This window comes from Maritalea myrionectae DSM 19524 (assembly GCF_000423365.1).
GTDB lineage: Bacteria > Pseudomonadota > Alphaproteobacteria > Rhizobiales > Devosiaceae > Maritalea > Maritalea myrionectae.
Genome location: NZ_AUHV01000003.1, coordinates 845,863 through 901,258, shown reverse-complemented (window position 1 = coordinate 901,258; position 55,396 = coordinate 845,863). Strand labels below are relative to the sequence as shown.

General features: G+C 52.7%; 62 protein-coding genes, 1 other RNA gene and 1 pseudogene (2 of these 64 running past the window's edge). 31 read left to right on the top strand and 33 right to left on the bottom strand.

What is annotated here, in order from left to right; all coding sequences use genetic code 11:
• Positions 1-1,504, bottom strand: partial view of a L,D-transpeptidase family protein gene (locus tag G549_RS0110615; protein ID WP_051213625.1) — the 5' portion only. 149 nt of this gene lie to the left of the window's left edge; the window shows 1,504 of its 1,653 coding nt (coding positions 1-1,504); its start codon is at positions 1,502-1,504; its stop codon lies off the left edge, out of view.
• 157 nt (positions 1,505-1,661) lie between these two features.
• The gene (locus G549_RS0110610) at positions 1,662-3,116 is read right to left on the bottom strand and encodes a sigma-54-dependent transcriptional regulator (protein ID WP_027835009.1); all 1,455 of its coding nucleotides are present in this window, start codon (positions 3,114-3,116) and stop codon (positions 1,662-1,664) included.
• 410 nt (positions 3,117-3,526) lie between these two features.
• On the opposite strand from G549_RS0110610, the gene G549_RS0110600 reads away from it, so the two are divergent.
• The 5 genes and pseudogenes from G549_RS0110600 (at position 3,527) to G549_RS0110580 (ending at position 8,472) form a co-directional block, all read left to right on the top strand.
• Complete coding sequence (locus G549_RS0110600) at positions 3,527-5,329, top strand: M3 family oligoendopeptidase (protein WP_027835007.1); 1,803 nt, start codon at positions 3,527-3,529, stop codon at positions 5,327-5,329.
• Positions 5,330-5,341: 12 nt separating this feature from the next.
• Entirely contained in the window at positions 5,342-5,473 is a 132-nt protein-coding gene (locus G549_RS21690; RefSeq protein ID WP_084634119.1) for an aa3-type cytochrome c oxidase subunit IV, read from the top strand.
• An 86-nt stretch (positions 5,474-5,559) separates the two neighbouring features.
• On the top strand, positions 5,560-6,702 hold the full coding sequence (locus G549_RS0110590; protein ID WP_027835006.1) for a Re/Si-specific NAD(P)(+) transhydrogenase subunit alpha: 1,143 nt from the start codon (positions 5,560-5,562) through the stop codon (positions 6,700-6,702).
• Positions 6,703-6,732: 30 nt separating this feature from the next.
• Positions 6,733-7,059 (top strand): annotated as a pseudogene (locus G549_RS21975) (proton-translocating transhydrogenase family protein); the annotation flags it as partial.
• Between the two features lie 9 nt (positions 7,060-7,068).
• Positions 7,069-8,472 carry an NAD(P)(+) transhydrogenase (Re/Si-specific) subunit beta gene (locus G549_RS0110580; RefSeq protein ID WP_027835005.1) on the top strand — a complete coding sequence of 468 codons (1,404 nt, stop codon included), beginning with the start codon at positions 7,069-7,071 and terminating at the stop codon, positions 8,470-8,472.
• A 53-nt stretch (positions 8,473-8,525) separates the two neighbouring features.
• On the opposite strand, the gene G549_RS0110575 is transcribed toward G549_RS0110580, so the two are convergent.
• Entirely contained in the window at positions 8,526-9,053 is a 528-nt protein-coding gene (locus G549_RS0110575; protein ID WP_027835004.1) for a cytochrome b, read from the bottom strand.
• 80 nt (positions 9,054-9,133) lie between these two features.
• Here G549_RS0110575 and G549_RS19920 point away from each other — a divergent pair, with 80 nt between their 5' ends.
• From G549_RS19920 to G549_RS0110555, 4 genes are all read left to right on the top strand, one after another.
• On the top strand, positions 9,134-9,601 hold the full coding sequence (locus G549_RS19920; protein WP_051213624.1) for a MarR family winged helix-turn-helix transcriptional regulator: 468 nt from the start codon (positions 9,134-9,136) through the stop codon (positions 9,599-9,601).
• A 25-nt stretch (positions 9,602-9,626) separates the two neighbouring features.
• Complete coding sequence (locus tag G549_RS0110565) at positions 9,627-11,270, top strand: hypothetical protein (RefSeq protein ID WP_027835003.1); 1,644 nt, start codon at positions 9,627-9,629, stop codon at positions 11,268-11,270.
• A gap of 41 nt (positions 11,271-11,311) precedes the next feature.
• Positions 11,312-12,319 carry a zinc-binding metallopeptidase gene (locus G549_RS0110560; RefSeq protein WP_027835002.1) on the top strand — a complete coding sequence of 336 codons (1,008 nt, stop codon included), beginning with the start codon at positions 11,312-11,314 and terminating at the stop codon, positions 12,317-12,319.
• An 82-nt stretch (positions 12,320-12,401) separates the two neighbouring features.
• Positions 12,402-13,073 carry a DsbA family oxidoreductase gene (locus G549_RS0110555; protein WP_027835001.1) on the top strand — a complete coding sequence of 224 codons (672 nt, stop codon included), beginning with the start codon at positions 12,402-12,404 and terminating at the stop codon, positions 13,071-13,073.
• A gap of 65 nt (positions 13,074-13,138) precedes the next feature.
• On the opposite strand, the gene rpsU is transcribed toward G549_RS0110555, so the two are convergent.
• The 4 genes from rpsU to G549_RS0110530 all read right to left on the bottom strand — a co-directional run bounded on the left by rpsU (position 13,139) and on the right by G549_RS0110530 (position 15,378).
• Entirely contained in the window at positions 13,139-13,354 is a 216-nt protein-coding gene (rpsU, locus tag G549_RS0110550) for a 30S ribosomal protein S21 (protein WP_027835000.1), read from the bottom strand.
• A 148-nt stretch (positions 13,355-13,502) separates the two neighbouring features.
• The gene (locus G549_RS0110540) at positions 13,503-14,585 is read right to left on the bottom strand and encodes a 5-(carboxyamino)imidazole ribonucleotide synthase (RefSeq protein ID WP_027834999.1); all 1,083 of its coding nucleotides are present in this window, start codon (positions 14,583-14,585) and stop codon (positions 13,503-13,505) included.
• A 2-nt stretch (positions 14,586-14,587) separates the two neighbouring features.
• On the bottom strand, positions 14,588-15,079 hold the full coding sequence (gene purE, locus G549_RS0110535; protein ID WP_027834998.1) for a 5-(carboxyamino)imidazole ribonucleotide mutase: 492 nt from the start codon (positions 15,077-15,079) through the stop codon (positions 14,588-14,590).
• Positions 15,080-15,165: 86 nt separating this feature from the next.
• Positions 15,166-15,378, bottom strand: coding sequence for a YdcH family protein (locus tag G549_RS0110530; RefSeq protein ID WP_027834997.1), 213 nt, complete (start codon positions 15,376-15,378; stop codon positions 15,166-15,168).
• Between the two features lie 186 nt (positions 15,379-15,564).
• Here G549_RS0110530 and G549_RS21685 point away from each other — a divergent pair, with 186 nt between their 5' ends.
• Entirely contained in the window at positions 15,565-15,741 is a 177-nt protein-coding gene (locus G549_RS21685) for a YdcH family protein (protein ID WP_084634117.1), read from the top strand.
• Positions 15,742-15,816: 75 nt separating this feature from the next.
• Here the strand turns inward: G549_RS21685 and G549_RS0110515 are convergent, their stop codons facing one another.
• The 5 genes from G549_RS0110515 to G549_RS0110490 all read right to left on the bottom strand — a co-directional run bounded on the left by G549_RS0110515 (position 15,817) and on the right by G549_RS0110490 (position 20,984).
• The gene (locus tag G549_RS0110515; RefSeq protein WP_051213623.1) at positions 15,817-16,581 is read right to left on the bottom strand and encodes a sulfite exporter TauE/SafE family protein; all 765 of its coding nucleotides are present in this window, start codon (positions 16,579-16,581) and stop codon (positions 15,817-15,819) included.
• Positions 16,582-16,586: 5 nt separating this feature from the next.
• Positions 16,587-18,485, bottom strand: a complete 1,899-nt coding sequence (locus tag G549_RS0110510) for a monovalent cation:proton antiporter-2 (CPA2) family protein (RefSeq protein ID WP_027834995.1) — start codon at positions 18,483-18,485, stop codon at positions 16,587-16,589.
• Positions 18,475-19,041, bottom strand: coding sequence for an NAD(P)H-dependent oxidoreductase (locus G549_RS19915; RefSeq protein WP_036221891.1), 567 nt, complete (start codon positions 19,039-19,041; stop codon positions 18,475-18,477). Before G549_RS19915 ends, G549_RS0110510 begins: the two co-directional genes overlap by 11 nt.
• Before the next feature lie 74 nt (positions 19,042-19,115).
• Positions 19,116-19,847 carry a DUF1013 domain-containing protein gene (locus G549_RS0110500; protein ID WP_027834994.1) on the bottom strand — a complete coding sequence of 244 codons (732 nt, stop codon included), beginning with the start codon at positions 19,845-19,847 and terminating at the stop codon, positions 19,116-19,118.
• 129 nt (positions 19,848-19,976) lie between these two features.
• Positions 19,977-20,984 (bottom strand): NAD(P)H-quinone oxidoreductase, encoded by a 1,008-nt coding sequence (locus G549_RS0110490; RefSeq protein WP_036221888.1) that lies wholly within the window; start codon positions 20,982-20,984, stop codon positions 19,977-19,979.
• Positions 20,985-21,066: 82 nt separating this feature from the next.
• On the opposite strand from G549_RS0110490, the gene G549_RS0110485 reads away from it, so the two are divergent.
• On the top strand, positions 21,067-21,258 hold the full coding sequence (locus G549_RS0110485) for a DUF1192 domain-containing protein (protein ID WP_027834992.1): 192 nt from the start codon (positions 21,067-21,069) through the stop codon (positions 21,256-21,258).
• Positions 21,259-21,343: 85 nt separating this feature from the next.
• On the top strand, positions 21,344-22,729 hold the full coding sequence (locus G549_RS0110480) for an amidase (protein ID WP_027834991.1): 1,386 nt from the start codon (positions 21,344-21,346) through the stop codon (positions 22,727-22,729).
• On the opposite strand, the gene G549_RS0110475 is transcribed toward G549_RS0110480, so the two are convergent.
• Entirely contained in the window at positions 22,726-24,009 is a 1,284-nt protein-coding gene (locus G549_RS0110475) for a glycosyltransferase family 87 protein (RefSeq protein WP_036221885.1), read from the bottom strand. The genes G549_RS0110480 and G549_RS0110475 overlap by 4 nt on opposite strands.
• A gap of 375 nt (positions 24,010-24,384) precedes the next feature.
• Between G549_RS0110475 and rcdA the strand changes: the two genes are divergently transcribed.
• Positions 24,385-24,891, top strand: a complete 507-nt coding sequence (rcdA, locus tag G549_RS0110465; RefSeq protein WP_027834989.1) for a protease adaptor protein RcdA — start codon at positions 24,385-24,387, stop codon at positions 24,889-24,891.
• A gap of 74 nt (positions 24,892-24,965) precedes the next feature.
• Here rcdA and rpmE read toward each other — a convergent pair whose 3' ends face one another.
• Complete coding sequence (gene rpmE / locus G549_RS0110460) at positions 24,966-25,187, bottom strand: 50S ribosomal protein L31 (RefSeq protein ID WP_027834988.1); 222 nt, start codon at positions 25,185-25,187, stop codon at positions 24,966-24,968.
• Between the two features lie 236 nt (positions 25,188-25,423).
• On the opposite strand from rpmE, the gene G549_RS0110455 reads away from it, so the two are divergent.
• Complete coding sequence (locus G549_RS0110455; protein ID WP_027834987.1) at positions 25,424-27,241, top strand: ABC transporter transmembrane domain-containing protein; 1,818 nt, start codon at positions 25,424-25,426, stop codon at positions 27,239-27,241.
• Positions 27,242-27,305: 64 nt separating this feature from the next.
• On the opposite strand, the gene G549_RS0110450 is transcribed toward G549_RS0110455, so the two are convergent.
• The 15 genes from G549_RS0110450 to G549_RS0110375 form a co-directional block, all read right to left on the bottom strand.
• The gene (locus G549_RS0110450; protein ID WP_027834986.1) at positions 27,306-28,328 is read right to left on the bottom strand and encodes a peptidoglycan -binding protein; all 1,023 of its coding nucleotides are present in this window, start codon (positions 28,326-28,328) and stop codon (positions 27,306-27,308) included.
• Positions 28,329-29,348, bottom strand: coding sequence for a hypothetical protein (locus tag G549_RS19910; RefSeq protein WP_036221882.1), 1,020 nt, complete (start codon positions 29,346-29,348; stop codon positions 28,329-28,331).
• Between the two features lie 187 nt (positions 29,349-29,535).
• Entirely contained in the window at positions 29,536-30,300 is a 765-nt protein-coding gene (locus G549_RS0110440) for an inositol monophosphatase family protein (protein WP_425528540.1), read from the bottom strand.
• Positions 30,301-30,339: 39 nt separating this feature from the next.
• Entirely contained in the window at positions 30,340-30,903 is a 564-nt protein-coding gene (gene efp, locus G549_RS0110435) for an elongation factor P (RefSeq protein ID WP_027834984.1), read from the bottom strand.
• A gap of 132 nt (positions 30,904-31,035) precedes the next feature.
• Complete coding sequence (locus G549_RS19905; RefSeq protein ID WP_051213622.1) at positions 31,036-32,037, bottom strand: tetratricopeptide repeat protein; 1,002 nt, start codon at positions 32,035-32,037, stop codon at positions 31,036-31,038.
• Positions 32,034-32,624 (bottom strand): thiamine phosphate synthase, encoded by a 591-nt coding sequence (locus G549_RS19900; protein WP_051213621.1) that lies wholly within the window; start codon positions 32,622-32,624, stop codon positions 32,034-32,036. The genes G549_RS19905 and G549_RS19900 overlap by 4 nt, the downstream gene beginning before the upstream one ends.
• Positions 32,625-32,831: 207 nt before the next feature.
• The gene (fba, locus tag G549_RS0110420; protein ID WP_027834983.1) at positions 32,832-33,899 is read right to left on the bottom strand and encodes a class II fructose-bisphosphate aldolase; all 1,068 of its coding nucleotides are present in this window, start codon (positions 33,897-33,899) and stop codon (positions 32,832-32,834) included.
• 259 nt (positions 33,900-34,158) lie between these two features.
• Positions 34,159-34,887, bottom strand: a complete 729-nt coding sequence (locus G549_RS0110410; protein ID WP_027834981.1) for a DUF4386 domain-containing protein — start codon at positions 34,885-34,887, stop codon at positions 34,159-34,161.
• 114 nt (positions 34,888-35,001) lie between these two features.
• A complete protein-coding gene (locus G549_RS19895) occupies positions 35,002-36,006 on the bottom strand; it encodes an NAD(P)-dependent alcohol dehydrogenase (protein ID WP_051213620.1) in 1,005 nt (334 codons plus the stop codon).
• 8 nt (positions 36,007-36,014) lie between these two features.
• Positions 36,015-36,644 (bottom strand): class I SAM-dependent methyltransferase, encoded by a 630-nt coding sequence (locus tag G549_RS19890; protein WP_051213619.1) that lies wholly within the window; start codon positions 36,642-36,644, stop codon positions 36,015-36,017.
• On the bottom strand, positions 36,628-37,308 hold the full coding sequence (locus tag G549_RS0110395; RefSeq protein WP_027834980.1) for a DUF2306 domain-containing protein: 681 nt from the start codon (positions 37,306-37,308) through the stop codon (positions 36,628-36,630). The genes G549_RS19890 and G549_RS0110395 overlap by 17 nt, the downstream gene beginning before the upstream one ends.
• A gap of 92 nt (positions 37,309-37,400) precedes the next feature.
• Positions 37,401-37,637, bottom strand: a complete 237-nt coding sequence (locus G549_RS0110390; protein ID WP_027834979.1) for a helix-turn-helix transcriptional regulator — start codon at positions 37,635-37,637, stop codon at positions 37,401-37,403.
• Positions 37,638-37,639: 2 nt separating this feature from the next.
• Positions 37,640-38,086: a hypothetical protein gene (locus tag G549_RS0110385; RefSeq protein WP_156905534.1), complete on the bottom strand. Its 447-nt coding sequence runs from the start codon at positions 38,084-38,086 to the stop codon at positions 37,640-37,642.
• 155 nt (positions 38,087-38,241) lie between these two features.
• Positions 38,242-39,243 carry an NAD(P)-dependent alcohol dehydrogenase gene (locus G549_RS19885; RefSeq protein ID WP_051213618.1) on the bottom strand — a complete coding sequence of 334 codons (1,002 nt, stop codon included), beginning with the start codon at positions 39,241-39,243 and terminating at the stop codon, positions 38,242-38,244.
• Between the two features lie 57 nt (positions 39,244-39,300).
• Entirely contained in the window at positions 39,301-39,645 is a 345-nt protein-coding gene (locus G549_RS0110375; RefSeq protein ID WP_027834977.1) for a winged helix-turn-helix transcriptional regulator, read from the bottom strand.
• A gap of 193 nt (positions 39,646-39,838) precedes the next feature.
• On the opposite strand from G549_RS0110375, the gene G549_RS0110370 reads away from it, so the two are divergent.
• Together G549_RS0110370 and G549_RS0110365 are read left to right on the top strand one after the other, a co-directional pair.
• A complete protein-coding gene (locus G549_RS0110370) occupies positions 39,839-40,255 on the top strand; it encodes a nuclear transport factor 2 family protein (protein WP_051213617.1) in 417 nt (138 codons plus the stop codon).
• The gene (locus tag G549_RS0110365) at positions 40,255-40,458 is read left to right on the top strand and encodes a tautomerase family protein (protein ID WP_027834975.1); all 204 of its coding nucleotides are present in this window, start codon (positions 40,255-40,257) and stop codon (positions 40,456-40,458) included. The genes G549_RS0110370 and G549_RS0110365 overlap by 1 nt, the downstream gene beginning before the upstream one ends.
• 32 nt (positions 40,459-40,490) lie before the next feature.
• On the opposite strand, the gene G549_RS0110360 is transcribed toward G549_RS0110365, so the two are convergent.
• The 3 genes from G549_RS0110360 to tkt form a co-directional block, all read right to left on the bottom strand.
• Positions 40,491-41,690, bottom strand: coding sequence for a phosphoglycerate kinase (locus tag G549_RS0110360; RefSeq protein ID WP_027834974.1), 1,200 nt, complete (start codon positions 41,688-41,690; stop codon positions 40,491-40,493).
• Positions 41,691-41,793: 103 nt separating this feature from the next.
• Positions 41,794-42,801, bottom strand: coding sequence for a type I glyceraldehyde-3-phosphate dehydrogenase (gap, locus tag G549_RS0110355; protein ID WP_027834973.1), 1,008 nt, complete (start codon positions 42,799-42,801; stop codon positions 41,794-41,796).
• Between the two features lie 42 nt (positions 42,802-42,843).
• Entirely contained in the window at positions 42,844-44,823 is a 1,980-nt protein-coding gene (tkt, locus tag G549_RS0110350; protein WP_027834972.1) for a transketolase, read from the bottom strand.
• Between the two features lie 219 nt (positions 44,824-45,042).
• Here tkt and G549_RS0110345 point away from each other — a divergent pair, with 219 nt between their 5' ends.
• From G549_RS0110345 to G549_RS0110330, 5 genes are all read left to right on the top strand, one after another.
• Positions 45,043-45,330, top strand: a complete 288-nt coding sequence (locus G549_RS0110345; RefSeq protein WP_036221873.1) for a DUF4164 family protein — start codon at positions 45,043-45,045, stop codon at positions 45,328-45,330.
• A gap of 14 nt (positions 45,331-45,344) precedes the next feature.
• A complete protein-coding gene (locus G549_RS0110340) occupies positions 45,345-45,719 on the top strand; it encodes a cell division protein ZapA (RefSeq protein WP_027834970.1) in 375 nt (124 codons plus the stop codon).
• 60 nt (positions 45,720-45,779) lie between these two features.
• A non-coding RNA gene (gene ssrS, locus G549_RS21680) (6S RNA) lies at positions 45,780-45,938 on the top strand.
• A gap of 17 nt (positions 45,939-45,955) precedes the next feature.
• Complete coding sequence (locus tag G549_RS0110335; RefSeq protein ID WP_027834969.1) at positions 45,956-46,561, top strand: 5-formyltetrahydrofolate cyclo-ligase; 606 nt, start codon at positions 45,956-45,958, stop codon at positions 46,559-46,561.
• A gap of 9 nt (positions 46,562-46,570) precedes the next feature.
• The gene (locus G549_RS0110330; protein ID WP_027834968.1) at positions 46,571-47,389 is read left to right on the top strand and encodes a TIGR00282 family metallophosphoesterase; all 819 of its coding nucleotides are present in this window, start codon (positions 46,571-46,573) and stop codon (positions 47,387-47,389) included.
• On the opposite strand, the gene G549_RS21380 is transcribed toward G549_RS0110330, so the two are convergent.
• Positions 47,386-47,958 carry a TetR/AcrR family transcriptional regulator gene (locus G549_RS21380; protein WP_051213616.1) on the bottom strand — a complete coding sequence of 191 codons (573 nt, stop codon included), beginning with the start codon at positions 47,956-47,958 and terminating at the stop codon, positions 47,386-47,388. The two genes, G549_RS0110330 and G549_RS21380, sit on opposite strands and share 4 nt — an antisense overlap.
• Positions 47,959-48,060: 102 nt before the next feature.
• Here G549_RS21380 and G549_RS0110320 point away from each other — a divergent pair, with 102 nt between their 5' ends.
• The 10 genes from G549_RS0110320 to G549_RS0110270 form a co-directional block, all read left to right on the top strand.
• Entirely contained in the window at positions 48,061-49,134 is a 1,074-nt protein-coding gene (locus tag G549_RS0110320; protein WP_027834967.1) for an NAD-dependent epimerase/dehydratase family protein, read from the top strand.
• Between the two features lie 137 nt (positions 49,135-49,271).
• Positions 49,272-50,558 (top strand): NAD(P)/FAD-dependent oxidoreductase, encoded by a 1,287-nt coding sequence (locus G549_RS0110315; protein WP_027834966.1) that lies wholly within the window; start codon positions 49,272-49,274, stop codon positions 50,556-50,558.
• Positions 50,559-50,674: 116 nt separating this feature from the next.
• Positions 50,675-51,463, top strand: coding sequence for a CPBP family intramembrane glutamic endopeptidase (locus G549_RS19875; protein ID WP_051213615.1), 789 nt, complete (start codon positions 50,675-50,677; stop codon positions 51,461-51,463).
• 82 nt (positions 51,464-51,545) lie between these two features.
• Positions 51,546-52,295: a YebC/PmpR family DNA-binding transcriptional regulator gene (locus G549_RS0110305; protein ID WP_027834965.1), complete on the top strand. Its 750-nt coding sequence runs from the start codon at positions 51,546-51,548 to the stop codon at positions 52,293-52,295.
• Between the two features lie 24 nt (positions 52,296-52,319).
• The gene (locus G549_RS0110300; protein ID WP_027834964.1) at positions 52,320-52,724 is read left to right on the top strand and encodes a DUF2946 family protein; all 405 of its coding nucleotides are present in this window, start codon (positions 52,320-52,322) and stop codon (positions 52,722-52,724) included.
• A 40-nt stretch (positions 52,725-52,764) separates the two neighbouring features.
• Positions 52,765-53,265: a copper chaperone PCu(A)C gene (locus G549_RS0110295; protein ID WP_051213614.1), complete on the top strand. Its 501-nt coding sequence runs from the start codon at positions 52,765-52,767 to the stop codon at positions 53,263-53,265.
• Positions 53,266-53,386: 121 nt separating this feature from the next.
• A complete protein-coding gene (gene ruvC / locus G549_RS0110290) occupies positions 53,387-53,896 on the top strand; it encodes a crossover junction endodeoxyribonuclease RuvC (RefSeq protein WP_027834962.1) in 510 nt (169 codons plus the stop codon).
• Entirely contained in the window at positions 53,893-54,510 is a 618-nt protein-coding gene (gene ruvA / locus G549_RS0110285; protein WP_027834961.1) for a Holliday junction branch migration protein RuvA, read from the top strand. The genes ruvC and ruvA overlap by 4 nt, the downstream gene beginning before the upstream one ends.
• Positions 54,511-55,029: a hypothetical protein gene (locus tag G549_RS0110280; protein ID WP_027834960.1), complete on the top strand. Its 519-nt coding sequence runs from the start codon at positions 54,511-54,513 to the stop codon at positions 55,027-55,029.
• An 85-nt stretch (positions 55,030-55,114) separates the two neighbouring features.
• Positions 55,115-55,396, top strand: partial view of a hypothetical protein gene (locus tag G549_RS0110270; RefSeq protein ID WP_027834959.1) — the 5' portion only. 255 nt of this gene lie beyond the right edge of the window; only the first 282 of its 537 coding nucleotides appear in the window; its start codon is at positions 55,115-55,117; its stop codon lies off the right edge, out of view.

Below are 55,396 nucleotides of genomic sequence, written 5' to 3'. Positions count from 1 at the left end.
CAAACATGGATTTGATTTTGTCCAGGCTCAAATCAGGTTCAAAGGCCAACAATGCATCGGCAAATTCAAGCGGATTGTGCACGCGCACACAGCCGTGAGAGAAGGCGCGATAGCTGCGCGAGAACAGGCTCTTTGACGGGGTGTCGTGCAAATAAACCGAATGCTGGTTGGGGAACAAGAATTTGATCTGTCCCAACGCATTGCCGCGGCCTGGACGTTGGCGGATGCGGAATGGAGGGTTTGCTGGGTTAACATTGGCCCAATCCACATTTGACGCATTGATCACGCGTCCACCGGCCAGCAATTCATAATTGCGCGCTGCAAAATAGCCCGGGTTGCCGTTGGCCGAAGGCAGCAGTTCATTTTTGGTGATTGAGAGCGGCACGTTCCAATAGGGATTGACCACCACATGCTCAATCTCGTCAGAGAAAATCGGTGTCGCGTGCTTTGGTTTGCCCACCACCACGCGGGTCGCGTGACGTACAGTGTCGCCGGAGCGTACTTCGAGCCGATATTCAGGCACGTTCACGAAAACGAAAAAGTCGCCCAGATTTTTGGGCATCCACCGCCAACGTTCCATATTGGCTACAATGTCTTCGACGCTGGCGCCATTTGCACCATTCAACGCTGCGATCGTCGCTGGCCCAACCACGCCATCTGGCACCAAGCCAAGGCTGGATTGGAACTCTTCAACCGCGTCGACCATGGCCTGGTCATAAACCAGCTCATCAGCGGGGTCGCTGGCGGGCACTTCCAAACGTGCGCGTAATAGCGGCAGGCGGTCGTCTGTGCGGCCCAGTTTCAACAACTGACCATTGGGCACGATGATTTGTTCTTCTTGAACACCATCAAGCTTTTTGGCCAGCTCGTCGCGCAAGGCAACAAATTCGCGATGAGATGGATGTAAACTATAAAGCAAGGCAGCTGGATCGCTGGATTGAACCAAGTCGATCAGCATCTTTGCCCCATCGATGCGGGTGGGGTTGAGCGTGATAGAGCGGGAAACGCTGCGCGGGTCCACGCGACCACCAGCTGCATGCTGGGCATAGCGGATCGCGCTTTGGGAAAACGCCGTTTCCACAGCGGCAAGACGCTCAGGCTCATTTTCAATATTGGTCAGGTCCAGCGCATCTGTCAGATAATCGCTGGGGCGCATGCCATCGAGCTCTGCATTTTCGAACAGGGCGATGATCGATTTCGCCTTATCGGAAAATTTGAGCTTATCGCCATCCTGATCTAACCAGAGCGGCTCAAAATTACGTTCACCGTAGAAATAATACAGCTTTTGGGCAGACTGCCATTCGCGAGAGCCCGCGCTGGCGCCATAATAGTCGTCTTTAAGGCCCGCTTTAATGGTTTTGGCCAGTGGTGTGGTCGCCGGCCCAATAACAACGCGGGTGGCTTCCACCCCGTTGATGTTGATGACCTGCTGGGCCTGTGCTGCGGATAAGGGAAGAAGGGCGAAAGCTGTTGCCGCCAAAATACCAAGTTTAAATCCGCGCATTTTTATCCCTTTTCCGTCCCAAAACACGTCACGTTCGATGATACACCAGAATCGTGAAACGCCCTGTTTATAGCTAAGAACGGCCTGCTCACCAAGCGTTTCGCGAAATTGTTATCACGAATTCCTTACGAATTTCTGCTTGTGTTGCAAAAAAGTGTTAAGCAGCGTTGGACTGGTCTGTTTCCAGGCCATATTCCTTTAATTTTCGGTAAAGGGTCGAGCGGCCAATGCCCAAAGCGCGGGCTACAGCGCTCATTTTGCCGCTGTGTTTTTTCAAGGCAAATTCGATGAGGTCTTTTTCCACCTGAGCTAAATTATTGACCCGACCATCATCACTCAAAAAGCGGTCTTTGATGGGTTGAGCCTTCGGCTTAAGCGGCATCACCTGGGGTGTGGCCGCATCAATATGGGCAGGGGCCGCTTGCGGCGACATTGATTTAAGGGCTGATCTTAGTTTTTCAGCGCCTTGCAAGGATGTTTGAATTTGCGGGAATTCATTGGGTGTAAGATGACCATCTTCCGACAAAAGGATTGCGCGGTAAACGGCATTTTCCAATTGGCGCACATTGCCCGGCCACTCATATTGAGTGAGCATGATTAGCGCTTCTGGTGTGCAGCCGTCGATGCGTCGGCCTTCCGCTACAGAGAATTTGGTCACGAAATGGCTGATGAGATCGGGAATATCTTCAGCCCGGTCGCGCAAAGGCGGCATATAGACGGGGAAAATGTTCAACCGATAATAAAGGTCTTCCCGGAACTGTTTTTGCTTGGTCAGGTTGAGCAGGCGTTTTGATGTGGCGCAGATCAGGCGCACGTCGAGCGGGGCATGGTCATCCGCAGAGGTGCTCAGTTGTTTGCCCGTGAACAACGCCAGCAATTTGCCCTGCAATTCCATGGACAGGGCGCCAATTTCATCGAGATAGAGCGTGCCGCCCTGGGCTTGCTCAAACACTGTTTTCTTCTGGCCTTCGCCGCCGAACAGCATTTTGTCCAACTCATGTTCATCAAGGGTGGAGCAATTAAGAGCGATAAAGGGTTTGCCGCCGCGCTTGGCATGATGGTGAATGGCCCGGGCCATCATATCGCGGCCCGTCCCGGCCTCGCCTTCGATCAGAACGGGAATTTGTGTGACGGCGGCTTTTTCACCATGGGCGATGGATTTTTTCATGGCCGGAGATTTGGCTGCCATGTCTTTAAAGCTGAGTGCGCCTTTTTGCCGATGTGTTTCGGTGCGCAAACAATTTTCCAGCTCAAACCGCTTCAGGGCGTTTTGCAGCGAAATGATCATCCGCTCGGGCGCGATGGGCTTGGAAAAGAAGTCGCTGGCCCCCAATCGGATGGCCGAAATAATATTTTCAATAGCAGGTTGAGCCGTTTGCACGATCACCGGTTGGGTGAAGTTTCGGGTGCGCATTTCACTGAGCACGGTCATGCCATCCATTTCGGGCATCACCAAATCCAAAATCACCGCTTGGATATTTTCTGATTCAAGAAGGGCCAACCCCTCTGCGCCGCTTGCGGCTATGAAGGGCTCGAAACCGTGGGTTTTAAGCATCTCTTCGCTGAGGCGGCATTGAATGGGATCGTCGTCAATAACAAGAATATTGGCCATAAGCTCTCTTATTGGACGAGCATCCACCCGTCGAATCACAAACTGTCCTAATTTGGGTCAGGCTAGGTCCGAGTTCTTAACAGTGGATTAAGGATATTCATTTCATTGCGCCAAAATGCGTTTGGCCATTTTTATTATCAAGGCTTCGCGGATTTGTGATCACGGGTCTTATTGGCTTTTCTTTTGGTTGGGGCTTTTGTTTTTTGCCTATAGGCGCAATTTATGGCCGCTTATCCTGGCGCATGGCTTTGTGGAGAGTTTGATGTTCACCGCCCATTTTATGGACTGGGATATTTAGATTTTCGCATTTGGGCGACCATAGGACGCCCATCGCGCAATACGGTCTTGGCAAGTGAGGCGCATATGATAAGGTTTGCGCCAAAATGACGGCAAAAAAGAAAGACCACTGCATGAGCAATGAAGATCTTGCGCAAAAACTTGGGGTGATGCCCGAGTGGGATTTGTCTGACCTTTATTCGGGGCGTGAGAGCGATGCGCTGAAAGACGATATCGCCTGGTGCGAAAAAGAAGCGAAGGCTTTTGCCGAAGATTATAAGGGTAAACTGGCTGATTTGGCGCAAAGTGGCGACCTTTATCAAACAGTTGAACGCTATGAAGCGCTATCGGACAAGATGGGGCGGATTGGCTCCTTTGCCTATTTGCAATATGCGCAAAATACTGCTGATGGGGAATGCGCCAAATTTATGGGCGACCTCAATGAAAAGCTGACCACGATTTCAACCCCCTTGTTGTTTTTCTCGCTGGAATTGAATCGCATTGATGATGCAGTGTTGGACAAGGCGCTGGCGGATGACGCGACGCTGGGCCGCTATAAGCCTTGGTTTGACGAGTTGCGTAAGGCCAAGCCTTATCAGCTGGAAGATCGGGTGGAGGAACTTTTCCACGATAAATCTGTGACTGGGCGTTCTGCATGGAATCGGTTGTTTGATGAGACAATGTCGAGCTTGAAGTTCGATGTGGATGGCGAAGAGCTATCGCTTGAGCCCACATTGACCATGATGACTGACAAGGATCAGGCAAAACGCGAAGCCGCCTATGGCGGTTTGGTGGAAACGCTGGGGGCAAACAAGCGTTTGTTCACGCACATCACCAATGTTTTGGCGAAGGACAAAGAGATCTCTGATCGGTGGCGCGGTTATGAAGATGTTGCTGATAGCCGCCATATGGCCAACTCGGTTGAGCGGGAAGTTGTCGATGCGCTGGAAAATGCCGTGCGCGAGGCTTATCCACGCTTGTCACACCGCTATTATAAGATGAAAGCGAAGTGGCTGGGGCAGGAAAAGCTCAATGCCTGGGATCGCAATGCGCCGTTGCCCACCAGCGATGATCGCATCTTTGATTGGGATAGCGCCCAGAAAATGGTGCTTGATGCCTATGGCGAGTTTTCGCCGAGACTGGCCGAAGTGGCGCAGCCGTTTTTCAATAGTGGTTGGATTGATGCACCGGTGCGTGATGGCAAGGCGCCCGGGGCCTTTGCCCACCCAACAGTGCCCAGCGCCCATCCTTATTTGATGCTCAATTATCTGGGCAAAGCCCGCGATGTGATGACTTTGGCACATGAATTGGGCCATGGGGTGCACCAGGTGTTGGCGGCAGATCAAGGGCCCCTGATGGCAGATACACCGCTGACCTTGGCCGAAACCGCAAGCGTGTTTGGCGAAATGCTGACGTTCCGGTCTTTGCTGAAAGCGACGGACAATCCGGAGCAACGCTTTGCCCTGTTGGCGGGCAAGGTTGAAGATATGCTGAACACAGTTGTGCGGCAGATCTCATTTTATAGCTTTGAACGCGCGGTGCATATTAAGCGCCGTGAGGGCGAGTTGCGGGCGGAAGAGCTAGATCAAATCTGGCTGGACACAAGCCGTGAAAGCCTTGGCCCGTCGGTGGAGCTTAATGAGGGCTATGAGACATTTTGGTCATATATTCCGCATTTCATTCACGCGCCATTTTATGTATATGCCTATGCATTCGGCGATTGTTTGGTGAATTCGCTTTATGCGAAATATCAGCAATCGGAAGACGGATTTGCCGAGCGGTATTTTGAGCTGTTGAAAGCAGGCGGTTCAAAGCACCATTCAGAATTGCTGGCCCCGTTTGGCCTTGATGCAAAAGATCCTAATTTCTGGTCCCTGGGGCTGGGTATGATTGAAGGTTTGATCGACGAATTGGAAGCGTTGGATCAATCAAGATAACTGGAGAGACTTATGAGCACTGAAGCTGAAAAACTTTATGAAGAGCAAACCAAAACCTATCACGGCTTTTTGCAGTTGGCCAAATGGTCAGCCATCATTATCGCGGTGGTTTTGATTGGCCTTTATTTCGGATTTGTCGCCTAACGCATAGGGGCAGATCTTTCATCGTGCCGCGATTGGTTGGGGGGCGGCGCATTACCTTGTATGTGCGCAACTAAGAAGGAACTGGCATGAGAATAGCGGTTTTGCGCGAACAGACAGCCAACGAGACCCGTGTGGCGGTCACCCCGGAAGTGGTGGCCAAATATGTGGGACTTGGGGCCAAAGTCGCAATAGAAAAAGGCGCGGGTGAAGAGTCGCGTCTTTTGGATAAGGACTACAAAGAAGCTGGCGCGAGCATTTCGACCAGCGCCGCCACAGCGGTCAAAGGTGCGGACGTGGTGTTGACGGTACGTCGCCCCACTGTTGAGCAGCTCAAAGGGGCCAAAAAGAATGCCCTTGTGATGGGCATGCATGACCCGTTTGGCCATGAAAAAGAAATCGGGGCATTGGCGAAAGCGGGCTACGCGCTGTTCACCATGGAATTTATGCCGCGGATTACCCGGGCGCAGGTGATGGACGTGTTGTCCTCACAGGCGAACCTTGCGGGCTATCAGGCGGTGATTGAGGCGTCCTACGCCTTTGATCGTGCGTTTCCCATGATGATGACTGCGGCGGGCACGATACGTCCTGCCAAGGCTTTTGTGATGGGCGCAGGCGTGGCCGGGTTGCAAGCAATTGCAACCGCCAAGCGTTTGGGCGCGGCTGTATCCGCGACGGACGTGCGGCCCGCCGCCAAGGAACAAGTTGAATCTTTGGGCGGTAAATTTGTCGCCGTTGAGGATGACGAGTTCAAGCAAGCGGAAACCGCTGGTGGCTATGCCAAAGAGATGAGCAAAGAATATCAAGCCAAGCAAGCTGAACTGGTTTCAGCACATATTGCGAAGCAGGATATTGTGGTCACCACCGCACTTATTCCGGGCCGTCCGGCACCAAAACTCATCACCAAAGCGATGGTGGAGAGCATGGCACCGGGGTCTGTGATCGTCGATATGGCGGTGGAGCGTGGCGGCAATGTTGAAGTGTCAAAACGCGGCGAAGTGGTGGACCATAAGGGCGTAAAAGTCATTGGGTACGAAAACCTGCCAAGCCGTTTGGCCGCTTCTGCATCGCAGCTTTATGCCAAAAACCTCTATGCCTTCCTTGAGACCTTGATTGACAAGGAAAGCCAGGAACTGGCGATCGATTGGGAAGATGAGTTGGTTGTGGCCACAAATCTTTCGCGGGATGGGGCCGTTGTGCACTCAGCCTTTGTTGAAAAGAAGGAGGCGTAAATGGTTTTGATGGAATTTTTGGCAAGCGGCGCTGCTGCCGCGTCTGGCGCGGCTGGTGATGGTGCAATTGCTCCGTTTACCTTCCGCTTTGCAATTTTCGTTTTGGCGATTTTTGTGGGTTATTATGTGGTGTGGAGCGTAACGCCCGCATTGCATACGCCGTTGATGTCTGTGACCAACGCGATCTCTTCTGTGATCGTGGTGGGTGCGTTGCTGGCTGTGGGGATTTCTTTGGTCGATGACCAAGGGCCTGCCCGCTGGTTCGGCTTTATCGCGCTCATATTGGCCAGCATCAATATTTTTGGTGGCTTTCTCGTCACGCAGCGCATGCTGTCGATGTACAAGAAGAAGGGATAATCCATAATGATTTCTGCAAATATTGCGGCCCTTCTTTATTTGGCCGCTGGGGTTCTGTTTATCATGGCGTTGCGGGGGTTGTCGCATCCGACAACGGCGCGTCAGGGTAACAATTTTGGTATGATCGGGATGGCCATTGCGGTGGTCACCACTTTGCTGGTGGCGGGGCCGAAAGACCCGTTGGCTATTGGCTTGATCGTTGGCGGTATCGCCATTGGTGGCGGCATCGGTGCGGTGATTGCGCGTCGCGTACCCATGACATCCATGCCGCAATTGGTGGCAGCGTTTCACTCGCTTGTGGGCTTGGCGGCCGTGTTTGTGGCTGCCGCTGCGCTTTATGCGCCGCAAGCCTTTGGCATTGGCTCACCGGGCGACATTCACGGTGCCAGCTTGGTTGAAATGAGCCTTGGTGCCGCGATTGGTGCCTTAACCTTTACCGGCTCAGTGATTGCCTTTTTGAAATTGGATGGCCGTATGTCCGGCGCGCCGATCATGTTGCCTGCGCGGCACATGATCAATATCGCGATTGCGGTGGCGTTGGTTGTGCTGGTCGTGTTGTTTGTGCAAACAGCCGATCCGATCTATTTCTGGCTGATCACCATTTTGGCTTTGGTGCTGGGTGGTCTGTTGATCATTCCAATCGGTGGCGCGGATATGCCCGTGGTTGTCTCGATGCTGAACTCCTATTCAGGTTGGGCAGCAGCCGGCATCGGTTTCACCCTTGGCAACACAGCATTGATCATCACCGGTGCGCTGGTGGGCTCCTCAGGGGCGATCCTGTCTTACATTATGTGTAAGGCAATGAACCGCGGCTTTATCTCGGTGATCCTTGGCGGTTTTGGTTCAGATTCCTCTGCGGCAGCAAGCGGCGAAGAGGAAACCCGTCCGGTTAAATCTGGAGCGGCGGATGATGCGGCGTTCTTGATGAAAAACGCGTCAAAAGTGTTGATCGTGCCCGGTTACGGCATGGCGGTGGCGCAAGCCCAGCACGCATTGCGTGAAATGGCTGATTTGCTCAAGGCCGAAGGCGTTGAAGTGAAATATGCCATTCACCCTGTAGCGGGGCGGATGCCGGGCCATATGAACGTGTTGTTGGCTGAGGCGAATGTGCCTTATGACGAGGTGTTTGAACTTGAAGACATCAACTCAGAATTCCAGCAAGCGGATGTGGCCTTTGTGATTGGCGCGAACGATGTGACCAATCCGGCGGCGAAAACCGATTCGGCATCACCCATTTTCGGCATGCCGATTTTGGACGTGGAAAATGCGGGTACGGTGCTGTTCCTGAAGCGGGGCATGTCCGCCGGTTATGCGGGCGTTCAGAACGAACTGTTCTTCCGCGACAACACCATGATGTTGTTTGGCGATGCCAAGAAAATGACCGAAGATATTGTGAAAGCGTTTGACCATTAATCAGGTCAATTTACGGATTTGAGAAGGGCGCCGCTTGCGGCGCCCTTTTTTGTTTAGCGCATGCGGTCAAGGATATTATCTTTGGCAATGCGCTGATGATAGATGGCGCCTGCAATGTGCAACACTATTGCCGCCAACAATAGCTTTGAGGTGACGCCGTGGCCCGTCCGCGGCAACAGCTCATTCAGGGCTGGCCAATTTTGTGTTTGCCCGGTGATCAGCATTTCAGAAAGACCAGATAGGGCCATGATGACAATGCCGGAGATGACGAGGGCCAGTGGCAAAACATAGAGCAGGATGTGCGTGATTTTTGACGCCCAATTCACCAAGGCTGACCAGTTTGGATCGGGCAGGGGGCGCGGATGTTTGAACGCGAAATAGGTGCGCACGAGCACCAAAACGCCCACCAGAGTGCCCAAGGGGGCATGGAACTTGATCAGCAAGAACTTCAGGCTATCGGCGCTGCTGTTGTCGAGGAACACACCGAGCGCAAAGGTTAAAATCAAAAGTGCAGCAATGCTCCAGTGTAGCCAACGGGCGGGGCGGGAATATTTTGTGACGGGGAGAGGATGGTTTGACATGGGACACTCCATTCGATAGTAAGTTTATGTTACATGTAAACTAAAAATATTTACATGTAAATAAAAAGGTGAGATTGCCGATGACGACCACAAATGAGCCGCTTGTTACGCGGCCAAAATCGATGGGGCGCGAGGTCACCCACGCCAGCGCTCGGGTAAACCAGCTGGCCAATAAATTGTTGGCGCCGCACGATTTGAGCTTGCAGCAATGGGTGGTGTTAAATGCCCTGTGGCAGCATGATGGCATCAGCGTGGGCATGTTGTGCAAGTTCAGCAATAATGCGTTGCCGGCCATGTCGCGGCTGACAGACCGGATGGAGACAGCAGGGTGGCTGGAAAAGCGGGTGAACGCCAAGGACAAGCGCGCGACGCAATTGTTTCTGACCGAGAAAGGCGAAGGCAAGCGCGGCCTTTCGACATTCTATGTTCAAATGAATGAGATCTTAATGGCGGGCATGACCGAGGGTGAGCAGGATTTGCTTTTTGATCTCTTGGGGCGTTTGCATGATAATGCGGCGAACGCACTTTTATCCGATTCCGTAGATTGAGTTTTGACATTGGGGCAGAGCCAGAATGACACGTAAAAAGCAAGCTGTGGTGGTGGTGCATGGCATGGGCGAGCAGCGCCCCATGGGCACCATGCGCACCATTGTTGACGCCCTTTGGACGACTGACGATTCGATTGCGCTGGATGACCCGCAAAATCGCGATGAAGATGGCAACAAAAGCTGGATCGTGCCGGATATCAAAACCGGCAGCCATGATTTGCAGCGCATCACCACGCCAGGGATGCAGGATGGCTGCCGCACGGATTTCTTTGAGTTTTACTACGCCGACATTTTGGACAATGCGAAACTTAAAAATCTGTGGCGCTGGTTGATGCGCGTCATCAAGGTGCGGCCAGAATATGTGCTGGAGCGCATGGTTTGGCCCTGGACGGCGCTTTGCTTTTTGGTGGTGTTGATTTTGTGGGTGATGTTCAGCGTTTTGTTTCTGGGCGTGGCCACACAGTTTGGCATTGATTTCTGGTCCGAGGCGGCCAAACAGGCCCGGCTGAGTGTGCCGGGGGTTATCTTTCTCGGGGTGGTGTGTTTGGTGCTCATGATTTTGGTCGCGGCGCGAATAAATTCGTTGCGCTGGCTGCTGCGATGGCCGAGCTATGCGCTGATCGGGTTGGTGACATATTATCTCATTTTCCTCACGGAAGATTTGACCCTGCGCACTTTGGTGGTCAGCTTCACCATTTTGCTGTCGATCGCCACGTCGTTGATTTTTCTGCCCTATTTGGGCGACGTTGCCGGTTATCTTGGCGCGCATCCGGATACGGTGGCTGGGCGCCATCTGGTGCGGGATCGCGGGCTGCAATTGCTGCGGCGTTTGCATGAAGATCCGGCTTATGAGCGCATCGTGATCGTTGCCCATTCGCTTGGCTCCGTCGTGGCCTACGATATTTTGCACCTGTTGTGGGAGGAGTTGGGGCCGACCAACGAAAACCCGCCAGGCAAAAAGGTGCGGCAAGCGTTGGCCGACCATGACCATTTGGTGCTGGAGCTAAACGAGAAATATGGCATCCAGCGATGGTCTGATGCGGATCTGGCGCGCTATTGTGCGGCGCAAACCAATGTGTCGGACGCCATACGTGCGCAAGGTGCTGTGCCGCGCAAAGATGGCCGAAAGAGCAACGCCTATTGGAAAATCACCGACTTTATCACCGCGGGATCACCGTTGAGCCATGCACAGTTTTTGCTGGCCCGCGGGGCGGTGAACTTTGGCAAGTTGAAAAAAGAGCGTTTGTTCCCTACCGCGCCACCGCAAGTTTTTAACGATGATTTTGGTGTGCTTTATTCCAACGACCCCATCGATTTTGCCGCCGAAAAACCGATCCCGAAAACGCGCACGGAATGGGCGGTGGATGCAAAGAATGCCTATGCCCACCATGGTGCCGTATTTTCTGCGGTGCGCTGGACCAATTTTTACGATGAGCACAACCCCTTCTTCTTCTGGCAGGGGGATGTGCTGGGCGGACCTTTGCGCGGGGCAGGCCGGTTTGGTCAGGGCATCCTCGATCAAAATGTGAAGATCACCTATGAGCGGTTTGGCAGCAAATCGCGCTTTGTTACCCACACGCTTTATTGGACGGACACTGAGCCTAAAAAGGATCGCGTGAGCCGCAATGTGCAATTGATGCGCGACGCGGTGAACTTGAAGGGGATGTGATACGTATTGGTATTGATCGCCAATATTTAAAGAGGTCACATATGCTTTTTCGAAATGGCATACGTGCGGCAGCCATAATTTTTGCGTGCATTTCTGGCTTGTCTGCAGCAAACGCCGAGGTGTGTGCAACACCACCTTCAGACAAGATTTGCTATGCGGACTATCCTTTTCAAGACAGGTGTGGGCCTCTTCCCGATAGCTATGCCGCATACCCAGTCGAGCCGCAATTTGATTTAGTTTTTGAAAAGTCACCGCGCATCATCAAAGAAGCGTTTTGTGCCGTGGATGAAATTCGAGTGGTGAAAAATTATCATCTGACGGGCACCGTTGCATTTGTGCGTGGCACTACGATCTATTTTGATCGGCAGAAGCTGTTTTATTTGCTTTTGAGGAACAATGAGGAGGCTCTTCCGCCAACGCAATATCGATGGACTTGGTTGAGTGATGATTCCCGTTATTTCGAAGACGGCGGCGACCTTGAATTGGTCCTGAATTTTGCAGAGCCGAACAATTGGGGCTTAAGATATTCATTTGCCAGTGTGCTTATTCATGAACTGGGCCACATCATCGATACCAATGCAGACTATAATAGTCGGCCGAATTTGGGACTCTTCCATTGTGAGTTTGCGCACCAAGCGTTGAATAAGTCGGACTATCAATCGCGCAACGCCCTTGCCGGCTATGAAGCCATATTCTCCGATATTCTGGGCGTTGGGGAATCCAGCGAAAGGCTGCTTGATCTTGATGAGGCAGGGTTCAACTCTTTTTATGGGCGCAACAATCAGTTTGAGGATTTTGCCGAGTTGTTTGCCGCCTATATCATGCTGGAGCATTTTGGGGTGTCTTACAGCATCACCAAACAGGACGAGACCTTGTTTGATTTGGTAACACATTTCGAGCAGCCCGCATTGCAGCGCAAACTGAACATTGTGGAATCGATTGTGAATTATCATAATTTGAGCGAAGCGGAGCGCCAGGCGTTTCAAGCCGATATGCTGGCGTGTCGGGGGGATTTTACGCCCAGCGCATTGCCCATAAACGGTAAGTGACGCGCGTCAAGATAAGCTAGCTGTGATTTGTCAAGATCGGTCAAACCCCCTAGGCTGGGGCAACGAATCACGGGAGCCTTTTATGTCCAACAAAATCAAGATTGACCTTTTTTCAGACCCTGCCTGTCCGTGGTGTTTGGTGGGGCTGACCCGCTTTGATCAGGCGTTGCAACGTCTTGATCCCAATGTGGAGTTGGAACTGACACATCATGCTTATTTGTTGGATCCGAACACGCCCGAAGGCGGCGAGAATGCGCGCGACGTTCTGCAAATGAAATATGGCCAGGCCCCAGATGAAATGTGGGATCGGTTGGAAGAAGAAGGAAAAAAGTCTGGCCTTGATCTCGATATGCGCAAGCAAGAAATACGCTATCCGACGCAGCGGGCACAGATTTTGATCGCCATCGCCAAAGAGCAAGATAAGCAGCAGGAAATTGCCTTGGCCCTGAGCCGCGCCAATTATTTGAAAGCCGAAAATATTTCGGACCCTGATTTCTTGGCCGATTTGGCTGAGGCGCATGGGTTTGACCGGGAAGAGATTTTTGCGCTGGTGCAGCGCGAGGACCTTAAAGGGCATATTGAAAAAGCGGCAGCGGATGCCAGCAAGCAAGGGGTGCAGGGCGTGCCGTTCTTCATCTTCAATGAGCAATATGCCATGTCTGGTGCGCAGCCCGACGAAGTGTTTGATCAAGTGTTTGCCCAGCTGCTTTCGGGTGAGCCTATGCCGCAGCCGCAGCCTGATCAACCTGCATAATTTGGACAAACAAAAACGCCGCTCGAAAGAGCGGCGTTTTTAATTCTTAGCAAAAGGCGTAAATCTTAGCGACCGCCGACGAGGCCTTCGCGTTGTGCACGTTTACGTGCCAACTTGCGTGCCCGACGAATGGCTTCAGCCTTTTGACGTGCCTTTTTCTCAGAAGGCTTCTCATAGTAGTTACGCAACTTCATTTCACGAAATACACCTTCGCGTTGAAGTTTCTTTTTCAAAGCCCGAAGAGCTTGATCTACATTGTTATCGCGAACGACTACTTGCACGCGCTACACCGCCTTTAAATCGTTGTTAAAATCAGGCATCGGCCAATAACCTGCCGACGCGAGCTGGACCATCCAGCCATCGTTGGCGTGGTGAATAGCAAATTGAATCCCATTTGTCCAGCGAAGCACGCGGTTTTTGCCGCTAAAATTAGCTGTTTTTGGGGGAAATTTGGTTGATGTGACCCAGTTTTCGCCCGGGGCGCACTTCATATTTGCCATAATGGTGCACCATGGTGTGCGGTGCGGGGGCGTTGGTGACCTGGTTGATGTCGTTGCCGAGCAGATTGGTCATCACCACATCGGAGTGGCGTGTGGTGTCACCCAAAGGCCAATTGGCGATGGCGCGCATATGTTGCTCAAACTGTGAAATCAGGCAGGCGGCCTCGGTCCAATGGCCTGAATTGTGCACACGCGGGGCGATTTCGTTGACCACAAGATGGTCATTTGCGTCGGTGACGAAGAACTCAACGCCCATGACGCCCACATAATCCAACGCATTGGCAATTTTCGCGGCCGCATTTAACGCCTCTTGCTTCACATGATCCGAAATGTGCGCGGGGACCGTGCTGGTGTGCAAAATAGCGTCCTGGTGTACATTTTCTGCCGGATCATAGGCTGCGGTTTCGCCGCTGGCGGTGCGCGCAATGATCACGGAAATCTCGCGGTCAAAACTGACAAAGCCTTCAAGCACGCAAGGGTTTTCACCCAGCTCCTTAAAGGCCCCTGTTACGTCCTCAGGCTGGCGCAAGAATTTCTGGCCTTTGCCATCATAACCAAAGCGCCGCGTTTTAAGCACAGCGGGCAGGCCGATGGTTTGCACCGCGCTTTCCAGCTCTGCTTGGCTTTCCACATTGGCAAAGGGGGCAACAGGCACGCCTGCTTGCTCAATAAATGTCTTTTCGATCAAGCGGTCCTGCGCGGTGGCGAGGGCTTTGGCGCCGGGTGCCAAGGGGGTGTTGAATTCAAGAATGGCTTTTGCGGTCGCGGCAGGGACATTTTCAAATTCATAGGTGACCAGATCGACCGTTTCAGCAAATGCCTTTAGTGCCTTCCGGTCTTCGTACAAGGCGATGGTCTTGTGCGGTGTGACCTCAAATGCGGGGCTTTGCGGGTCGGGGCAATAAATATGGGCTTTCAGTCCCAATTTGTGCGCGGCGAGGGCAAGCATACGCCCCAATTGTCCGCCACCGAGAATGCCAATGGTTGCGCCGGGCTGCAGCATCTTGCTCATAATTACTCGTCTGTTGGAAACTCGTTGACGGCTTGGGTGCGTGCCTTGCGATATTCGATCAGCGCGTCGCGGGCTTCTTCATCAAAAAGCGCGATCACAGCCGCGGCGAGGAGGGCGGCATTGGTGGCGCCAGCCTGACCGATCGCCAATGTGCCGACGGGAATGCCCGCTGGCATTTGCACGATGGAATAAAGGCTATCCTTGCCGGATAAGGCTTTCGATTGCACAGGAACGCCAAATACGGGCAGATGGGTGAGGGCGGCAACCATGCCGGGCAAATGGGCGGCACCGCCGGCACCGGCGATGATGGTTTTGAAGCCCAGTTCCTCGGCGGATTTGGCAAATTCATACATGCGATCTGGGGTGCGGTGCGCAGAAACAATGCGCGCTTCATATTCGATGCCAAGCTGATCCAGTGTATCGGCGGCATGACGCATGGTGGCCCAATCAGATTGAGATCCCATAACGATGGCAATTGGCGGGTTGGTTGGCATTTCAGCCCCTCGCTAAATGTCAAAAAGGGCGTTTAGCCTAATAAGGGGCACTTTGCAAGCGTTTGCAGCCCTGTTGAGTTTGGTCTTTAGGCGATAATGTCGGGAATCACGAATTGCTCGAGATAAATAATGCGATCTTTGATCGCGAGTTTTTTCTTTTTCAGCCGCTGCAACATCATGGCGTCTTGGCAACCGGTGGCTAGAAGCGCGTTGATTGACGCGTCTAAATCCTTGTGCTCCTGGCGCTTGGCAGCCAATTCGGCCCCCATATATGCTTTTTGCTCGGTGGTTAAGTTCATCATGACAGAAAGACCGTCTGTTCGGTTGTTACGCAATACACAGCCATTTTACCTCAAAATTCAAGCAATTGCACTGTGTTTTAACAGAGCGGCAATAATTTGAACCAAATCGCCACAAAATTGCCATTGGACAGGCCATAATTTTTTTGTCACACTTTCATTGTTCATAAGAGAAAGGAAGACTTCATGACCACTACTTCCCACCTCAACGCGCTCGAGCGCCGACATGCATCATTAGATGAGCAAATTCATCAAGAGATGCAACGACCGGCATTGAACGAACTTCGTATCGGTGAGCTAAAGCGAAAGAAGCTCGAGTTGAAAGACGAAATGTCGAAGTTGCAGGGGCAGACGCGTCAGTAAGAGTGTAAGTGTAAGTCCAATTATTTAAAGTCTTTGGATCATCGAAGGCCACGGGATCTCCCGCGGCCTTTTTGTTTATATAAAGGCCATTGTGCCGTCATAAACGAGCTTGAGCGCCAGAACAAAAGCCAGCACATAAGCAATGTTGTAAAATAGCTTGGCGTTAATCCGCTTGACCAAAAATATGCCGATGGCCATGCCGATGGCGGCGACGGGCAAAAGGCTAAGTGCCAGCGTGAGATTAGACACCGATAATTGCCCAAGCGCGGCATAGGGAATCAGTTTGACCAAATTGACGGTTGTGAAGAAGATGACGGTCGTGCCCGCATAGAGCACGGGCGCCAGCCGCTGGGGCAGCATATAGATTTGAAAAGGGGGGCCGCCAGTGTGGCTGACAAAGCTGGTGAAACCCGCCAATGATCCCCAAAACCAGCCCCAGGGCTTGGAAGGCGGTTTATCAGGCAGGGCCTGACGCAGCGGCAGCCACGCATCCAAACAAAAGATAATGGTGATGATGCCGATCATGAGCCGCACCATTGCCTCGGTGATAAAGGCATAAAAGAGCCACCCCAGTACAATGCCAACAAGGGCGGCGGGCAGCAGAATGCGAATATTTGGCCATGAAACCTGTTTGCGCAGGGCGATGATGCCAATCGCGTCCATAAATAAAAGCAAGGGCAACATCATGCCCGCAGCTTCACGCGCAGGCATCACCAATGTGAGCATGGGCACGCCAATAATGCCGAGGGCCGCAATCAGCCCCGATTTTGACAAAGAGACCAAAAAGATGGTGAGAGCCGCCACCATATAGAGGTTGGGGTCGATATCGAAAAATGACAATGAATTTATTCCTGAGAGCGGGCTTTGTTTTCGCGCTCTATATCATCTGGAATTTTTTCAGATGTCCAGTTGTTGGCGTTGGCGGGGTCCAGATCCACCAGATCTGACTCCATAACCTGGGCCAGCAATTCTTTGGCGGAGCGCGCATGACCGATCATCGCTTCCATATCGTCTTTCAGCTCATAAGCTTCATGCAGCATTTTGATGTCGTGGCGGGCAAAAGTTTTAGCCAATCGATGGGCGCGGTGTTCCTCATATCCCAGTGCCACCAAGGCCTTGATGCCCAATTGGAGGCCGGAGTGGAATGTGTCGCGCACAAAATCGGTGACGCCTTCATCCATCAGCTCATGGGCGTGATTGCGATCCCGTGCCCGTGCCAAAATGGTGATATGCGGGAAGTGCTTTTTCACCATGGCGGCGATTTCGGTCACCGTGTTGGGGTTGTGGATGGCGATAATTAGAATATGGGCTTGGTTCGCGCCGGCTGCGGCCAGCAAATCTGCTCGCCGCGCATCACCAAAAAACACTTTGGTGTCGAATCGTTTCACCAAATCGATTTGTTCAGCATCGTGATCGATCAAAGTGGCGTCGAACCCTTGCGCGGTGATCAGGCGGGTGACGATTTGGCCGAAGCGTCCATATCCCAACACAATCACCCGATTGCGCACTGAAATATCATCCGGCTCCCGGTCGGTCTGGTTGTCTTTCACCAATTTTGGTGAGAGCAAGCGATCATAGATCAAAATCAAGATGGGGGTGATGACCATCGAGATGGCGACGGTGACGTTGAGCAAGTCTGCGTGCTCGGGCAGCAACGCACCTGATGCGGTGGCGAACTGGAACAGTACGAAACCAAATTCACCGCCCTGCGCCAAGATGATGGCAAACAGCATACGATCTGCAACGTGGAAGCGGAAAATGGTGCCTAAGCTCCACAGGATGACCATTTTGATCACGGCCAAGCCGATCACCATGCTGGCGATCAGGACCGGGTTGTCGAGCAATACGCCAAATTCGATGCTCATGCCCACGGAGATGAAGAAAAGGCCCAGCAGCAGCCCTTTAAACGGCTCAATATCGCTTTCAAGTTCATGTCGATATTCGCTGTCGGCCAAAATCATGCCCACCATGAAGGCGCCAAGCGCTGCAGACACATTGATCCATTCCATCAATAGGGCAGCTGCCACGACCAGCAGCAAAGATAGTGCGGTGAAGATTTCGCGCACGCCGCTTTTGGCGATAAAGCGCATGACGGGGCGCAACAAATAGCGTCCGGACAGGTACATGGTGGCGAAAACAAAGGCAGTTTTGGCTGCGACTTGCCATCCCCCTTCAGCGGTGGCGGCTCCGCCGTGACCATCGTCAGTGGGGGTATGGCCCACCAATTCGGGCAATGCCAAAAGCGGGATGATCGCCAAGATGGGGATCACGGCAATATCTTGCAGCAGCAAAACAGAAAAGGCGGAACGGCCCGTATTGGTGGCCATGATGCCGCGTTCTTCAATGATTTTGAGCACAATGGCAGTTGAGGACAGGGCGAGGCCAAGGCCCATAATAACGGCAGATTGCCACGGCATAGACGCCATATAGCCGATTAACGCGATGACCAGCGCTGTGATGAGCACTTGCGGCAAACCAAGGCCAAACAATTTGTTGCGCATGGACCAGAGTTCGCGCACCTGCAATTCCAGCCCGATCAGGAACAGCATCATGACGACGCCGAATTCGGAGAAATGCAGGATGGTTTCCGGGTCGGTGACCAAGCCCAAGCCAAAGGGGCCAATGATGATGCCGGCCAGCAAATAGCCCAAGACAGAGCCGAGACCTGTGGCCTTGGCGAAGGGCACCACGATCACAGCTGCTGACAAAAAGATAAAGCAGGCGAGAAGGAAACTATGCTCCATGTGCAGCCTCCAATTCGCTGGGGGTGCCCACAAGCTCATTTAATCGCGATTTTAACATGTTGCCATGGGCGAGCAGCTCTTCTTTTTCGCTGGCGCGGGCATGGTAATACACCAAGGGATCAAGCCAGTTCATCCCGCAAAAATGTGCGGTTTGGCGGTAGGGCAACAAAAACTCTTTCAACGGATATTGGTGGGCGCCGCCTTTGGCATAGGCCCGTTCCTCGGAACCAGTGGCAATGGACAGCATTAGGTTTTTACCCTCCAGTGCATGGCCATTGGTGCCATAGGCCCAGCCATAGGAAAAAGTGCGGTCAATCCACTCTTTGAGCAGCCCTGGGGCCGCATACCAATAGATGGGGAATTGTAAGATCAGTGTAGATTTGTCGTTGATGCGGTGACGCTCATGGCTGCCATCCACGAACATGTCGGGATAGGCTTTGTAAAGATCGAGCACTTCGACGCCTTCGACAGATTTTGCGATGCTGGCAAAATGGCGGTTGGCACGCGATTGGCCGAGGTCTGGGTGGGCAATCACAAAAAGTACCGGGTTCGCCATCTACATCTCCAAATCATGTCGATGCTATGATGCGGCGAACCCGGTATATTTATCAATAATATTTTTGAAGAATTTTAGCGGTCGTCGTCGTCAGACTTTAGGCTACCCAAATTGCCGAACACGCTGTCGACATCATATTCACGCTCTTCTTCAGTTGATGGCTGATCGGCATTGGCCGGATCAAACACATCGTCGGTTGGTTTAATATGGTCCGAAGCGCGATACATGGCTTCCTCTGCGGTCAACAAACCAGATTCTTCAACATGCTGTGTTTCAGCTGGCGCGTTCTTGGCTGCCTTGCGCACTTCCATATCCAACTCGACCTGCGTACACAGGCCCAACGTTACCGGATCGGCCGGTGTTTGGTTGGCCGCGTTCCAGTGTGTCCGCTCACGAACAGATTCAATGGTTGGCTTTGTGGTGCCCACCAGACGCATCAATTGCGCGTCTTTCAATTCAGGGTGATTGCGCACCAACCACAAAATCGCATTCGGCTTTTCCTGACGCTTGGACACAGGCGTATAGCGTGGGCCGCGGCGCTTTTGCTTGGCCACAATGGTTTTGGGGCCAGAAACTTGCAGCCGATATGCAGGGTCCTTTTCGCCCTTTTCGATTTCTTCGCGGGTCAATTGCCCCATTTGCACAGGGTTGGCGCCCTTAATGCCGCCAGCCACATCACCATCAGCAATGCCTTGCACTTCAAGTGGGTGCAGGCTGCAGAAATGGGCGATCTGGTCAAAGGTCAAGCCGGTATTGTCGACCAGCCAAACGGCAGTTGCTTTGGGCATTAAAAGTGTAGTGGCCATAATATCTTCCTTTGGGTGCAAACCGGTTTAGATTTGCACGCCCCTTTCAAGCTGAAAATTTGGGGGATTGGCCCTTTTATAATGATTTGGCGGGTTTGTTGCAATCATATTTTGTTAAACATGCATAAGCTATGACATTTCCAAGACAATTTTGCCCAAATGATCGCCTGCATCCATGGCTTCATGTGCCTTTCCGGCCTCATCCATTTTGAATCGCTTGATCTTGGGCTTGTGAATTGTCCCCGCCTCAATAGCCGGCCAAACCTGCTCCATCAGATTGTGTGCAATCTTTGCTTTCACCTCGTCTGGCTGCGCCCGCAAGGTCGAGCCAAAAATGGTCAACCGTTTGGCCACCACCAACCCCATGGTGAGGGTTGCTTCTCGCCCGGCCAAATTGGCCAATTGAATGATGGTTGCGTCAGGCGCCGCGGCGCGTAGATTGCGGTCGACATAGTCGCCGCCAATAAAGTCGACAATGATGTTGGCGCCTTTGCCGCTTTCCTCTTTGGTGCGCTCAACAAAATCTTCGGTCATGTAATTGATGGCCACATCAGCACCCATTTGGATGCAATAATCGCATTTTTCCTTGGTCGAGGCAGTGGTGATCACGTTGGCACCCGCCAGTTTGGCCAATTGGATGGCCGTGGCCCCAATGCCGCCGGAGCCGCCATGCACCAGCACCCAGTCGCCTTTGCCGGGGGTGGCGCGGTCGATCAATGTTTGTTGGACTGTGAAAAAGGTTTCGGGAATGGTGGCGGCTTCGGCAAAGTCCCAGCCTTTGGGCTTGGGCAAAACCTGCCCCCACGGTACGCTGACATATTCGGCATAGCCACCGCCATTGGTGAGGGCAACAACTTCGTCGCCCACAGTTAAGGAGGTGGGGGCCTGATCTGTTGTGCGGCCAATATCTTCAACGATTCCGGACACTTCAAGCCCGGGTAGGGGGGAGGCGCCTTCGGGCGCGGGATAAAGCCCCTTGCGCTGCAAAATATCCGGGCGGTTGATGCCCGCCGCTTTCACTTTGATGAGCACTTGACCGGGATAGGCATAAGGTTTCGCCACTTGCGACCTCACCAACGCTTCCGGGCCGCCGGGAGTTTCGATTTCAATGGCATTCATTTTTTCCGCGTCGCTCATTTAAATAATCCTTTTGATTTGCCTGAATCGAATTTACGATCAATTCTGGAACTAACGCTATCAGCTTTAAGGAGAACGCCAAATGGACGAAGATGTTTCACCATCCTCCAAGAAAGGTGTTGTACATGAACTTGGTGTGCCGCTCGACGATATCTCAATCGACGAGTTGGAGTTGCGCATTGAGGCTCTAAAAGCTGAAATCAAACGCCTTGAAGCGAGCATTGAAGATAAAAAGAGCAGCAAGAGCGCCGCTGAATCCGTGTTCAAGTTTTAGGCTTGTTGACGCCAATCCAGCAAGATTGGCCAAAGACGGGATGACAAAGGCAGGCTAACGGTAGGCTCCATATGAGGAGTTTGCCATGTCCGTTTATACAGAGAATTTTCACCTGCCCAGTCTGCGTCACATTTATGCGGACGGACCCGACATTGCGCGAGAAGCCAACGCCGACATAAAGCATCAATTGGAGCTGCGGCGGCGCGAAATTGATGGCGATATTGGTGCTTTTTGTGTGCATGAAGATTTGCCCAATGTGGAGTTTGGGCCCCTTGCGGGACTGCCGGTCACGATAAAGGATCAATTTCATCTTGCTGGGACGCGGTTGGGGTTTGGGTTTGGGCAATTGGCTAAAAACCCGAGCAAAAAAGATGCGCCAGCGCTTGCCGCGTTGCGCAAAAATGGGGCCCATTTCATCGGGCGCACCAATATGCCACCGCTCGCGCTGGACTTTCAGGCCGTGGATGGCGCTGGGCATCGCACCAATAATCCCCATGATTTGGCACACACAGCAGGCGGGAGCTCGGGCGGCGGCGCGGCTGCTGTGGCGGCGGGGCTCAGCCTTGTGGATATTGGGGCAGACTTGTCAGGCTCTTTGCGTATACCCGCGCATTTTTGTGGCGTCATGAGCCTCGTGCCGACCGAGGGGCAATTCAGCAATCGGGGCATGCTGTTAAATGAAACAGCGGCACTGGCCCACTTTGCGCGGCCGGGGATCATAGGGCGATCCGCCGACGATCTATGGGTGATGCATCAATTTATGCGCGGCAATGAGGATGTGCCGCCGCCCTTGTCGGTGCCCTCTAAATCCGAAGTCAAACTCGGTTGGTTGCCACATGGCGATGCGCATCCGCTGGATCGCAACGTGCGTGCTGTCTTCGACCAATGGCGGGCAACTGCATTGAGTCAGGGCGTGCAGTTTGCCGACGTCGACATGGATATTTTCGCCACGTCTCTGCGACATGATTTTGCATTTTTGATGGGGTATGAAACAGGCGGTTTAATGCCCTGGGTTGCGCGCTTGGCGGCGCGTCTGTTTGGCCGGGTTGCAGCAAGGCGATCTCCGGATTTTCTGGCGCAGGTGCAAAAGGGATATGCCCGATCAAAATCGGCTTATAAAGCGGCGCTTCAGCGACGAGATGGCTATATTGAGACGGCGCTATCTACCTTTGGCAACCTTGACGCGATCATCACACCAGTGACGCCAATGCCTGCCTTTGAGCATGTGCAGCCAGTGCAAGATCATAACGGCGTGCGCGATTATGATCGTTCGTTTGGCGTCGATCGGTTTTCGCTGGGCTATTATGACGCGCTGACTTATTACACAGGCGCCGTTTCTCTGCTCGGCTTTCCCGTCGTGACTTTGCCTTTGGGTTTCACGCCCGACGGTTTGCCTGTGGGCGCGCAATTGATTGGCCGCCCAAATGCGGAAGAAGCCTTACTGGCGATAGCTGCGGAGTTGGCGCTTTAGTTGGTTTCCTGCGGAAGGTCGATGGTTTTGTGTGATGTGGACGTCCAATGGCGATATGCACCCAGGCCGACAATTGCCAGCGGCAAAAGCGGGGCGATTGGGATGCCCGTTGTCAGCGCGAAGCGAGATGTAATGGCAGACAAAAGCACAATGATGGCCAGGATGGTCTTTTCATAGGGCTGGAACCCTTCTTCCACACCAGATTTGACCAAGTAAGCAATCGGCACGATCAGGATCATGAAATCATATGCGAGTGCAAAAGGGGTGAACACCAATCCCCCGGCGATGAGGATTGCGGAACGATTGGCCATTTCTTTATCGGTGTAGGCTTGGGATTGCTGCGTGTGATGCGGCTTGGGGCGCCAAATTTGGAAAAGAAGCAGCACGATGGCAAGGCTGACCAATATCTGGATTGCTGATGCCCAGGAATCTGAAAGGCCCAACACACGCAGTGCAGCGTAAACCGAGACCATCTTTTCCCAATTAACAATTCCGTTCCGTAAAACATAGGAGGCGATGGGCAATTGCTCAAAAAAGGCAATCCAAGTTTCAAGCCCGAATATCAAGAGGCTGACAACAGCTATGGCAATTGTGGTGACGGCGGCGGAAAGAAAAGTGTGCCAGTGGCGTGCGAACAATAGGGCGAGCGGAATGATCAATCCCAGTTGGGGTTTGTAGCTCAAGAGCCCGATGAAAATGCCCGCCAGCACAAAACGTCTATGTTGCAGGCATAACATTGCACCGCCGAGTAGGGCGGCAGACAAAAGGCCATTTTGGCCGTGCAACATACAGTTCATTGCAGCTGGAAATGCGCAGAGGATGAACGCAGATTTCCAATTTTTGAAAAGTGCGCGGCCAAAAAAGATGACCAAACCGAAACCGATCAAGTTGAATAAGAAATATGCAATTGGTTGGGAAAAGTGGCCGAACGGCAAGACATAGACCAACCAGGTTGGCGGATAGAAAAAGGCAAATGAAGTATCCTGAAATCCGGTCCATTCCTTTTGCAGCTCTAAAAAGGGCTGACCGCTATAGGGGGTCAAACTGTCGCCCGCCAATGCCAGCTTGGCTGCGGTCCAGAAGCTATTGAAATCCAAAATGAGATATTGCCCGTTGGCGCTTTTAAAGCCGTTTGGGAAAAACACCACAAACACCAGCAGCCCAATATAGGCAATGAACGCAAAGCTGCCCGCAATGCGCACGCGTTCGGCATTCAACCAATCGCCAGATTTTAGCTGCTCAATCAGCATTTGCCCCATTGTGGGCTTGGATTCTCTCATGCGGTGTTTCCCTTTGGCTCGTCTGTTTTTAGTCCAAAGATCTAAATGTTTGTTCAACAGGTTTTCGGGTCAGATTTGATTAAGGCTAAGGGGCAGCAAATGAGTAAGGTTAAAAAAATGACTCCAATTAAGGTTGTATTAATCAAATGGGGTTAACTTACCATTATCCAGCATGGTCTGGATCTAGCAGAGCGGTTTTTACACTCTGTTTGACGCCTCCCTGTTAACTTTGAGAGCCGCTTCGACGGCTCTTTTTTCTTTTCTGGGGCAATTTCAGGGTCGGGTTTGCCCGCATACCGCCATGTTTGTTTGTTAAACCTTTGACGCTATACTCTGCGGCAATCGATTAATCGTGGAAAAAAAGGGACTGTTGGCTTGAGCGAGAACGAACACGAGCAAGGCGCACAATCACTTGGCCCGAAACTGGTGCAGGCTGGCGGGTTTAACCAGCTTTATCGCGAGGGCATGGCGTTGGTTGAAGAGGTCGCCGGCTATCTCGATGGTGAAGGTCGTGCCGAATCCAAAGCACTTGGGCGGGATGCGGCGCTGGTTTATGCCAGCCAGAGCATGCAACTCACCACGCGATTGATGCAATTGGCCAGTTGGCTCTTGCTGCGGCGCGCGGTGAAAGAGGGCGAAATCTCGATGGATGACGCGCGCAATGAGGATCGTCGGGTGGAACTAAACGCTATGGCGATTGCTGATGAACATGCGGATTGGGCACTATTGCCGGACCGGATGCGCGATATGATCGCGCGGGCAGATGCTTTGCATAAGCGTATTTTGGCGCTGGATGCGATGGAAAAAGAAGAACAACAACACCCCACAGACAATCCAGTGGTCAGCCAATTGGCGCGGCTGAAAGATGCGTTTCAGCGTTAAGCCCTATTGATATGCCAAACACAAAAAACCCGGCGCGAGGCCGGGTTTTTGTTTTCAAAGTAGAATTTTGAGGCTTAGCCCAAAATGCCTTTGAATTTCTCTTTAAAGCGAGACACGCGGCCACCACGGTCGAGCAACTGGCCTGAGCCACCTGTCCAGGCTGGGTGCGTTTTTGGATCAATATCCAACTGCATTGTATCGCCTTCAGAACCCCAAGTTGAACGGGTCTGATATTCAGTGCCATCAGTCATGACCACTTTGATCATGTGATAATCAGGATGAAGATCTTTTTTCATCGTTTGCTTACCTTCAAAAAGTGTAAAGGCGAGTCATCGTGCAATTCATGGCGCAATTCATGCCTGCGCGACCCGCAAAATTCGTTTCGTTGCCGGGGTTCTATAACAAGATTGCGTTGGGCGCAAGAGAGAGTTTACCCAATTTGGCAATGGACATAGAGTTTCGTGCGCGCGCTATTGATGTTAGACCGCGCAATACCTATTTTTACTGCTCACAAACCAATCGGATCGATCATATGTCAGAGCAAAGTGCGGCGCCGGAAAAGCCGGTGGATGAGCGTTTGAAAAATATCGTTTTGTCAGAACGCCAACCCGCAAGTGGAGTGAAGCCACTTAAGGCATTGCTGCCCTTTGTACTGCATTACCCCGTGCGCTTGGGGCTTACGGCCTTATTCCTGCTGGTGGCGGCAATCGCTTCACTGACCATTCCGTCTTTGATCGGCAACATCATTGACGAAGGGTTCGTCGCCCAAAATCTTGATGTGATCAATCAATATTCTTTCGTGATCATAGCGATTGCCGGGGTTTTGGCGCTAGCGTCTGCCGCACGGTTCTATTTTATATCTGTCATCGGCATGCGTGTGATCACGGATATTCGGCGGGCGGTGTTTAAGCACCTCGTGGATATGGACATCACTTTTTTCGACACCAACCGCACAGGCGAGTTGATTTCGCGGATCACCAGCGATGTGGGCATTGTGCGTGGCGCGCTCGATTCGGCCCTGCCAGTTGTGCTTCGTTCCAGTGTGATGCTAATTGGTGCGGTGTTGATGATGTTTGTCACCTCGCCCTATTTGGCCACCACGGTCATCGTTGTGATCCCACTTTTGGTGTTTCCTATTGTTTGGCTGGGGCGCTATATCCGCAATTTGTCGCGGCGCCAGCAGGACCGCATTGCCGATCTGGCGGCCATGGCAACGGAGACATTTGGGGCGATTAAGACCATCAAGGCCTTTACCCAGGAAAAGCACCGCAATGAAGAATATGCGGGCTATGCCGAAGGCAGTTATCAATCCGAGGTTGCGCGGCTTTTGGTGCGTGCCGGGATGATTGCATTTGTTATCTTTTTGACCGCTACGGCGCTTGTTGCATTGGTGTGGGTCGGCACACAATTGGTGCTGACGGATCAAATCACTGTTGGCGAACTTAGCCAGTTTTTGATTTATGCCATGCTGGCAACGGGCACGCTGACGGGTATTTCTGAAATTCTCGGCACGTTGCAAACCGTCGCGGGGGCCAGCGAACGGATCACCGAAATTCTGGCCACCGAACCGACGATAGAAACACCCAGCAATCCGTTGAGTTTTCCTGAACCCCCTGTGGGGACGGTTAAATTTGAGGATGTTGAGTTCCGCTATTTGACGCGGCAGGACGAGCCGGTGCTTAACGGCATTAATCTGGAAGTGAAACCCGGTGAAACCGTAGCGCTGGTGGGCGCTTCCGGTGCGGGTAAATCAACTCTGTTTTCACTGTTGCAACGCTTTTATGATGCCTCAAGCGGCAGTGTGAAAGTGGATGGCGTGGATGTGCGTCAGGCTGATTTTCAGCAATTGCGCCAGCGCTTTGCCTATGTGGAACAAGATTCGGTCATGTTCTCGGGCACCATTGCTGAGAATATCCGCTTTGGTAAGCCAGAGGCGACCGACGAAGAAGTGCGCGAAGCGGCGGAAGCAGCGCTCGTGGATGATTTCGTCTCGCGGCTGGAAGATGGCTATGAATCCGTTGTGGGCGAACGCGGTGTGATGCTCTCGGGCGGCCAAAAACAGCGCGTGGCCATTGCCCGCGCCCTGCTAAAGGATGCGCCGATCCTGTTGCTGGACGAAGCCACCAGCGCGTTGGATGCGGAAAGCGAAACCAAGGTGCAGGCCGCGCTCGAACGCCTGATGGTGGGCCGCACGACCCTTGTTATCGCCCACCGCTTGGCGACGATCAAAAATGCCGACCGGATTTTGGTGATGGAAGATGGCAAGGTGCTCGATGAGGGCACCCACGATGAGCTGATCGCCAAGGGCGGCCGCTATGCCGAGCTGGCGAAATTGCAGTTTCAGCAATAGGCTTTCCGGCAAACTTCCATTTTTCGTCCGGCCCTAAACCCTCCCCACCGCGGAGAGGGAGCTTTTAGTTTGTCAGCTTAAATTCGATGCGGCGGTTTCGGCGGAAGGCTTCTTCTGAGTCACCATCATCGATCGGCTGAAACTCGCCAAAGCCAGCAGCCACTAGCCTTTGTGGTGAGATGCCCTGGTCCACCAGATATTTGGCCACGGAAATGGCGCGGCTGGCGGAAAGTTCCCAGTTTGAGGGGAAACGTGGGGTGTTGATCGGACGCTTATCCGTATGGCCGCCAATTTGCAGCACCCACGGAATCTCAGGCGGGATTTCGTTTTCCAGCTCTTTGATGGCGCTCGCCAAGGCGTTCAAATCATCCAACCCTGCGTCGGCCACTTCGGCGCTGCCCGCGCTGAACAGCACTTCAGATTGGAACACAAAGCGGTCGCCCTCGACGCGGATGTCGCTGCGGCCCGCCAGAATTTCGCGCAAGCGGCCAAAAAAGTCAGACCGATAGCGGGACAAATCCTGCACCCGTTGCGCCAGCGCCAGATTGAGGCGGCGGCCCAAGTCTGAGATGCGCGTGCGGCTTTCAAGGTCGCGCTGCTCGCTGGCTTCCAGGGCCTGTTCAAGGGCGGCGATTTGCGACCGCAGCGCGGACAATTGCTGGTTGAGCAAGGCGACTTGCGCCGTTGCTTCATCGCTCATTTCGCGCTCATCTGCCAATTCGCTGGTGAGTGTTGCGATGCGCTCATCCTTGTCGGATACACCTGCGCCGAGCCCCTGTAGCTGGCTTTGCAGCTGATCGCGTTCGCTTTCTGTCCCGGCCAACGTGGCGGAGAGAGAGGCAATGGTGGCTTCCAAATCATCAGAATTGGCGCGTTCCAATTGCAGCAGTTCGGTCAGCTCAGCAATTTGTGAGTTTAGCCGGGTGAGTGCGGTGTCTTTGCCCAAAATTTCTTGGCTGAGGAAAAACTGCGCCAGCATAAACACGGACAGAAGAAAGATGATGACCAGCAAAAGGCTGGCCATGGCATCCACAAAGCCGGGCCAATAATCCTGACGGGCTTGGCGGCGGGAGCGGGAAAGAGCCATTTATGCGTCCCCTTTGCCCTTGTCTTTTTTCTCGGACTGTTCGTCTTCAACCGATTGCAGCAATGCATCAACCAGCTTGCGCATTTGCGCGTTGTTTTCGGCCTGGTCGTTGATGTGGACGCGCAAATCTTCTTGCTGCTTGCGGATAAGCTTGGTCAACCCGTCGAGGCCGTGGGCCAACTCCGCCATGGCGCGGATGGCGTTTTGCGACGAGGAAGAATTTTGCATGGTGGCGCCCAGCTGTTCCACCATGGCTTGCATGCTTGAATCGTCGACACCCATTTGGTTGGCTTGCATTTGGGTCATGGGGTGGTCCAGCTCGGTCATGGATGACATCCAGTCTTCCAGGTCGGTATAGAACGCGTTTTGCGCCTGGCTGGCCTGCAAATCCAAAAAGCCCAAAATCAGCGAGCCGCTCAAGCCGAACAGGGAGGATGCGAAGGCGGTGCCCATGCCAGACAAAGGCGCTTCCAAGCCATCTTTCAAATTGGAAAACAAATTGCCGGAATCGCTGTTGGTGACATCAAGTGAGGCGATGACATCGCCGACCGAACTCACCGTTTGCAGCAAGCCATAAAATGTGCCCAGCAGGCCGAGGAAAACGAGAAGTCCGGTTAGATAGCGCGAGGTGTCTTTGGCTTCGTCCAGGCGATTGCCCACAGAATCCAAAATAGATCGCATTGAAGCGGGGGTGATGACGGTTTCCCCTAAATGATCGCGCAAGATGGCGGCAACCGGCATCAAGAGCCGGGGCTGACCGGAGTTAGGGTTGCCGTCCTGCAATCCGTTCACCCAGTTCACCTCGGGGAACAGGCGGATCACTTGAATAAAACTGAGCACAATGCCCACGAACAACGCCCCCAAAATCACCAAATTGATGAACGGGTTGGACCAGAAGGCCTCTGTCAATTGTGGGGCGAGGATAATCCCAATCATGGCTACAATGATCAAAAAGATGATCATTTTAATGAGATAGATAGTTGGGCTGGATAAACGATAAGGATCGTAAGACGGTGCCATACTTCAAAAATTCCCTCTTCCCCGAAAGTGCGAACCACTTATGGCGCGATTCTAGAGAGTGTGCTCTTGTGTGACAATACCAAATTGCCAATCGGGCATAGTTGAGCCAAAACGCAAATAGCGCGCCGTTTGCACGACGCGCTGATGAGTGTTGCTGCGAACTATGGCAGGGATATGATGCCAGCTGTTAAGCGGCTTTAAGTGCCTTGCGCATTTGCGCATGCAGTTTCTCGTTCGCCGCCAAAATCGAGCCGCTTTCGGGCTTGATATCTTTGTTGTTCAAGTCGGTGACAAGGCCACCAGCTTCGCGCACCATCAACAAGCCTGCGGCAATGTCCCATGGGGCCAAATCGCGTTCCCACATGGCATCAAAACGGCCTGCGGCCACATAGGCCAAGTCGAGGGCGGCAGAACCTGTGCGTCGCACACCGGAAGAGGCGGCATTGATGGCCGCGACTTCTGAAATGGTTTGCGTGTCGTTGCGCACATTTGTGGTTTGCTTGATGCCGGTAACGGCCACCGCATCGGCCAAGTGAATGCGGCCGGAAACGCGCAGGCGGCGATTGTTCAAAAAGGCGCCTTTGCCCCGTTCAGCGGTGAATAGCTCGTCCGTGATCGGGTTGTAAATCACGCCGCCGACCATTTGGCCGTTGCGCTCGAGCCCAATGGAAATCGCAAACATGGGGATGGAATGCAAAAAGTTGGTGGTGCCATCGAGCGGATCAATGATCCAGCGGTGCTGGCCGTCCGTGCCTTCCACCTCGCCGCCTTCTTCCATCAAGAAAGAATAGCTTGGGCGTGATTTGTGCAGCTCTTCGTAAATGGCTTTTTCCGCACGCTTATCGGCAGCGGATACGAAATCCGCTGGCCCTTTACGCGACACTTGCAGGTTTTCCACCTCGCCAAAGTCTCGCTTGAGCGACCGTGCTGCTTTGCGGGCCGCAGCAGTCATAATTGTTAGAAGGGCAGATTGAGCCATTATAGAATTGTCCTAGTCGGCGCGTTTTGAATAAGTAATTTCGTTTGTGTCGACCACGATTTTTTCGTCCTGACCAACGAAAGGCGGCACCATAACTTTGATCCCGTTTTCCAAAATCGCTGGTTTGAACGAGTTGGCAGCGGTTTGGCCTTTGACAACGGGTTCGGTTTCCGCAACAGCCAAGGTGACAAACTGTGGCAAGGAAATGCCCAACGGTTTGCCTTCATGGCTTTCAACGGTCACGTTCATGCCGTCTTGCAAAAAGTCTGCACGGTCGCCAACAAATTCGATGGGCAATTCAAGCTGTTCATAGCTTTCGTTGTCCATAAATACCAGCATGTCGCCCTGGGCATAAAGGAACTGATAGTCTTTTTGCTCCAACCGCACTTTTTCAACTGTTTCTGCAGCGCGGAAGCGCTCGTTCAGTTTGGTGCCGGAAACGATGTCTTTAAGCTCAACCTGGGCGAATGCGCCCCCTTTGCCGGGCTTAACGCTTTGCACTTTCACCGCAACCCACAACGCGCCTTTATGCTGAATCACGTTGCCTGGGCGAATTTCATTGCCATTGAGTTTCATGGATATGCCTTTGACAGATTTAACGAGTGATGGGGCCGAGCGCCATCGAAAAACATTGGCCTGCCTTTTGCCTCAGAATTGGCTCTAGTGCAAGTGGCAAAGCGGTTTCAGGCGCAAAAGCGCGGTAAATGCTTAATTGTCGGCTTCAGTTGTTGACGGCGCGGCGGGCCATACTTTGGCCCATTCTTCGCCTTCAGCGATCATCTGTTTGTCTGCGCCCGCCAGCAAATTGTCTAGGGTTTCATCGTTCAGGCCCTGTCGGCGCGCCAGCGCCCGCCATTTAGCGGCTTCAATAATGTTCTTTTGCGTGCCTTCGCCTGCGGCGTAAAATCGGGCCAACCGGGCTTGTGCCACGGGGTTGCCTTGTTGTGCGGCACGTTCATACCATAAAAATGCGGTTTTGAAGTCCTGAGGCACGCCCTTGCCCAAAGTCAGCAAAGTTGCGTATTCGATTTGGGCCGCGATCAGGCCTTTGCTCGCGGCTGTGCCAATCAGTTCAGCGCCGCGTTGTGGGTCGGGCTCTACGCCTGCGCCTTCCATCACCAGAATGCCCAAATCATATTGGGCTTCGGCAAGTCCTTGCGCCGCGGCTTCGCTGAGCAATTGGGCAGCATAGGACAGGTTGGGTTCCACATATCGTCCTTCGATATGCAGCTGTGCCAGATTGTATTTGGCTTCGAGCAGCCCCGCCTCTGCGGCTTGTTTGATAAATGTGGCTGCCTTTTCCCGGTCTTGGCTGACGCCATCGCCGGATTGATACATTAGCCCAAGCTGGAATGCGGCATGGGGGTCGCCATTTTTGGCGGCAATCTCGTACCAGCCGGCAGCGCGCTCAAGGTTTCGATCGACGCCAAAGCCATTGGCATAAATCTCTGCGATAAGGGTTTGGGCCGCGGCATCATCTTCTTTGGCGCGGGGCAGGGCCAATGCCAGCGCGGTGAGATACATTCCCCGTTGAAACGCACCATAGGCTTCGTCAACCGGACCGTGCGGCGTTTCGGTGGTTTGTGCCTTGTCTAATTCGCTGTTGCTTTCAGGCGGCTCTGCGGGTGGCGTATCTTGCGCAACCACCGGCAGGGTCAAAGCGCAGGAAAGCAAGAGCGCGGGCGCCAATTTTTCAACTGACCAGCTCATTTTGAATTCACGCTATTGTGGATTTGTTTGAGGGCCGCCAATGGATCATCGGCCTCGTACACTCGTTCCCGCACCGCACAAAACTCAACCTGCCTGCTCAACAGTTCAAGGCTGGTCACAAAGCCCACGGTTGGCACCTCAAAGGTTTCTGCCCACCAATTGGCCATTTCGGCGGTTTCTTCATCATCAATGTTTTTGCTGGGGTCAAGATGGCCGAAAAAGATGTAATCGACATTTTGCTCGCCATTGGTCATGGCATCATGACGGGAGAAGATTTCGCCCGCCCCTACAATCGCGTCGGGCTTTAGCTTTTTGCTCCACGCGCCTGTTTCTTTCGCCCCTTGGGTCAGGTGTGCGCCATCCGCTTTGAGGCTTTGCACAGCCTCTGGCATATTGTCCAAAAGCGCGGCAACACCATGCTGCTGCGCAGGTGCGATCAGGCTTTTTGCCCATTTGCGATATTCATCATCAGCCAATGTGCCCCGCTGGATCAGCATGGCCGCCACAAGGCCGCTCTGCACCAGCTCAAGGCTGGTCTCGTGTGTGGCTTTGTCCGTGTTGGGGGGAACAATGAGGTAGATCTGCATAATGGGCGTAGCTTTCTTTTCCCTTTGAGGTGGCTTGAATTAGTTGACCTGCAATTTGGGCAGAAAATTGAATTTTATCAATGAATTTCAACCCTATCCATTTCGCGGCAAAGAAAAAACCCCCGCTCGATGAAAAGCGGGGGTTCAAAAGCAGATGGCCAAATGGCCCCTGTCGTGCGCGAATCTGGCTAGGCTGTCCCTAAACGCCTAGCTGATCTGCGGATCCAACTGACCATCTGCATAACGGTTGGCCATGTCGGCCAAAGGTATAATTCTTCCGATTTTGCCAGCGTGCCCGGCGGTGTTGAATTGCTCAAGGCGCTCAATGCACAATTTGGTCATGGCTTCACGAGCAGGCTTCAAATATTTGCGCGGGTCAAATTCACCCGGATGTTCTGACAAGATGCGGCGGATCTGCCCGGTCATGGCCATGCGATTGTCGGTGTCGATATTGATTTTGCGCACACCGTTTTTAATGCCGCGCTGAATTTCTTCAACAGGCACGCCCCAAGTTTGGGGCATTTCGCCGCCATATTGGTTGATGATGTCCTGCAAATCTTGCGGCACGGAGGAAGAGCCATGCATCACCAGATGCGTGTCTGGCAGGCGGCGGTGAATTTCTTCAATCACGTGCATGGCCAGGATTTCACCGTCCGGCTGGCGGGTGAACTTATAGGCGCCGTGCGAGGTGCCCATGGCGATGGCCAAGGCATCAACTTTGGTTTCCTTTACAAATTTCACCGCTTCTTCCGGGTCAGTCAAAAGCTGTTCGGTGGACAATTTGCCCTCGGCGCCGTGGCCGTCTTCCTTGTCGCCTTCGCCTGTTTCAAGGCTGCCCAAAACGCCCAATTCGCCTTCAACAGAAATGCCGCCGAGATGCGACATGTCGGTTACGGTTTTGGTGACGCCAACATTATAGTCCCAGTCAGCAGGTGTTTTGCCATCTTCTTCCAACGACCCGTCCATCATAACCGAGGTGAACCCGGCCTGGATGGCTGTCATGCACGTGGCGGGACCATTGCCGTGGTCAAGGTGGATGCAAACTGGAATGTGTGGATAGATCTCGATGATTGCGTCCATCATCCGCTTCAACATCACGTCGTGTGCGTAAGAGCGTGCGCCGCGCGAGGCCTGAATGATGACAGGAGAATCTGTTTTATCCGCCGCTTCGGCAATGGCCAGTGCCTGTTCCATATTGTTGATGTTGAACGCGGGCACACCATAATCATGTTCTGCAGCGTGATCGAGCAATTGGCGCAATGTGATGCGGGCCATTAAGTCTCTCCTGAATTGGACAATTCTTATCCGCGTTCTGGCGTTTATTGGCCGCAAAGTCGATATAGACTTTTCGGTGAGGGTGGTATCAATTTGGTATGATTTTTTACCGCTTATGCCTTGTTTTTATGAGATTTTTCGCGCTGCTCGGGCGGTAACCATATTTGTGTATAGCCATGTTGTGGCGCGGCCAGCGCGGGCGGGCACTTGAATTGGCTTGGAGGGGTGCTGAAAACCACCCCTCATTTTTCGGTTTGGCTTAGCGGCTCAATTGCTGTTGCCATTTGTCTTTGTTGACGCCTTTAAACCCGAACCAGATCGCCAGGCCAACTTCGCCAATTGCTGAAGCGCCGAGCAGTACATTGGTGGCTAAAGCATAGGCGGATAAATCCATCAGCCCGAAGATCTGGCCAAAGCTATCGAGGGCGTAGCTTGGTGCGCCGATGATGAGGGCGAGGCCAAGAAAGCGCGGTAAATAGCCCGAGCGAAGAACCAACATGCCAAGCAAAAGCATGTGGACGGCGAACAGCAATTGCCATGCGATGGTGCCAGTGTTGTGGAACTCGAAGAAGAACAGCACCAAACCATCCAATTGCTCAGGCGTAAACGCCGATAGGTAGCTCGCGCCACTGGCGGCATGTGCCATCATCAATAAAGTCATCACATTGATCGCCATCACCACCGTCATCACCAAGCGCGCGAATGCTGCCATAAGGGCGGTGGTTTGGCTGGTTGGATTGAGCAGAACGTAAAGCAATGCGGTCAAAATGACCTCAGTGATGACAATCGTGATCTGCGCCAAAAGCCCAGCATGGAAGACGCCCATATTGCTGCGCAGATTTTGTGCGGTTTGGGTTGCATCGCCCGCCACCACAATTTGTTCGGGCATATACATGAGGCCAATTGGCCCGGCGACTAACAAAATGAGATAGCAAATGGCGGCCAGTATGGTCAGCTTGCGTGGATTGGTGTGATATTGAGCAGACATTTTATTCTCCAGACAAAGTCACGATGGCGTTGTTCAGCCGATTGAGTTGATCCCACAAAAGCATGTGGGCTTGAAAAGAGGTGGTTAGGATTGAAATGAGGCATTGTATTTGCATCAAGCGTTCCATTCTTGCGGGTGGAAGATGATACAGCCTTCCCGGGTTTTGTTTTCATATGCCCAGGCCGCATCGATGGCCTTGTTCATCGGAAAGCGATGAGAAATGATTGGCTTAAGGGAGCCGTCAGCCAAGCGATTGGCAATTTCTTCAAGCTTGTCGGGCGATGATGGCGCGAGCACACACAATTGCTGTTTGCCGCCTTTGCCTTTGGTTTGACGCTGTTTCCACAGATGCGAAAAGCCAAACATGGCGAGCAAATGCCGACCCTTTGCTGTCAAAACAGGTTCAACCTTGCGCCATGGTAAAAACCCTGCGCAGTCGATGATCACATCATATTTTTTGCCCTGCGTGGTGAAGTCGGTTTCGCGATAATCGATTGCTTCATCTGCGCCGAGGGCCAGAACCAATTCTTTGTTTTGTGCGGAACAGGTGCCAGTCACCGTCGCGCCTTTGGCTTTGGCGAGTTGGGTCGCAACCCGCCCAATGCCGCCTGAAGCGCCATTGATCAGCACCTGTTCACCCTTTTGTATGTTAGCGACATTGATGAAGTGCATCGCGGTTTGCGCGTTGGAGCCGCCAATGGCGGCGCCCGCGTCAAAAGATACGCCATCGGGCAGAAGGGTAATCGGCGCTTTTTCCGGCAAGGTGACAAATTGAGCGTGCGCGCCAAATTGCATGTCTGTAAAGCCAAAGACGCGGTCGCCAACTTTATATTGGGTCACTTTTTGCCCGACGCGTTCAACGATCCCAGCGAACTCGCCGCCGGGAATTTTGATCCTCGGTTTGAAAAAGCCCATGATGATTTTTGCTGGGATCTTCATTAAGGGCCAAGGCGAATTGCCCGTGCGCGCAATCTGGTCGCCATTGCCCATATGGGCAGCTTCGACCTTGATCAAAATTTCATTGTCTGCTGGTTTCGGTTTTGGCACCTCGCGAATTTCGAGCACTTCGGGGCCACCGAAGCTTTCTTGATAGAGGGCTTTCATTGTTTCATTTGTCATTTGATGGCTCATTCTGTTGGTTTTTGTGCCGCGATGGATGCGCGGCAATCTTGGTCAGGTGCATTCCGTGCACCAAGGATGTGAAAATCATGTGCTTTGAGTTCGGCTTCAGGTTCGCCAAACTTGTAAACATGGATAAAGGGCGCGAGGCGCAATGCGCTGGCGGCTAAAATGATTTGGCGCTTCCACCAGGTGAACTCGCCAAGGCATGGGGTTTCGACAAACAACATGCCGCCGGGTTTCAGCAATGCTTTCGCCCGGTGGATGACCTCATGATGGTCTTTGACCAAATGCATGACGTTGAATGCCAAAATTGCATCATAGCTTTCTGGCTCCAAGCGGGGGTCGAAAATGTCCGCGGTGAGAAAACTTGCATTTTTGATGTCGCGTTTTGCGGCTTTGTTGTAGGCAAGTTCGATCATGGCATTTGCGGGATCGATGCCTTCGATTGATTTGACGTGGGGGGCCAGATCAAGGGCAATCTCGCCTGAAGCGCAGCCAAAGTCCAAAACAACATCGGTCGGTTTTATCAATTGTCTGAGCTGGTTCAGCCGCGTTGCATATTGTGCATCATGATCTGAGATTGCAGCGTCATAACGGGTTGCTTGCTTGTTCCAAAAACTACTCTGCTGCGGCATGACGGAGCGCCTTTCTTGGTGTGTAGTGGCTGCGCAGGATCATTTCGCCCACGGCGATGTTGATCAAAAACCCGGCCCACATGACGATTTCGATCATCAAAATACTCATTTGTCCTGTGGCGAAATAAATCGGCAGGATCAATAAACGCTGGGTGGCGGGGCCAAGGCTGATCATCACCGCGCGCATCATCCATTCATTGTGGCATTTCACGTCACGATTGAGGATGGCTCGCAGGCCAAGCAATAGTGAAGCGATCATGCCGAACGAAAAGATGAGTACTGCAGCGTATTTCCAGCCTGTGCCGAAGGCGGGGAAAAACTGGTTCATATACATGCCACTGGCAGCGGCGCCCAACCCGGTAATGAGCAATAGACGGCCGGACCAACGGTGAAACTTTGGGGCTCGTTTGCGCAGGGCGGGCACGAATTGCAGCGGCGCAAGCACGTTGAAAAAGATGCCGCACACAATGTGAAAGATCACCGGTACTGGGGTGATGAAATATTGTGGCGAAGTCATCTCGTTGAGTGCCCCGTCAGCGGCAGGGCCGATGGCGATGGAGCTGAGCTGGATGGTGCCAAACGCAATGTTGACGAGGCCGAATATGAATAGAAATAGCGGTAAGCGCCAATTTGATATTCTCGGCTTCGTTTGAATTTTGGACATAGGAATATCGCTTTCAATCTTGAGGGCATCAAGTGAATTCAAATGGGATTAAGCTGTTGGGGTGGTGCGGTTGCCCGCACCGAAAGGAATTTCTATTCGGGTGGTGGCGGTATGTAGCCAAACACCTCTTCTATTGGCGTTTCAAAAGCATGGGCAATTTGGAACGCCAGTTCGAGCGAAGGGGAATATTTGGCCGCCTCGATTGCCACGATGGTTTGGCGGGAGACACCGACCTTCTCGGCCAGAGCCTTCTGGCTCATCTCATCATGATCAAAGCGCAAGCGCCTGATATTGTTGGTGAGCTGACCTTTGTTGGTTTTTTTAGCCATGATTAAAACCCCCGGCGATAAAGCACCAGGCGGGTGGCGCCTTCAATGAGGCTGGCAAAAAACATGGCGTAGATGCTGCCCAGCAGGATGTATTGCATGGGCGCGCCCAGTGCGAGCCAGATCATGCCGGTGACAAAAAAGATCGAAAAGGTAATGAAACCCACTTTCATGCCGACCAGATCAATCAGTTTGTCGCGCTCGTCCGCTTTGTCGAAATCGCTTTCTTTGGTGATGATGGCATTCGCGATGCTCACCAGCACAGAAATGACGACGGTTACAATGATGGACCCGCCGATCAGTTTGAGGGCGCTCCATCCCAGTTCAATGCCAGCATCCGGTCCATCCAGCAGCCCGGCTTGGTAGAGGTCGAGCATATAAAAACTATAGATGGTCATCACAATGATGCCGGAGATTAGATAGGTGACGATGTTGCGTTCATGATAAGACATTTTGCTGTCCTTTGCGTCAGAAATATATGACTTGGTGTCGTGTTTGTTGTCCACTATGTAATGTATTTCATTCATAGTGTCAAATATTTTTGACACAAAGGCATAAATTTTTGACGCTTGTCAGCTGGGCTGGCAAAAAAGCATTTAAATTTCAGCTATTTAGATTGAGGATAGGGGATTGATCCGTCACGTTCGGGTTCAATATGCACCACATGTTTGCCCTGCGCGGCCTGTTTGCTTTGCGCGGCCATGGCCCCTCTGAGCTGCTCAAACGGATATATGTGCTCGATAAAACATTTGATTTGTTTGGCACAAACCATTTCAGCGAGAATTGTCATATCCTCGGGATTGACCTGCCACATGAGGATGCTGATCTTTTTGCCATCATCGCGCTTTCTGCGGCTGGCCAGAAAAAGGCGCAGTAAGCTGAAACTGGTGCCGCCCATCACAACATATTTGCCGTGCGATTTGAGGGCGCGAAAGCAGGCATTGGGCCCGCGATTGGCCACCGCATCGACCACCACATCAAATTTTTGTTCGAGTTTGGTGAAGTCTGTTTCCCGAAAATCATATACATGATCGGCACCGAAGGCGCGCATAGCGTCCAGCTTTTCGGCCTTATCGACCGCATGAACAGTTGCGCCAAAATGCTTGGCCAACTGGATGCAAAACATGCCAGCGCCGCCGCCGCCGCCATTGACCAACACGTGCATGCAGGGTTGGACATTTCCTTCATCGCGGATGGATTGGAGCGCCAGTAGACCGGCTTGCGGCAAGGTGGCGGCTTCTTCAAAGCTCAAGGCGGGCGGCATCTTTGCGAAAAACGCTGCCTTTCCGGTGGCATATTCGGCGAAGGCGCCCCAGCCGCTTTGTGACAGGTCGCCAAAAACGTGGTCACCCACGGCAAATTGGGTGACTTCGCTGCCGACCTCGGCAACAACACCGGACACGTCACCGCCCAAAATGCGATCCTGCGGGCGGCCCGGACTTTCGATACGGGTGAAGATATGGCCGCGCAGTTTGTCCCAATCCCAAGAATTTAAAGATGTGGCATGGACCTTGACCAGAATTTCATCGGCCTTGGGCGACGGCATTTCTGCGTCTTGCAGGTGCAGCTGATCTGTTGAGCCGTACTTTTCGCAAATATAGGCCTTCATGCCGCATCTCCTTGCGCATTTGTTGCCCCGTGAAGATGCGCATGAAACATGGCAGTATCAAGTCTGTGTTTTCAATTTGTGGCCGACCTCAACAATGGCCGCCAGGGCAGGCACCAGCTCCGCGCCTAAAGAGGTGAGTTCATATTCCACCGAAGGGGGAGAGGTGGCTTGCACGGTACGTGTAACAACGCCACGGGCGGTCAGTTCTTTCAGACGCGCCGAAAGCACTTTTGCGGAAACTGGCGGAATATCGATGCGTAATTCATTGAAGCGTCTTGGCCCCGCGCGCAGGTGCCAAATGACATTTGGCGCCCATGCACCCGATATAAGCGCAAGGCAATCGGTGAGTGCGCAGGTTTCCGGCGGTGGTGGGCTGTGATTTTTCCGAACTTTGAGAGACATCAGCGGCCTAAATTGTTGTCGAACTGGGTGGCACTGGCAATTGTTCACCGACAAGGGGAAGCAACCGGGCCATGCGCGCCTGCGTGAGGTTACCCCGCGGTAACTTCATTTTGGAGGTTACCATCAGTTACTGGGTTGTCAATGGAAACCTGATGTCTAGATTGAGGACGTTGTCCCCAACAAAGGAAAAATCATGCAGCATACTCCATCACTCAAGACCGATCAGGCCCCCCCGGGCGATCAGATTGCAGCGATATTGCCGGTGCTTCAAGCCTATTTCGATGGGCTATATCATTGCGATGTCGCGTTGTTCAAAACGCTTTTCCATCCCAAGGCGATCTACGCGACCGCAGATGAAAGCCCGCTGCTTTATCGGGACATGCCCACTTATTTTGAGGTGCTGGCCAAGCGGCAATCGCCTGCCTCACGCAACGAGGCGAGGCACGATGCGATCGATCAAATTCAGTTTGCGGGCGAAAATACTGCATTTGCGCAAGTGCGTTGCACAATCGGGGCCACCAACTTCATTGATTTTCTAACGCTGGTTCGTGAAGACGGCGCATGGAAAATCATGGCGAAAATTTTCCACATTGAAAAAGGAGCGCGCTAATGCCGTACGTTCATATTGAAGTGACCGATGAAGGCGTCACCGCAGCGCAGAAAAAGGCGCTGATCAAAGGCACTACCGATTTGTTGCAGCAAGTGCTGAACAAAGATCCCGCGACCACCTTTGTGGTTATCGACGAGGTGCCGTTGGAAAATTGGGGCATTGGCGGCCTGCCCGTGACCGCGTTTCGTGCGCAGCAAAAGTAAAAAAAGCCCCGCATCTCGCGGGGCTTTTTGTTTTATGCTTTCAGCGCTTCGACGCCGGGGAGGGGCTTGCCCTCCATCCATTCGAGGAAGGCGCCGCCTGCAGTTGATACATAGGTGAAATCGTTCACCACACCAGCTTTGGCGAGGGCGGCCACCGTGTCGCCACCGCCTGCAACAGAAACCAGCTTGCCTTGCTTGGTGCGTTCTGCCACATAGCGGGCCACTTCAATGGTGGCGTGGCCAAACGGGTCCAGCTCAAACGCACCCAGCGGTCCGTTCCAGATCACAGTTTTGGCTTCGTCAATTGCGCCTTTGATGCGCTCGATTGATTTTTCGCCGGCGTCCAAAATCATGCCTTCTTTGTCCATGGCTTCAAGGCCATAGGTGCGGTGGGGGGCGTTGGCTTCAAAGTGCCAGGCCACAACGCCATCAACAGGCAGAATAATGGCGCAATTTTCATCGGCCGATTTGTCGTAAATGCGTCGGGCGGTTTCTGCCAAATCCTTTTCGCACAAGGATTTGCCGACATCTACGCCTTCTGCATGCAGGAATGTGTTGGCCATGCCGCCGCCAATCACCAAGCCTTCAACCTTTTTCAAAAGATTTTCCAGCAGATCGAGTTTGGTGGAGACTTTCGCGCCGCCCACAATGGCGACCACAGGTGTTTTTGGATTGCCGAGACCAGCTTGCAGGGCCGACAATTCGGCTTCCATCGCGCGACCTGCGCCAGAGGGCAGTTCGCGGGCGAGGGCTTCGGTGGAGGCATGGGCCCGGTGGGCAGAGGAGAAGGCGTCGTTCAAATAGATATCGCCCAGGCTGGCCATGCGCTTGGCCAATGCCAAATCATTGGCTTCTTCACCAGGATGGAAACGGGTGTTTTCCATCACGAAAATGGTGCCCGCAGCGCCTTTGGCGATTTGATCTTTTGCGGCGCTCACGTCCGTCCAATCCGTGTCGACAAACTCAACAGGCTGGCCAAACGCTTGTTTGATGCCGGACACGACAACGGCCAATGACATGTCCTTATTCACCTGGCCTTTTGGACGGCCAAAATGGGAAAGCAGAATTGGCTTGCCGCCATGTTCGATGATGTAGGACATGGTTGGGGCGAGCCGTTCAATCCGTGTGGAGTCGGTCACCATTCCATTTGCAACGGGCACATTCAGATCCACGCGCACCAAAACATTCTTGCCGTTGAAGTCGAAATCTTCGAGTTTTTTAAAGTCGGTCATTTTGTTTCCCATTGGAAAAAGGGCCAAATCAGTTGATTGCGATCATAGCTAAAAAGAAGGGGCCTCAAAAGGCCCCTTCAACATTTAGAAATGCAATTGATGCTTAGATGGTTTTGGCAACAACCACCGCCATGTCGGACATGCGGTTGGAGAAGCCCCATTCATTGTCGTACCAGCTCATTACGGAAACCAGATTGCCATCCATCACTTTGGTTTGTTGTGACGCAAAGTTTGAGGAATGTGGATCATGGTTGAAGTCGATTGAAACTTTTGATTCAGGATCAAAATCCAACACGCCTTTAAGCTCGCCTTCAGCAGCGGCTTTAACGATCTCGTTTACTTCCTCAGCTGTGGTGTCGCGTGAAGAGATGAACTTCAAATCCACAACAGATACGTTTGGTGTTGGTACACGAACTGACATGCCGTCCAACTTGCCATTCAGTTCAGGCAACACAAGGCCAACAGCTTTCGCCGCGCCCGTAGATGTTGGGATCATGGACATGGCAGCGGCGCGGGCACGATACAAATCTTTATGCATGGTGTCCAAAGTTGGCTGGTCACCTGTGTAAGAGTGGATCGTGGTCATCATGCCTTTTTCGATGCCCACTTTTTCGTGCAACACTTTGGCCAATGGGGCCAAGCAGTTGGTGGTGCATGATGCGTTTGAGATCACTTTATGCTCAGCTGTGATCTGGTCATGGTTCACGCCATAAACAGCAGTGATGTCGGCATTGGCGCCTGGTGCAGAAATCAACACGCGCTTTGCGCCGGCTTCCAGGTGCATCGCAGCTTTGTCACGGGCGGTGAAGATGCCGGTACATTCCATGGCCACATCAATGTCCAATTCGCCCCAAGGCAATTCTTTTGGATCACGGATGGCATAAACTTTCATCGGGCCGCGGCCAACGTCGATGGTGTCGCCGTCAACTTTAACTTCACCTGGGAATTTGCCGTGCACACTGTCATAGCGGATCAAGTGGGCGTTGGTTTCCACTGGTCCCAGATCGTTGATCGCGACGACTTCGATGTCGGTGCGTCCAGATTCGATGATCGCACGCAACACATTGCGGCCGATGCGACCAAAACCGTTAATTGCTACCCGTACTGCCATTTTTGTTCTCCAAATGCGAGGGAAGGAAAATTTTTGCGTAAATTAGAGTTGGGAAAGTGCGGCATCAACCACGACTTTGGCCGTAATACCAAAGTGTTCAAACAGTTGGTTGCCCGGCGCACTTGCACCGAAAGAATCCATGCCAACAAATTTACCTGTTGGGCCCAAGAATTTCTGCCAGCTCATCTCAATGCCTGCTTCAACGGCGACGCGCGCTTTGGCGTTGCCAAAGATTTGCGCCTTATAATCGTTGGATTGCTGTTCAAACAATTCCATGGATGGCACAGACACAACGCGCACGCTGACCTTTTGATTTTCAAGCTCTTTGGCAGCATCCATAGCCACGGACACTTCTGAACCGGAGGCAAACAGCACCACATCAGCATCTTCATTGCCCTTGAGCACATAGGCCCCTTTGGCACAGCGGTTTTCCGAATTAAATTCGGTGCGCACTGCGGGCACGCCCTGACGGGTCAGGGACAGAATGGATGGCTTGTCTTTTTGCTTAAGCGACAATTCCCAGCATTCCAGTGTTTCGGTTGCGTCCGCCGGGCGGAACACAGAAAGGTTTGGAATGGCGCGCAGGGCAGTCAAATGCTCTACAGGCTGGTGGGTTGGGCCATCTTCACCCAAGCCGATTGAATCGTGGGTCATCACAAAGATGGAGCGAATGCCCATCAAGGCCGCCAAACGGATGGATGGGCGACAATAGTCGGTGAACACCATAAAGGTGCCGCCGTAAGGAATCAGGCCGCCATGCAGCGCAATGCCGTTCATGGCTGCGGCCATGCCGTGCTCACGAATGCCGTAATAAACATAATTGCCAGAGCGGTCTTCAGCAGTGAAAATGCCTTGCTCGCCCGACTTGGTGTTGTTGGACCCGGTCAAATCAGCTGAGCCGCCAAACATTTCCGGCATAATGCCATTGATCACGTCGAGCGCCTTGTTGGAGGCCACGCGGGTAGCGATCTTTGGCTTCTCGTCGGCCAGCTTGTGCTTGAAGTCTTTAACAACAGACGCAAAGTTTGATGGCAGTTCGCCGCTCAAGCGACGTTCAAATTCGCCACGTGTGTCAGCATCTTTTTCAGCTAAACGTTCTTCCCAAGCGGTGCGGTGTTTTGTGGAGCGACAGCCAGCCAAGCGCCATGCGTCCAACACTTCTTCAGGAATTTCAAATGGTGGGTGATCCCAGCCAAGGGCGGCGCGGGCGCCAGCGATTTCTTCGTCACCCAAGGGCGCGCCGTGGGCAGCGGATGTGCCTGCTTTTGTTGGTGCGCCAAAGCCGATCACGGTTTTTGCGGCGATCATGGTGGGCTTGTCAGATTTCTGGGCTTCAAGAATAGCCTTTTCAACCGCGTCCTCATCATGGCCGTCTACTGCGATGGTGTGCCAACCGGCGGCACGGAAGCGCGCATGTTGATCGGTGGAGTCAGACAAAGACACTTTACCGTCGATGGTGATGTCATTGTCGTCCCAAATTACGATCAGCTTATTCAGCTTGAGGTGACCTGCCAAAGTGATGGCTTCCTGGCTGATGCCTTCCATCAGGCACCCATCGCCAGCGATGGCGTAAGTATAGTGATCAACCAGATCGTCGCCAAAGTCGGCTGCCATTTTGGCTTCCGCCATGGCCATGCCAACAGCATTGGAGATGCCTTGGCCAAGTGGGCCTGTTGTTGTTTCGATGCCCGTAGCGTGGCCATATTCAGGGTGACCAGCGGTTTTAGAGCCGAGTTGGCGGAAATTCTTGATTTCCTCCATGGTCATATCTTCATAGCCGAGCAGGTGCAGGGCAGAATAAAGCAACATGGAGCCGTGACCGGCTGAAAGCACAAAACGATCCCGATCGGGCCAGTTTGGCGCTTTGGGGTCGAATTTCATGATTTTGGTAAACAAGACCGTCGCAATGTCGGCTGCGCCCATGGGCATGCCTGGATGCCCGATATTGGCTTTTTGAACCGCGTCCATAGAGAGTGCGCGAATTGCATTGGCCATTGCGCTTGTTTTGGCTAGATCAGTCATTTAAATGCTGCCCCGAGTTGATCGTTTGCTAAAGCAAGATATTTATTGGCGCACTCATAGCAGGTACTCCTTTGGAGTCAATTCCCCCAATTTCGCCAAACTTATTGTACAAAGCTAGTCGAATATGGTCTTTTAGGTGAGCTTTTAGCTATACATCGATGAGAATCAAAATAAAGTTCGGCGTAGGTAGCCATACCTATTCTTGAGTGTTGGACGATTATGGGCGAGCAAAAATATTCAATTGAAGACGCCAATCGGCGGCTAGATACAGCGTTGGATCGGCTGGAGCGCTTGGCACACCATGCGAGAACCAAAGTGCGTGATGCCAGCAATATCGAGCATCAGGTGCAAAATCTGGCAACAGATCGATCGCGGTTGGCCAGCGAACTGGACGAAACCCGGGCCTATGCGCGGACGGTGGAGGAATCTGCCAAAGACGTGTCGGCGCGCATTATGCGGGCGATGGAAAAAGTTCAAGTTGCCCTGAATGGGGAAGATGAGGCGTAGCGGGACTAAGATTTATGGCTGAGATTCAGGTTGAAATTGATGGACGCAAATACCGCATGGCGTGTGAAGATGGTCAAGAAGGCCATGTGCGTGGTTTGGCGGATCGGTTCTCAACCTACGTAGAAGGGCTAAAATCGGAATTTGGCGAAGTGGGTGATGTGCGGCTGACAGTGATGGCCGCAATCACCGTTATGGATGACATGAAGGCGCTGGAAGATGAGTTGAAAAATGCGAAGAGCGCATTGGAACAGCTTTCAGCAAAATCGAACAATCTGATTGCTGATCGTGATCAATTGGAAGAGAACTTTGCCAATCAGGTGATGATGATTGCCGAGCGCGTGGAAACCCTTGCGAAACAGCTAGAACTCGACGCTGAAAAAGACGCTTAATCCAAATTTATCGAAAGTGATGATTTGGGGTTTCGTTTTGCCCTTGTCTTCACTATATCTAACCCGCTGCCCGGTTCGTGCCGGAAACTAGCATCCACGGGGCCTTACCGATCCTTAAGGGAGCTGTCACTGATTAGGCTCGTGGGCTTTTTCATACGGCGCCCACCTACTTTTGTAGGTTCCAGGGTCAAGTTTTCCGACGGCCAGGGCGGCACTTAATTAATGGGGCGACAAGATTGAGCGAACAAACTGTCGACGAAAAAGAGGCGATTGATGCCCGCAAGGCCGCCTTGCGCACCGAAGCGCATGAAAAGCGTGGCGGGCTGTCGAGCTCATTTCGAAAAGAGGCTGCGCGCGCCGCTGCTGAGACCTTTATCGCTGCCGTGCCTGTGCCATTTGAGCAAACCATTTCCATTTATTGGGCCATCCGCGATGAGCTGGATTGCACGCCATTGCTCAGCCATTTTATGGATGACGGGCACAAAGTGTGTTTGCCTGTGGTGATGGGGCGCGGTTTGCCACTGGAAATGCGGCTTTGGTCGCCGACTGATCCTTTGGTGCCCAATGGCTTTAACACGCTCGCGCCGCCGGAAACGGCACAAAAAGTTATCCCCGACATTGTGGTGACGCCGCTTTTGGGGTTTGACAAAGAAGGCACGCGGCTTGGCTATGGCGGCGGATATTATGATCGCAGCCTTGCCTCCTGGCCGCAAAAGCCCTTATTGGTGGGCTACGCCTTTGGCGTGCAGGAATTTGACCATCTGCCGCGTGACACGCATGATGTGCCCTTGGATATGGTGGTTACGGAAAACGGAGTACGGCGCTTTAGCGCTGCCGAATAGGGCGCATATATGCGGATATTGTTTTTGGGCGATGTGATGGGCCGATCTGGCCGACGGGCAGTGACAGACCATCTGCCGGATCTAAAGCGCCGCTATCAGTTTGATTTTGTGATCATCAATGGCGAGAACGCCTCTCACGGACGGGGGCTGACCGAAAAGCATTTTGAATGTTTGTTGGAAGCGGGTGCCGATATGGTGACGCTGGGCGATCACGCCTTTGATCAACGCGAAACGCTTGGGGTGATCGCACGCGACAACCGCTTGTTGCGCCCGATTAATATGAGCGACGCCGCGCCGGGCCGCGGTGCCATGCTTTATGAGGCGCAAAATGGTCAGCGCGTGTTGGTGGTCAATGCCCTTGGCCGTGTATTTATGAACCCGATTGATGATCCGTTTTATGCGGTTGAAAAGGCCATTGCAGATTGCCCATTGGGCGATGTGGCCGACGCGGTGATCGTCGACTTCCACGCCGAAGCGACGTCTGAAATGCAGGCCATGGGCCAGTTTTTAGATGGTCGGGCCAGCCTTGTTGTGGGCACGCATACGCACATTCCAACGGCTGATCATCGGGTGCTGAAAGGCGGCACCGGGTTGATGAGTGATGCGGGCATGTGCGGCGATTATGACAGTGTGATCGGCATGGATGCGGAAGAGCCGGTGAACCGGTTTGTCACCGGCATGACCCGCGAACGGTTTACCCCGGCTGATGTCGACCCCAGCGTTTGCGGTGTCGTCATCGAAACCGATAACCGCACCGGGCTCTGCACCTCAATCCAACCCTTGCGGGTTGGCGGTTCTATTGGGCAGGCACTGCCTGAGTTTGATTAGACCACATCCACCAAATCCTGAATTGTCTTTGCCAAAAGCCGGGTCATATCGTCGGCACCGTTTGAGCTGGTGGTTTGCACATTTACTATGCGGTTCAGTAGATCATAGCCTGTAAGCTGGGTGATGATCAGGCTGGCGCGTTCATGCGTTGAATCGCCTTCGAGCCTTGCGGCCAAAGGTTTTATGATCTGTTCTTCCACCGTTTGGCGCAGCATGGGAATGGCTTCCTTGCTGGTTGAGGCGCGCAAAAGCGCGATGACCGGATCGAAATCTTTTTCGCCCGTCTTGGCCGCAAACATCTCCGCCACCCGTTGACCGAAGTCGGTCATGTCGCCTTCCAGCATAAAGTCGATATTGAGTTCGGGCAGGATGGCTTGTTGGAACAAACCCTCTTTTGATCCGAAATAACGATTGATCAAAGCCACATTCACATTGGCCCGATCAGCGATTTGGCGCGTACCAGCCCCATCATAGCCTTTTTCAAAAAAGGTCTGCTGAGCAGCGGCGAGGATTGCTTGCTGGGTTTTTTCGGCGTTGCGTTTGCGGACTGGTTTTTGAGATGAGGTCATTGTTATGTAATCAGGTGTTGACTTATTGCGCGGATGAATTATGTATACACCTGATTACATATTTTGACCAGTGGCAACCGAAAGCTAAATTGGAGAATGAAAATGTCCCAACCCACACCAGATTATTCATCCACGGCACCTGTTTTGGTAACGGGTGCAACGGGCTATTTGGCCGGATGGATTGTGAAACGTTTGTTGGAGGAGGGGAAAACTGTTCATGCAGCGGTTCGCGACCCAAGCAACAAGCAAAAGATTGCGCATCTTGATGATATGGCGGCCAGTTTGCCCGGTGATATCAAATATTTCAAAGCAGATTTGCTGGATGAAGGCAGCTTTGATGAGGCCATTCAGGGATGTGACGTGGTGATGCATACGGCGTCGCCCTTCACCTCAGAGGTGACCGATCCGCAAAAAGATTTGGTGGACCCGGCGGTGAGAGGCACCCGCAATGTGCTTGGCGCAGCCAATCGCACTGACAGCGTCAAACGCGTTGTGGTGACGAGTTCGTGCGCGGCAATTTATGGTGATGCGGTGGATGTGGCGCAATCCCCTGGCCAGACATTGACCGAAGATGATTGGAACACGACCTCTCGCCTTGATCACCAGTCCTATTCTTTTTCCAAAGTTGAAGCGGAAAAAGCCGCGTGGGAAATGGCTGCGGCGCAAGACCGTTGGAAGTTGGTCACCATCAACCCGTCTTTGATTGTTGGTCCAGGTACCGCCAAAACCCAAACCTCAGAATCGTTTAACTTCATGAAGCAGGCAGGCGATGGCACCTTCAAGATGGGGGTGCCGAAAATGGAAATTGGCATGGTGGATGTGCGCGATGTGGCTGAGGCACATTTGCTGGCCGGCTTTATCGAAAATGCCGAGGGACGTCATATTGTCTCGAAAGAAACGCATGATTTCCTGTTTATCGGCGAAGTGCTGCGCAAAAAGTTTGGCGACAAATATCCGTTTCCGAAAGGCTATTTGCCGAAATGGATGGTGTGGTTGATTGGGCCGATGGCCAACAAGGCGCTGACGCGCGAAATGGTGGCGAAGAACATCAATCACCCCTGGGCGGCAGACAATTCTAAATCAAAAGAGAAATTGGGCTTGAGCTATCAGCCGGTTGAACCGGCGCTGGAAAAGATGTTCCAGCAATTGCTAGACGCGGGGCTGGTTAAAAAATAGCGTAACCATCGCGCATCACTCCAATTTTGGGGCGTCTTCCTCGGAAGGCGCCCTTATTTAATGTGTAAACCAATTGACATCACAAACAATATAAGCAAATACTTATATAAATATTTTGATGCCAGGAGAAGAGAGAGATGGCACATATTGTTGTGATGGGCGCCGGCTTAGGCGGCTCGATAATGGCCTATGAATTAAAAGACCAGGTGGGCACTGATCATAAGATCACGGTGGTGACAAAAGACCCCAAATATCATTTTGTCCCCTCCAACCCATGGGTGGCCGTCAATTGGCGCAAACGGAATGATATCGAGATCGATTTGGCGCCGATTTTGGCGAAGAAGAATATCGATTTTATTACCGTCCCCGTTGAAGAATTGCAGCCAGAGGAAAACCGGCTCAAGCTGTCTGATGGGCAGGTCATCGACTATGATTATCTGGTGATCGCGACGGGACCAGAACTGGCTTTTGACGAGATCGAAGGGTTGGGACCAGAAGGTTTTACCCAATCGGTTTGCCATGTTGAACATGCGGTTGATGCAGGCAAAGCGTTTGAAGAGTTTTGCAAAGATCCCGGGCCAATCGTGGTCGGCGCGGTGCAAGGCGCGTCGTGCTTTGGTCCGGCTTATGAGTTTATGTTCATCTTAGAGACTGAGTTGCGGCGGCGCAAAATTCGCGATCAGGTGCCGATCACCTATGTCACTTCCGAGCCCTATGTGGGGCATTTGGGGCTGGATGGTGTGGGCAACACAAAGGGCTTGTTGGAAGCTGAAATGCGCGACAAGCACATCAAATGGATGACATCGAGCAAGATCAAATCTGTTGAAGATGGGGTGATGCACGTTGAAACCTTTGGCGACGACGGGGAAAGCCGAGGTGAAACCGACGTGCCCTTTAAATATTCAATGATGTTGCCCGCGTTTCGGGGCATTAAGCCCTTTATGAATATTGAGGGCCTCACCAACCCCAGAGGGTTCGTGATTGTGGATGAGCATCAGCGCAACCCGAAATATAAGAATATCTTTTCAATCGGTGTGTGTATCGCCATCCCGCCAATTGGCCCCACGCCGGTGCCCGTGGGCGTGCCTAAAACCGGCTTTATGATTGAATCTATGGTGACCGCAACGGCCCATAATCTCGGACAGATTTTGAAAGGCGAAGAACCCACCCACAAGGCAACTTGGAACGCATTTTGTTTGGCCGATTTTGGCGATAGCGGCGTGGCGTTTGTGGCGCAACCCCAAATACCGCCGCGCAATGTCAATTGGGCCTCGCAAGGCAAGTGGGTGCATATGGCCAAAGTCGGGTTTGAGAAATATTTCATGGGCAAAATCAAGTCCGGTGAATCCGAACGATTTTATGAAAACTGGGCGTTGAAAGCGCTGGGTATTGATAAGCTGAAAGCGGATCGCACCGACGATTAGTGGGCTTTGTTGTGCCGCTCTGATCTATGGGTCAGCATTTGCCGCAGGGCGGGTGCTGGCCTTTTTGGTTCTATTGCCTATAGTGAGCCTATTGATGTGCACGGAGGCACAAACACATGCGGCAACTAGCACTTTTTCTGGGCCTGACATGGGCATGGAGTTGGGGGCTGTGGTGGCCCTATGTGGTTTATCTTGAAACCAAATCCCTGCCTTTTGGTCTTGGTCCATTCTTTGAAACGGCACACCAATGGGCCGCGTGGGGGCCCTTTGTTGCGGCCATGGTCACGGCGTTGGTGTTTTCGGGCGGTTCGGGTGTAAAACAGCTGCTGGCCCGCGGGGGTAAGGTGAAATTTGCCGCGAAATATTACGGTTTTATGCTGCTGGTTTTTCCGGTTTTGATTGGCGGTGCCTTATGGGCGGCGGTGCTGTTGGGCGAAAATATACCGCTGGGCGAGGCGTGGGACGCCCCTCAATTTTTGCTTATCGCTTTTATCTTTATCCTGCTGTTGGGCGGGCCGCTGCAAGAAGAGTTTGGGTGGCGCGGCATTTTGTTGCCGAAACTTTTGGATCGCACTGGCCCGGAAGCGGCGAGCATATTGATCGGCCTCATCTGGGGGCTATGGCATTTGCCGCTGTTTTTTATGCCCGCGCAAAGTTTTTATTATGAGCGCCCAATTTGGGGGCTGGTGCTGTCCACCACATTGATCTCGTTTTTCTTCACCTGGCTCTATAAGCGCACAGGCGGTTCGATTTGGGCGATGCTGATTTTGCACACCATGTATAATTTCAGCCATTATGTGTTTCCCAGCTTGGAAAATGATTTGGCCGCCACGCTTTTATGGCCATTGCAACTTGTTGTTGTGGCGCTGATTATTTGGGATTGGCGGCGGCAACGCGAAATTTGAGCCGAAAGGCTTTATTTTCCCCGCGTCACGCCATATAAGGATCGCAAAATCATCAAAAGATTAGAAGGATGTCCGTAAGACCATGGCTGGCCATTCCAAGTTTAAAAACATTATGCACCGCAAGGGCCGTCAGGATAAGGCGCGCTCGAAGCAGTTTTCCAAATTGTCGAAAGAGATCACTGTCGCGGCCAAAAGCGGCATGCCTGATCCAGACATGAACCCGCGTTTGCGCTTGGCCGTGAACAATGCCAAGTCGCAATCGATGCCGAAAGACAATATTGAACGGGCGATTAAAAAAGCGACCGGCGGCGATGCGGAAACTTATGATGAAATCCGCTATGAAGGCTATGGCCCGGGTGGCGTAGCGATCATTGTGGAAGCCCTCACCGACAACCGCAACCGTTCTGCTGCCAATGTGCGCGCGATCTTTTCCAAAAATGGCGGCGCTTTGGGCGAAACCGGCTCAGTTGGCTTCATGTTCGATCGCATGGGCGAAATCACCTATGACGCCGAAATCGGCGACGCCGACAAGGTGATGGAAGCGGCGATTGAAGCGGGTGCGGATGATGTGGAATCGAGCGAAGATGGTCACATCATCTATTGCGTTTTTGAAGACCTTAATGATGTGTCCACCGCGCTGGAAGCCAGCTTGGGCGAGCCCAAGTCAGTGAACCCGATTTGGAAGCCGCAAAATCTGACGCCAGTCGACGCGGAAAAGGGTGCGACATTATTTAAGTTGATGGATGCGCTAGAAGATGATGATGATGTTCAGAACGTCTATGTCAATTATGACATGTCTGACGAAGACATGGCAAAATTGTCAGAGGAATAGCTGACACATCACAAAGGACGAACGATGTTTCGTCGCATATTTGAAATAGCCAAGCAGTTGCTGCCGCGCTTTGATCGTAAAGAGCGCAGCGTTGCCTTGGCTATTTTTTTGCTGTTGCAAGCCATGCTGCCCAGCTATGCGGCGGCGCTTTCTTCGCTCAATGGTCAAGATGGCCTAATTCTTTGCACTACCCATGGCCTGATTGAAGTTCAGGATGACTCTGTGCCTGCGGGTGCACAAGGGGATGGCGGCCTTTGCGTGATGGCGCAAGTGGCCGGATTTGCGCTTGCAGATCTATCTGCGGCTCCTGTGCTTCAGTTTGCGATTCCTCAAGGTCGCAATACCAATAATCTTTATTCTCAACCTCAAGTCGGGCGCCTCGATCTGTTCGAGCCGCAAGCGCAAAGGGCGCCGCCCATTTTGATTTGAATCCGACCCAACAATTCAAATCAAATCTATGAGGACTAAAATGATAAATATCTTGAAACCTATCGCCACCATCATCGCCGCCCTGACACTTGTTGCCAGTTTCGCTTTCCCCAGCTTTGCTGAACATGCGCAAATGGTGATGGCGGGCGACATCAAAATTGAGAATGCCTGGACACGCGCAACACCTAACGGTGCAAAAGCGGGTGGGGCGTTTTTGATGGTCACCAACACAGGTGGTGAAGCGGATCGCTTGATCGCTGCATCATCCGAGGTCGCCGCCAAAGTCGAAATTCATGAAATGAGCATGAAGGACGGCGTCATGAAAATGCAGCAACTTGAAGATGGCCTCGCTCTGCCTGCAGGTGAGACTGTTGAGCTGAAGCCGGGTGGGTTTCACATCATGATGATGGGCTTGAACAAAACCATCGCTGAGGGCGATATGGTGCGCATCAGCTTGGAGTTTGTGAACGTTGGCACGGTTGATGTGATGTTCGCGGCAGCACCTTTGGGCGCGCCATCTATGGATCATTCGAACAACTAAAACTTGCACAAGTCAGCGCAATTGTATTGAACTGACTTGCGTACAGAACAAGAACATGTTCAAACTAAAGCGGCGTGCACATTGGGTGTGCGCCGTTTTTGATTCATGAAATGGGGCGGCGGTGAGCGCACATTCTATTCGAATTTTGGGGTTGGACCCGGGCCTGCGCAACACCGGTTGGGGCGTGATCGACACTGAGGGCAATCGGCTCAAATTTGTCGCTTCCGGCTGCATTAAGCCACCAACTGATGAAGAACTCAGCAAACGGCTCCTTTGCCTTCATGATGAAATCAAAAAATTGATTGAAGAATATCATCCGGATGAAGCGGCGGTTGAAGAGACCTTTGTGAATGCGGGGCCGCGCTCGGCGCTATTGTTGGGGCAGGCGCGGGGCGTTTGCTTGCTGGCGCCCGCCTCATGTGGTTTGCGCGTGGGCGAATATGCGGCGAACGCGGTCAAAAAATCTGTTGTTGGCGCTGGCCATGCGGATAAAAAACAAATCCAAATGATGATTAAAGTGTTGATGCCCACGGCCAAGTTTAACAATGCCGACGCGGCGGATGCGTTGGCGATTGCGGTGGCGCATGCGCATCATCGCCCAGCGCTTAATCGGAGAGAGGCAAGTCTATGATCGGGAAGCTTAAAGGCTTGGTGGAAAGCGTTGCGGATGACAAGGCGCTGATCGATGTGAATGGCGTTTGCTATGAGGCTCACTGTTCGGGCCGCACACTGACGGCCATGCCTGCCAAGGGCGAAGCGGTGGCCCTGTTCATCGAAACCTATGTGCGCGAAGATCAGCTCAAGCTGTTCGGCTTTATCTCGGAGAGTGAGAAGCAATGGTTCCTATTGTTGATGACCGTGCAGGGCGTTGGCGCAAAGGTGGCCTTGGCCATCTTGTCCACCCTGTCCGCCTCCGAATTGTCATCCTCAATCGCCTTGCAGGACAAGGCCATGGTGGGCCGCGCCCCTGGGGTTGGCCCCAAAGTGGCGCAGCGGATTGTTTCCGAGCTAAAAGGCAAGGCCCCTGTTGGCGGTGCCATTGATGCGGGCGTGCACGGGTTGCAAGAAGCGCTGGGCGAAGGCGTGGCCACAGGCAATATCGCTGACGCCGTTTCAGCGCTCACCAATTTGGGCTATGCGCAAGCACAAGCCAGCGCCGCCGTTGCCCGCATTGTGGCGAAAGAGGGCGACGATGTGGAAACCGAAAAGCTAATCCGGATGGGGCTTAAGGAGTTGAGCTCCTAAATGGCAGATTATGCGCAACAAGATGCTGGCAATTTGGGTAAGCACCCACACGCTTTTGCCTGGGTGAGTATGCTCGCGGGACCATCCTTTTCAGCATTTTTGTTGATGATGTTGTTTAATGGGAGTGCCATGAGCCAGTTGTTGCGTGAGCCAAACTGGTTCTATTTTTCCGTCGCTTTTTTTCAGCCCGCCCTTATTTCATTGGCCTTGGGCGCATGTGCGCTGCCTGTGAGTGGCTTCTTTTTGTGGCGACTGCTCAAAAACCTTCCGGCATTTGAAACGTTTCCCGGCCCGTTTTTCGTGCAAAATGCCACGATGGCTGGCACCATCTTCGGGTTCCTCTTTTCGGTGATGATCAATTTTGGTTTTGAACTGTTTTCGTCCAAGCCAGATATTGCCTCTATCAGAGGGGAAATGGTTGTGTCGGTTGTGATCGGCACAATTTTGGGGGCGATTTTGAGTTTTGTTGCCAGTCATATCTTCTTAGCATTGGGTCGACTGGCGAAATGGATCAACTAGATATGACTGATAGTATTGTGGCGAAAGAGGGCCACGTGGTGGACACCGAAAAACTGATCCGGATGGGCCAGAAGGAGTTGAGCTCTTGAGCAATGTGGTAAAATTCCAACCGCCGCCAAAGCGCAAGGAAGAACCGAAAGAGAAGTCACCGCAGGACAAAGCGGTGCGGTTTTTGTGGATCAGCGCTGTGGCAGGGCCATTGGGCAGTGCGTTATTATTGGTCATTCTGTTTGGCTTTTCCGATATTGGGCGCGCGCTCTCCAATCCCACCGTGTCGGGCTATTGGGTGCAGTTGGCACGGGGGCTTGGATTTGCGCTGGTCTTGGGCGTGGCTGCTCTGCCGTTTAGTCTAGTGGCTTTGGGTAGC

Coding starts and splice junctions, on each gene's coding strand:
- G549_RS0110375 (WP_027834977.1), bottom strand. CDS start 39,645: ATGTCTCTCAAAGTTCGGAAAAATCACAGCCCACCACCGCCGGAAACC.
- G549_RS0110575 (WP_027835004.1), bottom strand. CDS start 9,053: ATGTCAAACCATCCTCTCCCCGTCACAAAATATTCCCGCCCCGCCCGT.
- G549_RS0110295 (WP_051213614.1), top strand. CDS start 52,765: ATGATAAATATCTTGAAACCTATCGCCACCATCATCGCCGCCCTGACA.
- G549_RS19910 (WP_036221882.1), bottom strand. CDS start 29,348: ATGGCACCGTCTTACGATCCTTATCGTTTATCCAGCCCAACTATCTAT.
- G549_RS0110510 (WP_027834995.1), bottom strand. CDS start 18,485: ATGGAGCATAGTTTCCTTCTCGCCTGCTTTATCTTTTTGTCAGCAGCT.
- G549_RS0110330 (WP_027834968.1), top strand. CDS start 46,571: ATGCGGATATTGTTTTTGGGCGATGTGATGGGCCGATCTGGCCGACGG.
- gap (WP_027834973.1), bottom strand. CDS start 42,801: ATGGCAGTACGGGTAGCAATTAACGGTTTTGGTCGCATCGGCCGCAAT.
- efp (WP_027834984.1), bottom strand. CDS start 30,903: ATGAAACTCAATGGCAATGAAATTCGCCCAGGCAACGTGATTCAGCAT.
- fba (WP_027834983.1), bottom strand. CDS start 33,899: ATGGCCCGCATCACATTGCGCCAATTGCTCGATCACGCTGCAGAACAT.
- G549_RS0110280 (WP_027834960.1), top strand. CDS start 54,511: ATGGCAGATTATGCGCAACAAGATGCTGGCAATTTGGGTAAGCACCCA.
- G549_RS0110600 (WP_027835007.1), top strand. CDS start 3,527: ATGAGCAATGAAGATCTTGCGCAAAAACTTGGGGTGATGCCCGAGTGG.
- G549_RS0110395 (WP_027834980.1), bottom strand. CDS start 37,308: ATGTCCAAAATTCAAACGAAGCCGAGAATATCAAATTGGCGCTTACCG.
- G549_RS0110450 (WP_027834986.1), bottom strand. CDS start 28,328: ATGGCTCTTTCCCGCTCCCGCCGCCAAGCCCGTCAGGATTATTGGCCC.
- purE (WP_027834998.1), bottom strand. CDS start 15,079: ATGCCAACCAACCCGCCAATTGCCATCGTTATGGGATCTCAATCTGAT.
- G549_RS0110360 (WP_027834974.1), bottom strand. CDS start 41,690: ATGACCGACTTTAAAAAACTCGAAGATTTCGACTTCAACGGCAAGAAT.
- G549_RS19885 (WP_051213618.1), bottom strand. CDS start 39,243: ATGAAGGCCTATATTTGCGAAAAGTACGGCTCAACAGATCAGCTGCAC.
- G549_RS19920 (WP_051213624.1), top strand. CDS start 9,134: ATGACGACCACAAATGAGCCGCTTGTTACGCGGCCAAAATCGATGGGG.
- G549_RS0110540 (WP_027834999.1), bottom strand. CDS start 14,585: ATGAGCAAGATGCTGCAGCCCGGCGCAACCATTGGCATTCTCGGTGGC.
- G549_RS0110480 (WP_027834991.1), top strand. CDS start 21,344: ATGTCCGTTTATACAGAGAATTTTCACCTGCCCAGTCTGCGTCACATT.
- G549_RS19875 (WP_051213615.1), top strand. CDS start 50,675: ATGCGGCAACTAGCACTTTTTCTGGGCCTGACATGGGCATGGAGTTGG.
- G549_RS0110300 (WP_027834964.1), top strand. CDS start 52,320: ATGTTTCGTCGCATATTTGAAATAGCCAAGCAGTTGCTGCCGCGCTTT.
- G549_RS0110340 (WP_027834970.1), top strand. CDS start 45,345: ATGGCTGAGATTCAGGTTGAAATTGATGGACGCAAATACCGCATGGCG.
- G549_RS19890 (WP_051213619.1), bottom strand. CDS start 36,644: ATGCCGCAGCAGAGTAGTTTTTGGAACAAGCAAGCAACCCGTTATGAC.
- G549_RS0110500 (WP_027834994.1), bottom strand. CDS start 19,847: ATGGCCACTACACTTTTAATGCCCAAAGCAACTGCCGTTTGGCTGGTC.
- G549_RS0110305 (WP_027834965.1), top strand. CDS start 51,546: ATGGCTGGCCATTCCAAGTTTAAAAACATTATGCACCGCAAGGGCCGT.
- G549_RS19915 (WP_036221891.1), bottom strand. CDS start 19,041: ATGGCGAACCCGGTACTTTTTGTGATTGCCCACCCAGACCTCGGCCAA.
- G549_RS0110590 (WP_027835006.1), top strand. CDS start 5,560: ATGAGAATAGCGGTTTTGCGCGAACAGACAGCCAACGAGACCCGTGTG.
- G549_RS21690 (WP_084634119.1), top strand. CDS start 5,342: ATGAGCACTGAAGCTGAAAAACTTTATGAAGAGCAAACCAAAACCTAT.
- rpmE (WP_027834988.1), bottom strand. CDS start 25,187: ATGAAAAAAGATCTTCATCCTGATTATCACATGATCAAAGTGGTCATG.
- tkt (WP_027834972.1), bottom strand. CDS start 44,823: ATGACTGATCTAGCCAAAACAAGCGCAATGGCCAATGCAATTCGCGCA.
- G549_RS0110390 (WP_027834979.1), bottom strand. CDS start 37,637: ATGGCTAAAAAAACCAACAAAGGTCAGCTCACCAACAATATCAGGCGC.
- G549_RS0110365 (WP_027834975.1), top strand. CDS start 40,255: ATGCCGTACGTTCATATTGAAGTGACCGATGAAGGCGTCACCGCAGCG.
- G549_RS0110345 (WP_036221873.1), top strand. CDS start 45,043: ATGGGCGAGCAAAAATATTCAATTGAAGACGCCAATCGGCGGCTAGAT.
- ruvA (WP_027834961.1), top strand. CDS start 53,893: ATGATCGGGAAGCTTAAAGGCTTGGTGGAAAGCGTTGCGGATGACAAG.
- G549_RS0110610 (WP_027835009.1), bottom strand. CDS start 3,116: ATGGCCAATATTCTTGTTATTGACGACGATCCCATTCAATGCCGCCTC.
- G549_RS21380 (WP_051213616.1), bottom strand. CDS start 47,958: ATGACCTCATCTCAAAAACCAGTCCGCAAACGCAACGCCGAAAAAACC.
- G549_RS0110455 (WP_027834987.1), top strand. CDS start 25,424: ATGTCAGAGCAAAGTGCGGCGCCGGAAAAGCCGGTGGATGAGCGTTTG.
- G549_RS0110565 (WP_027835003.1), top strand. CDS start 9,627: ATGACACGTAAAAAGCAAGCTGTGGTGGTGGTGCATGGCATGGGCGAG.
- G549_RS0110555 (WP_027835001.1), top strand. CDS start 12,402: ATGTCCAACAAAATCAAGATTGACCTTTTTTCAGACCCTGCCTGTCCG.
- G549_RS0110485 (WP_027834992.1), top strand. CDS start 21,067: ATGGACGAAGATGTTTCACCATCCTCCAAGAAAGGTGTTGTACATGAA.
- G549_RS19900 (WP_051213621.1), bottom strand. CDS start 32,624: ATGCAGATCTACCTCATTGTTCCCCCCAACACGGACAAAGCCACACAC.
- G549_RS0110410 (WP_027834981.1), bottom strand. CDS start 34,887: ATGTCTGCTCAATATCACACCAATCCACGCAAGCTGACCATACTGGCC.
- G549_RS0110440 (WP_425528540.1), bottom strand. CDS start 30,300: ATGACTGCTGCGGCCCGCAAAGCAGCACGGTCGCTCAAGCGAGACTTT.
- G549_RS0110530 (WP_027834997.1), bottom strand. CDS start 15,378: ATGAACTTAACCACCGAGCAAAAAGCATATATGGGGGCCGAATTGGCT.
- G549_RS0110320 (WP_027834967.1), top strand. CDS start 48,061: ATGTCCCAACCCACACCAGATTATTCATCCACGGCACCTGTTTTGGTA.
- G549_RS0110385 (WP_156905534.1), bottom strand. CDS start 38,086: ATGTCTTATCATGAACGCAACATCGTCACCTATCTAATCTCCGGCATC.
- G549_RS19905 (WP_051213622.1), bottom strand. CDS start 32,037: ATGAGCTGGTCAGTTGAAAAATTGGCGCCCGCGCTCTTGCTTTCCTGC.
- G549_RS0110560 (WP_027835002.1), top strand. CDS start 11,312: ATGCTTTTTCGAAATGGCATACGTGCGGCAGCCATAATTTTTGCGTGC.
- G549_RS0110475 (WP_036221885.1), bottom strand. CDS start 24,009: ATGAGAGAATCCAAGCCCACAATGGGGCAAATGCTGATTGAGCAGCTA.
- G549_RS21685 (WP_084634117.1), top strand. CDS start 15,565: ATGACCACTACTTCCCACCTCAACGCGCTCGAGCGCCGACATGCATCA.
- G549_RS0110315 (WP_027834966.1), top strand. CDS start 49,272: ATGGCACATATTGTTGTGATGGGCGCCGGCTTAGGCGGCTCGATAATG.
- G549_RS0110370 (WP_051213617.1), top strand. CDS start 39,839: ATGCAGCATACTCCATCACTCAAGACCGATCAGGCCCCCCCGGGCGAT.
- G549_RS0110490 (WP_036221888.1), bottom strand. CDS start 20,984: ATGAGCGACGCGGAAAAAATGAATGCCATTGAAATCGAAACTCCCGGC.
- G549_RS19895 (WP_051213620.1), bottom strand. CDS start 36,006: ATGACAAATGAAACAATGAAAGCCCTCTATCAAGAAAGCTTCGGTGGC.